A 57,496-nucleotide genomic window follows, 5' to 3' on the forward strand; every position below is an offset into this window, starting at 1 on the left:
CTGTCAGGGACATGGGATGGCATCCAGCAGACGGGCGATCAGGGTGTCGTTGTCGAGGTTGTCCGCCAGGGCCTGATGGCTCGGGATGAAGCGGTGGCGCTGGACAGCGGGCTGTCAGGGACATGGGATGGCATCCAGCAGACGGGCGATCAGGGTGTCGTTGTCGAGGTTGTCCGCCAGGGCCTGATAGCTGGGAATGAGGCGGTGACGCAAGATGGCCGGGGCCAGCTGCTGGATGTCTTCCGGCAGCACGAAGTCGCGCCCGGCGAGCCAGGCGCGGGCGCGGGCGGCGCGGGCCAGGCCTATGCTGGCCCTGGGGCTGGCGCCTACCGCAATGAGGGGTTCGAGCTCGGGGCAGAGGCCGCTGCCGGGGCGGGTGGCACAGATCAGCTGCACCAGATAGTGCTCTAGCCGGGTCTGCATCTGCACGGCCTGCACCGCGCTGCGGGCCGAGAGCAAGGCGGCCTGGCTCAGGGTCACGGGGGGCGGCGGCAGGGCGTCGCCCCCGGCGTTGAGCTGCAAGATGGCGAGCTCCATGGCGGGGCTGGGGTAATCCACCATGAGTTTGAGCAGGAAACGGTCGAGCTGGGCCTCCGGCAGGGGATAGGTGCCCTCCTGCTCGATGGGGTTCTGGGTCGCGGCCACCATAAAGAGCGGCGGCAGGCGCCAGCTCTTCTTGCCCACCGTGATCTGATGCTCGGCCATGGCCTCCAGCAGGGCGGACTGCACCTTGGCCGGGGCCCGGTTGATCTCGTCCGCCAGCACCAGGTGGTTGAACAAGGGGCCGGGCTGGAACACGAAGCTGGCGTCCTGGGGGTGAAACACCTCGCTGCCGGTGAGATCGGCGGGCAGCAGATCCGGGGTGAACTGGATGCGGGCGAAACGCCCCTCGACGGCACCGGCCAGCGCCTTGACGGCCCGGGTCTTGGCCAGCCCCGGCGCCCCCTCGATCAACACATGTCCTTCACATAGCAGGGCGATCAGCAGCCCCTCGATGAGGGGGCCCTGTCCCAGGATCTGACTGCCAAGATAGTCCCCAAGCGCTCTGAATTCGGCCGCTGCCATGTAATGAACCCGTTGTTTTTATGGAAGTTGATCTTTTTATACTCCAGTTGGCCCCCAAGGGCGAGGGAGGGGACCAAGATGGGGACAATTTAGTTTCAATCAGCCGTATGAAAGTTGTGATTGGATTGTTAAGATGTGGCGTTATGAGGTCAGACCTCTTCCTTTTAATCTTCTCGTTTAACCAAGGAGCCAGGATGAAACAGCCATTGAAACTGACGACTCGCCAGGGCGAACGGATTGCCGTCGTGGCGGGTCTGCGAACCCCCTTTGCCAAGCAGGCCACCGCCTTCCACGGCGTGCCTGCGGTGGATCTCGGCAAACTGGTGGTGAGCGAGATGCTCGCCCGCACCGATCTCGATCCCAAGCTCATCGACCAGCTGGTGTTCGGCCAGGTGGTCCAGATGCCGGAAGCCCCGAACATAGCCCGGGAGATAGTGCTCGGCACCGGCATGAGCGTCAGCACAGATGCCTATAGCGTGTCGCGCGCCTGCGCCACCAGTTTCCAGGCGGTGGCCAACGTCACCGAATCCATCATGGCCGGCACGGTGGACATCGCCATCGCCGGCGGGGCCGACTCCTCCTCCGTGCTCCCCATAGGGGTGAGCAAGACCCTGGCCCGTGCTCTGGTGGATCTCAACAAGGCGCGCAACCTGCAGCAGCGTTTCAATATTCTGCGTCGTCTGCGCTTGAAAGACTTGATGCCGGTGCCGCCCGCAGTGGCCGAGTACTCCACCGGCCTCTCCATGGGACAGACCGCCGAGCAGATGGCCAAGAGCCACCAGATCAGCCGCGAGGCGCAAGATGCCCTGGCGCACCGCTCCCATACGCTGGCGGCGCAAGCCTGGGCCGAGGGCAAGCTCAGTGGCGAGGTGTTCACCGCCCACGTGCCCCCCTACAAGTCGCCGCTGGAGCGGGACAACAACATCCGCGAAAGCTCGGATCTGGCGAGCTACGCCAAGCTAAAGCCGGTGTTTGACCGGCTGCATGGCTCCGTCACCGCCGCCAACGCCACCCCGCTCACCGACGGCGCCGCCGCCGTGCTGCTGATGCGCGAGGGGCGCGCCAAAGAGCTCGGTCTCGAGCCCCTAGGCTATATCCGCAGCTTCGCGTTCTCCGCCATCGACGTCTGGCAGGACATGCTGATGGGCCCCTCCTATGCCACGCCGCTGGCGCTGGACAGGGCCGGCATCACGCTGGCCGATCTGACCCTCATCGACATGCACGAGGCCTTTGCCGCCCAGACCCTGGCCAACCTCAAGATGTTTGCCAGTGCCGAATTTGCCCGCGAAAAATTGGGCCGGGATCAGGCCATCGGCGAGGTGGACATGGACAAATTCAACGTCCTCGGCGGCTCGCTGGCCTATGGCCACCCCTTTGCCGCCACAGGTGCGCGCATGATCACCCAGACCCTGCACGAGTTGCGGCGTCGGGGTGGGGGACTGGGGCTCAACACCGCCTGTGCGGCGGGTGGGCTGGGTGTGGCCATGGTGCTGGAGGTTGAATGATGAGCGCTAAGACTTTTTCACTGGAAATTCGCAAAGACGGCATCGGCATCCTGTGCATGGATGTGCCCGGTGAGAGCATGAACACCCTGAAGGCCGCCTTCGCAGACGAGATCCGCACCGTGCTGGCCGAGATAAAGGGGAACCGCGATCTGATCGGCTTGGTGATCGTCTCTGGCAAGAAGGACTCCTTCATCGCCGGGGCCGACATCGGCATGCTGGCCGCCTGCACCAGTGCCCGTGACGCCGAGACGCTGTCGCGGGAGGGTCAGGTGGTCTTCGCCGAGATCGAGGCGCTGACCATACCGGTGATCGCCGCCATTCACGGCCCCTGCCTCGGCGGCGGGCTGGAGCTGGCGCTCGCCTGCCATGGCCGGGTGGTGACAGATCACGCTAAAACCGTGCTGGGCATGCCGGAAGTACAGCTCGGCCTGCTGCCGGGCTCCGGCGGTACCCAGCGACTGCCGCGCCTCATCGGGGTGGCCAAGGCGCTGGATCTGATGCTGACCGGCAAGCAGGTGCGGGCCAAGCAGGCCAAGAAACTGGGGCTGGTGGACGATGTGGTGCCGCCTTCCATCCTGCTGGAGGCCGCCATCAAGCTTGCCAAGAAGGGCAAGCCCCGCCATCGGCTGAAGCGGGATCTGCAGGGCAAGGTGCTGGAGACCAATGCCCTGGGTCGCAAGGTGCTGTTCGATCAGGCCCGCAAGGGGGTCAAAGCCAAGACCCGTGGCAACTACCCGGCCCCTGAGCGGATCCTCGAGGTGGTGCGCATCGGCGTGGAGGAGGGGATGCAGGCCGGCCTCGCCGCCGAGTCCCGCCACTTTGGCGAGCTGGTGATGACGGCGGAATCCGCCGCCCTGCGCTCGATTTTCTTCGCCACCACAGAGATGAAGAAAGAGGTCGCCTATCAGGGCGCCGAGCCGCGCAAGGTGGCCCATGCCGCCGTGCTGGGCGGGGGCCTGATGGGGGGCGGCATCGCCTTCGTCACCGCCACCAAGGCCGGGGTGCCGGTGCGGATCAAGGACGTAGGGAGCGCCGGCATCGGCAACGCCATGCGCTACAGCTATGATCTGCTGGCCAGGAAGCTCAAGCGCCGCCAGCTGCTGCGCAGCGAGCTGGAGAAGCAGATGAGCCTGCTCACCGGCACCCTCGACTATTCCGGTTTCCACCGGGTCGACATGGTGGTGGAGGCGGTGTTTGAAGATCTCGCCCTCAAGCACCAGATGGTGGCGGACGTGGAGCGCGAGTGCGGTGAACACACCGTCTTTGCCTCCAACACCTCTTCCCTGCCCATCCACCAGATAGCGGCCAATGCCGCCCATCCGGAGCGGGTGGTGGGGCTGCACTACTTCAGCCCGGTGGACAAGATGCCGCTTGCGGAAGTCATCCCCCACGCGGGCACCAGCCCCGAGACGGTGGCCACCACCCTGGCCTTCGCCCGGGCCCAGGGCAAGACGCCTATCGTGGTGAAAGACGAGGCGGGCTTCTACGTCAATCGCATCCTGGCCCCCTACATGAACGAGGCAGCGCGCCTGGTGCTGGAAGGGGAGCCGGTGGAGGTGCTGGACGGCGCCCTGCTGGACTTCGGCTTCCCGGTCGGCCCCATCACCTTGCTCGATGAGGTCGGTATCGACGTTGGCGCCAAGATCTCCCCCATCCTCGAGAAAGAGCTCGGCGGCGAGCAGTTCCAGGCCCCCAAGGCCTTTGACAAGCTGCTGCAAGACGATCGCAAGGGGCGCAAGAACGGCAAGGGCTTCTACCTCTACGGCAAGGCGGCGCCGCGCAACAAGCTCACCGGCAAGGAGGGCAAGAAGACGGTGGACGAGAGCGTCTACGCCGTGCTCGGGGTCAAGGTATCGCCCAAGCTGGCCCGCCAGGAGATCGCCGAGCGCTGCGTGCTGCTGATGCTCAACGAAGCGGCCATGGCGCTCGACAGCGGCGTGGTGGCCTCGGCCCGTGACGGCGACATAGGTGCCATCTTCGGCATCGGCTTCCCGCCTTTCCTGGGCGGTCCCTTCCGCTACATGGACAGCCTCGGCATCGATCACCTGGTGGGGCGCCTCGAGTTCTACCAGAAGCGCCACGGCGATAGGTTCGCCCCCTGCGCACGCCTCAAGGCGATGGCGGCGGAGCAGCAGCGCTTCTACTGATCCCAGGCGATCTGCACAGGATGTACGCGAGGCGACCCCGGGGTCGCCTCGCTTTTTTGTCTGACCGTGGGCAGGGAAGGGGGGAATGCTCGCCCCATGGGCAAAAAAGCGGCACATCAGGGGCCAAATCATTGATCTGGCGCAAACTGGTGCCCCATTTATTACTTTGGTGGCATAGGACTCAGGCGCCGGTTGAGGTCAAATAGCCTTATCAGGAACGGGGACTACTCCGTCACGCAAGGGACACCCATTTCACTGGATGAAGGACACACTATGAGTCTGCTTGAACAAACCATCTGGAACATATTGGGATACGGGGCCATGCCCTTTATCTTCCTGAGCGGCTTCGTGGCCGTGGCAGTGATCTGCTGCCTGCTGCTCAATGCCTTCGGGGTCAAGTCCGCCGAGAAGTGAGTCACTCTCGTTCATGCCGCCAAATGCCAGTCTCACGGACTGGCATTTGTTTTATGTGTCTTTTAAGGCACTTATCCAGCCCCAAGTGGGGAAACTGTGGTCAATATGGTCGAACCCGGCGGCCATTTTGATTACACTGGCGCCCGGCATGTCCGCCCTTTTCTCTTTTATCAGGTGTTCACGATTTCTATGGCGCTCAAGGCAACCATCTTCAAGGCCCAGATCAGCTTGTCTGACATGGACCGCAATCTCTATCAGGACTTCTCCCTCACCCTGGCCCGTCACCCCTCCGAGACCGACGAGCGGATGATGATCCGGCTGGCGGCCTTTGCCTGGCACGCCGCCGAGCGGCTGGAGTTCACCAAGGGACTCTCGGCGGACGACGAGCCCGAGCTCTGGCGCAAGAACTACTCCGACGAGATCGAGCTCTGGATTGAACTCGGCCAGCCCGACGAGAAGCGCCTCAAGAAGGCGTGCAACCGCTCCCGTCAGGTGGTGCTCTATCTCTACGGTGGCCGCGGCACCAGCGTCTGGTGGAAGCAGAACCAGGGCAAGCTCGGCCTGCACGACAACCTCACCGTGATCGAGCTCTCCGACAGCCAGACCCTGCCCCTGACCGCCATGGTGGAGCGCACCATGCAGCTCACCTGCACCATCTCGGACGGCCAGCTCTGGGTCAGCAACGGCACCCTGGAGGTCACCCTGGATCCCGTGGTGCTGATGGGACGCCCCGCCCGCGAACTCTAAGACGGACTCCCCATGCTCAGTGCCCTGCTCGATATCGTCATCCCGGTGTTTGCGGTGGCGGGCCTCGGCGCCCTCTACGGGCGGCTGCGCGGGGGAGCCGAACTCGGTTACATCAACCGGGCCAATATAGAGCTCTTCTCCCCGGCGCTGGTCTTCTCGGCGCTGGTGAAATACCCCCTGGATCTGGCGGCCCACCTGCCGCTGATCGCGGCCGGGGCCCTGGTGATCCTGCTGCCGGGCCTGCTGCTCTCCCTGCTCAGGCTCAAGGGCATAGAGAGAGCGGCGCTGATCCTGCCCGCCATGTTTCGCAACACAGGCAACCTCGGCATCCCGCTGATGGTGCTGGCCTTTGGTGAGCAGCAGCTCGGCGCCATCGTCATCCTCTTCGTGCTCTCCAACCTGCTCCACTTCTCGGTGGGCATGTTTATCCTCTCCGCGAGCAGCTCCCGCTGGGGCTGGCTGAAAAGCCCCGTGCTCTGGGCCGCCTTCGCCGGGCTGCTGGTGGCCAACCTGCAGATCCCGCTGCCGGACTACCTGGTGACCAGCGCCTCCCTGCTCGGCCAGATAGCGGTGCCCCTGATGCTGTTTGCCTTAGGCATCCGGCTGATGGAGGGGGAGCTGGGCCACCTGGGGCTCGCGCTCAAATGCAACCTGCTCTATCTGCTGGCGGGGGGGATCTCCCTTGGCATCGCCGTCTGGCTGCTGCCCCTTGAGCCTGACTGGATACCGCTCCTGATGCTCTCGGTGGCGCTGCCCCCGGCGGTGCTCAACTACATGCTGTGCGAGCAGTACCAGTGCCAGCCCGACAAGGTGGCCAGTATAGTGCTCGGCGGCAATGCGCTCTCCGTGGTGGTGATCCCCCTGGCGGTCTGGCTGGCGCTGCATCTGGGGAGTTGACCCAGTTTTTTTCAAGGACGCCTGATGGCGTCCTTTTTATTGCTATCGCGAATGTCCGATTACGCTGCGCTAATCGAACCTACGGTTCTCGATGTAGAAAATCCCCCCTATATGGCCAACAATAGAAAAATAAGAAATGGCAGAGAGCCCGCCATTTTCTTCTGATTTACAGTGACAATACTGCTTCCATATATAAAAGAAGTTAAAATGAAGATACATCACCACTTTTATGAATCAAATGCTCATTATCTAACAAGTAATCAATGCCTTCAGATGTGATAGAAAGAGTATAATATTCACTATTATTGTACTCATGATCAATTGCTATTCTTTTATCCAAAAAACCTAATTTCTCAAGTTTAATAGAAGCTAGGCTCAATATTCCACTATCTACACCCTTAATATCATTTAAAACACGCCAAACAGCTTCCCCATCAGGAGATGTAGTATAGCTCTCTAGAACTCTTGTTAACATTCGATGCTCAATGCTCCCAAGTTTATAGTTATATTCAATTTTTCTGCGAGGTTTTTGAGTCACGTCTAGTTCATGAGCAAGCAAGCCTAGTTTGTTGATCTCTCGCTTTATTAATGTACATGGATGGTTAACTGCCGCTTCTAAATTTCTATCTGTTCTTTTTTCATTATAATCTACGGGGGTTAGCCCCAAAAGATCAGTCGGAAGATGTAAATCAGTATCTCTAGGTTTTACAATGAAACACCTTTCTTTTCCTAAGGTTCCGATAAATAGACCCAATTCGAAAACGATATTGTCGCGAGCAATGCTTTTCTGTTGCTCTCGAATTTGCGCAACGTCATCTGGCGTAAAAATGAAAATAGCGAAATCAACAGAGTCTGCCATTTTCACTAGAGAGTCAATTGTGTTTTGAGAGAGGGTGAAACCATGTTTCCAAACAGTTACTTCAGTTTGATGATCCAAATTCACATTGAATGCATCCGCTACATCTAGGCTTTCTACGGAAGAGGCAATAAATATTCTAGGATCTCTCATATATATTCCATTGTTTTTAGTTAAACTAATTCTCGACATTAACGCAGCATAATCTAGTGTTCGCTATCTTCATGTGATATGTATCTGTAATTCGCCATAAACCCTCTCATCTTGCCACTTCTTCACTATGAGGCATATCTGAATCTGATCGAATGCCCCATGTCCACTGCCCCAACCTGAAACTCGCCTTGGAGCAGGTAGACAAGGTTGTTACCTGCCGAGAGGATCAGGTTGTAATGACTGAGCAGGTACAAGAGTTGAACCTCTTTCTGGTTAGGCCGTCACCGACGTCTAGCATATCGCCTTGTTTCGGATTAGACGAAAAGGGGGAGAGCGGAGAGGGAGGAATGAGATAAAAACCTGGCGGCCTTGGCCGCCAGGTTTATTTATTGATGGCTGCCTGCTCGTGGCCGCTTCTGCGCAGTTGGGTATAGAGGCCAACCCCCGCCAGCAGGCCGGCGAGGGCCAGCAGCAGCCAGATGGCGGTGGCGGGGCGGCTGCCTGCATCCCCCAGCATAAAACCGACAAGCAGGTTACCAAAGAGCGCCATGCAGCCCCCGGCGCTGGCATAGAAGCCGTAGTAGCTGGCGAGCTGCTCAGGGGGGGCGTAGCGGGGCAACTGGGCGGCAAAGAGCGGGAAGCAGAGGGTGGATCCGAGGGATAGCAGGGCCACCTGCGCCAGGACGCCCGCCGTCGGCCAGGGGGAGAGCAGCGGCAGGGCGAGATAGCTCAGCCCCATCACCCCGATCCCCAGCCCCATGGCGAGCGGCACCCCAAGGCGCTGCTCCACCAGACGAGAGGCCGGCAGCTGGAGCAGGACGCCGATCACCGCCGAGAGGGTGAAGACGCCGCCGAGCAGCTGGGTGGCGTCCGGCAGGCTCTGGATATGGGCGGGCAGGGCGAGATAGAGCTGGTGGAACAGGATCTGGTAGCTGCCCGCCAGCAGGGTGAACACCATGAAGGGGCGCTGGCGCAGGATCTCCCGCCATTGGCGCAAAATGGCGCCGCGCGGGCTCTGGTTGACCGCCGGGCGCTTGGGCAGCACCCGATACTGCAGCACCCCGAGCAGGGCGAACAGGCTAGCCGCCAACAAGCCTGTCAGGGCATAGCTCTGCTGGGTCAGGGTCAGGCCGACCAGGGGGCCGAACAGCATGCCCGCCTGGCTGGCGAGATTGTGCAGGGCGAAGGCGCGCTGACGCTGACTGGGCGCGCTGCATTCGCTGGCGAGATAGGCCTGGGCGCAGGGGGTGAAGAGGGCTCCGGCAAAACCGGTGAGGGTCGCCGCCAGCAGCAGTATGGGCAGGGACTCGGCCCAGCCCAGCAGCACGAAACCGACCGAGCGCACCAGGCAGCCCCAAACGATGGCGGGGTGATAGCCGATGCGATCCCCGAGGGTGCCCCCCAGCAGGAAGAGCCCCTGCTGGCTGAAGACCCGCATCCCCATGGCCAGGCCGCAGGCCCAGCCGGCGAGGCCAAGCCCGCTGCCCATGTGCTGGGCGAGGAAGGGCATCATCATGTAGAAGCCGAGGTTGAACGCCAGACCATTGATGATGAGCAGGCGGGCGGCCGGGCTCATGCCCTGCCAGTCCCGCCAACAGGAGGCGCCGCTCATCTTGTGTGTACCCTGGGGCCGGTTGCGGGCCATGCCGAAGGGGCCGTCATGATTGTCTTCGCAGGGTACGCAGGAAGGGGATGCCGCTCTGATCGTGGCTTATCTGCACCGGCACCCGATAGAGGCGCTCGATAAGGGCCGCGTCGAGCACCCGGGCGGGAGGGCCGAAGGCCTGCAGATCGCCCCCTGCCAGCACGATCAGCTGATCGGCAAACTGGGCCGCCAGGTTGAGATCGTGCAGCACCACCAGGGTGATCCACTGCTGCTCCCGGGTCTGCTCACAGAGGTGCTCCATCAGCTGCATCTGGTGATGCAGGTCCAGGGCGCTGACCGGCTCGTCCAGCATCATGATGCGGGGATCCCGCAGCAGCACCTGGGCAAACAGCACCATCTGCCGCTGGCCGCCGCTCAAGGAGTAGAGGGGGCGATCCGCCAGATGGGCGATGCCGAGCGCCTGCAGGGCGCGACCGGCCGCCAGTATGTCCTCGTCCGCCAGACGCATGGAGAGGCTGTCGAGGCGCCCCAGCACCACCACTTCGATGACGCTCAAGTCCAGCTCCAGCTGGATGTTCTGGGGCATGTAGCCAAACTGCTGGCGCCATTTGGCCTGGGTCATCTGGCGGGCACTCTGACCCCCCAGGCGGATGTCGCCAGCGGCCGGGGTCAGTTCACCGAACAGGGCGCGCAGCAGCGAGGTCTTGCCGGTCCCGTTCGGGCCGATGATCACATGGACCTGACCCGGATGCAGGGTGAGGTCGAGCTCCCGCAGCAGGGTCTGCTGGCCGAGGGAGAGGGAGAGTCGGGTTATCTCAAGCACGTTTACGCCCCCTGCCGAGGATCAGCCAGATGAAGAAGGGCACGCCAATCAGGGCGGTGACGATGCCGATGGGAAAGAGGGCCCCCGGAATGATGGACTTGGAGAGCACAGAGGCTGCCGACAACATGCAGGCGCCGCACAGGGCGGAGAGCGGGATCAGGAAGCGCTGATCTTCCCCCACCAGCATACGGGCGATGTGGGGAGCCACCAGGCCGACGAAGCCGATGATGCCGACGAAGCTGGTGGCGGTGGCGGTGAGCAGGGCGACCAGGATCAGGGTCTTCATGCGCAGCCTGTCCACGTTGACCCCGAGGCTGCGGGCCCTGGCTTCCCCCAGACGCAGGCTGGTGAGGGCCCAGGCATCCCGATAGATGAGCAGGGTGCAGATCAGGGTGACGGCGGCCGTGATGATCAGGGAGTCCCAGGTGGTGCGCATCAGGCTGCCAAACAGCCAGAACATGATCTGCTGGTTGAGCTCGGGGGAGGAGAGGAACTGCAGCAGGGAGAGCAGGGACTGGAACAGGAACAAAAGGGCTATGCCCGCCAGGATCAGGGTCTGGCTGCTGATGTTGCGCATCATGGCCAGACCAAACAAGAGGCTGGCGGCAAACATGCACAGGATGAAGGCACCGGCCGGAATGGCGATCAGGGGAGGGAGCCCGAGCCCGCCGGTATAGAGCGCCAGTGCGGCCCCAAGCCCGGCCGCGGCCGCGAGCCCCAGGGTGAAGGGGCTGGCGAGGGGGTTGTCCAGCAGGGTCTGCATCTGCACGCCGCCAAGGCCCAGCGACGCGCCGACCACCAGGGCCATCAGGGCGATGGGCAGGCGCATGTCATGGACTATGGTGCGGGTCATGGCGTCCGCCTGGGCGGGAGAGAGCAGGGCATTGACCACTTCCCCAAGGGGCAGCAGAGAGGGACCGGTGGCGATGTCGAGCACTAGCGTGATGCACAGCACCAGGGTGAGCAGCGCCAGCCAGTGCCAGCGACGGCGCTCCCGTTGCCGCTGGCGGGTGAGGGTCTGCTGGAGGGCAGCCAGATCATTCATGATGACAATCCTGAAGCGGGCGCCATGTGGGGCGCCCGGTTAAAGAGGGATGACGAAGAGGGCTCTGCCGAGGTGGGCAGAGCCCGAACGACCGGATTTAGTTGGCTTCACCCGGCTTGATACCCAGCATGAAGGTACCCTCGGGACGGATGGGCAGATAGCTGCGGTAGAAGCCCTGATAGGTGGCCAGGGGATCGAGATCCTGGAACAGATCCGGGTAGAGGGCCTTGGCCATGAACTCGATGAGGGCGGCATCCATGATGCTGCGGGTGGCGCCGTGATAGACCGCATAGAGGCGACCCTGCTGCACCGCGGGCAGCTCGCTCCAGCCCGGACGGGCGGCAAAGCCCTGCAGACGTTGGCGCACCGTCTCGGCCGAGACGTCCTGGCCCACCTGCATCGCTTCTGCGCTGCTCACGCTCTCGTAGCCCGCCATCAGGATCACCTCGGGCTTGCTCGCCAGCAGTTGCTCAGGGTGGATGGGGCCCCAGCGCTCGACGAAGGGCGCCGCCACGTTGTCACCCCCCGCCAGCAGGGCCATGGCGCCCCACATATCCTTGCCATAGGTGTAGCTGTACTCGGCCGGGCCCTTGTCACCCAGCTCGATATAGACCCGGGGGGGCTGGCGCTTCGCGGCGGCGATGCGGGAGGTGATGATGTCAATCCTGGCCTTGTACTCGTCGGCCATCTTCTGGGCACGGGCCTCCTGGCCGGTCACCTTGCCAAGCAGCAATGTGCTAGCCATGTGGCGGGCCAGGGTCTGGGCGTTGTAGTCCACCACCACCACTGGGATGCCTGCCTGCTCGAGGCGCGGCAGATCCGGGGCCAGGGCCTCGTATTGCCACTGGGCCAGGATCACCAGATCGGGTTTGACCGCCAGGGTCTTCTCGATGGAGAAGCTCTGATCCTGCACGTTGCCAAGGTCCGGCACCCTGGCCAGTTGCGGCAGGCTGGCCACATAGAGGGACCAGATGGCGGGGCGGGACTTGACGAACCAGCCGCGGGACATGCCCACCAGGCGATCGGCGCCGCCTTCACCGGCCACGGCCAGATAATCCTCGGGATAGAAACCGAGCACGATGCGGCTCGCGGGCAGGCTCAGGGAGACCTTGCGGCCCATCACATCTTCCACTTCAACGGGGGCGGCGGCCTGTGCCATCCAGCTCATCAGGGCGAGCTGACCAAGCAGCAGCAACTTTGCCAGGGGGTGACGAAACATCTTGTGAAACCTCGGGGGGATAAGGCCAAAAAAAAGAAGTGAGAACTATTGCTATTCGTGAACCGAAAAGCAATAAACGTTTGTCCTGTCTCCTCTCTTGTTAAATTTGTCATTGCCGGAATCGGCTTCACACGAGCACAGAGTGCCGTTCCAATGGAGCCCATCTCTCTGTTTTCAGGGATCATGGGGGCCTGTGGCGCCTAGCTGGCTGCACCTGGAACCACGCTCTGGCCGTCTCGCTCGCGCCTCTGAAGCGGGGGCTCAGTCCCGGACTCTGCTCGATGTCGAGCCCCCTGGCATGGCCCCGCCAGAGGTGGCGACGATTTCCTGCGCACCGATGACAGACACTGCCCATTCGGGTATTGATCGTCACCTGCGCGCAACAATTTGCGGTCATTGTTAGCCAGCTCCCAGCGGCTCCGCCGTCAAAGGGGCAGAGTAGGCGCGATCTTGGCCCCTGGCCGAGTTCGACATCAACAAGGTGCTGCGGCCCGCCTTGCGCGGGGCGCCAATAACATGATCTGCAAATAAAAAAGGAAACTGACCATGTCAGGAAGACACTCTCTGGTAGCGCTGGCCGTCGGGCTGGCGCTGGCGGGACAGGCACAGGCGCAACTGCTTGTCACCGAATACCTGGAAGGCGCTGGCAACAACAAGGCTTTGGAGCTGAGCAATCTCGGCAGCGACGCCGTCGATCTCTCCCAATACCGGCTGGCACTCTATGCCAACGGCAAACCCCTCACCGATGCCCCCACCAACAGCCTGGCGCTGCAAGGCACCCTGGCCCCGGGGGCCAGTCTGGTGCTGGCCAACCCCTCCGCCAACGCCGAGATCCTGGCCAAGGCCAATCAGACCAGCGGTAATCTGGTGTTCAACGGCGACGACGCCCTGGTGCTCTATCGCGGCAGCGAGATAGTGGACAGCATCGGCCAGGTGGGGGTGGATCCGGGCACGGCCTGGGTCTCGGGCGGCGTCTCGACCCTGGACATGACCCTGCGCCGCAAGGCCACCGTCACCACGGGCCGGATTGATGCGACCTCGCCCTTCGATCCTGCGCTGGAATACCTGGCCGCCCCCAAGGATGACGCCAGCGGTCTTGGCTGCAGCGGCGATGCCCCCTGTGATGGCAGCCAGCCGCCCGCCTTCGTCTGCCCGGTAGACACTCTTGTGCCGGTGCCCGCCATCCAGGGCCCCGGCAGCAGCAGCCCCCTGGTGCCGGCCGGCAAGTTCGAGTCCGAGCAGGCCTATGCCACCCGCGGCGTGGTGACCCAGGTGGTGAGCGGCCTCTACAAGGGCTTCTTCATTCAGGACGCGCAGGGGGACGGGGATCCGGCCACCTCGGACGGCCTCTTCATCCACAGCACCCAGGCCAACGGCGCCCTGGTGCCGGGGGCCGAGGTGTGCGTCTCGGGCAAGGTCAAAGAGTATTTCAACCAGACCCAGCTCAGCGCCGATCAACTGGTGGTGACCCAGCCGGCAGGTGCCTTGCTGCCTGCGGTGGATCTGGTGCCGGTGGGAGGCGAGAGCCTGAGCCAGCTGCTGGAGCGCCACGAGGGGATGCAGGTGCGGCTGGTGCCGGAGTCCAGCCTGGTGGTGACCCGCAACTTCAGCTTCGATTACGACGGCAAGCGCAACAACCTGGTGCTGGCCTATGGTGCCCCCCTCATCAAGTCGACCCAGAAATTTGCCGCCATGAGCCAGGAGGCGAGCGACTGGGCCCTGCGCAACCAGCAGAACCAGCTGGTGGTGGAGACGGACGCCAAGGCGCCGGACGGTGTGCTGCCCTGGTTCCCCGGCTTCAACGCCGAGGACGGTTATCTTCGCATCGGCGACAAGCTCAACGGGCTGGAGGGGGCGCTCGGCTACTCCTACAACCTGTTCCGGATAGTGGCCAGCAACCGCATCGACGCAAGCCAGATCGATCACAGCGGTTGGGACAGGGTGCAGACGCCCGAGCTCTCCGGGGCGGGGGATCTGCGGGTCGCGAGCTTCAACGTACTCAACTTCTTCACCACTGTGGTGGGGGGCGATGCCAACCCCACCGGCAGCAACAGGGGCGCCCTGACGGTGCCTGAGTTCGAGCTGCAGCGCACCAAGATCGTCAGCGCCATCACCCGCCTCAACGCCGACGTGGTGGGGCTGATGGAGATCGAGAACAACGGTTACGGCGACAACTCCGCCATCGCCAACCTGGTGGCGGCCCTCAACGCCGCCCAGCCAGACGAGGCGGATCACTACGCCTGGGTGGCTTCCCCCGATGGCCAGCCCATCGGCACCGACGCCATCACGGTAGGGCTCATCTACCGGCCCGCCAGCGTGACCCCGCAAGGGGCCGCCAGCCTCATCGCGCTGCCGGTGCAGCAGGCCGAGGCGCAGGACGCCAGCGGCAAGCCGGTGACCATCAACCAGGGGATGCGCGAGTCGCTGGTGCAGCGCTTCAGCTCCCCCAAGGGGGATGCGCCCCTGACCCTGGTGGTCAACCACCTCAAGTCCAAGGGCTCCGCCTGCTTCGAGGATTATCCCGACTACGCCAGCGCCGATCCCCTGGATGGCCAGGGCCACTGCAACGCGCTGCGGGTCTCCGCCGCCAAGGTGCTGGGGGAGACCCTCAAGGGGGTGAGCGGGGATCTGCTGCTCATCGGCGATCTGAACGCCTACGGCATGGAGGATCCCATCCGGGTGCTGACCGACTATGATCCGGCCGCCCAGGCGCGCCAGATCATGAGCGCCTCCTTCACCACATTGGCGGGTCAGCCGTATGAGGAGAGCGGCAGCGCTCTTGGCAAGGGGTATGGCCTGGTCAACCTCAACACCCGCTTCCACGGCACCGACACCTACTCCTACAGCTATGAAGGGGAGCTCGGCAACCTGGATCACGCCCTGGCAAGCCCTGGCCTCGCGGCCAAGGTGATCGGCATCGAGGATTGGCACATCAACTCCGCCGAGAGCAACTTCTTCGAGTACGGCAGCAAGTACAGCGGCCAGCTGGCGAAATCCGAGGGGCCCTTCAGCGCCTCGGATCACGATCCCGTGCTGGTGGCCATCCAGTATCCGCTGCCCCCCGCCGGCGTCTTGAGCCTGGAGAGCGCCGCCGCCAGCGTGGAGGAGGGCAAGACCCTGGCCTTGAGCGTGGCGCGCCGTGACGGCAGCCATGGGGAGGCCAGCGTCAGCTACCGCATCGCCTTTGGCAGCGCCGATGCCAACGACGTGGCGCCCCTCACCGGCACCCTGCATTGGGCCGCCGGCCAGAGCGACAGCCAGAGCATCAGCATCCCGGTGAAGAGCGACACCCTGCACGAGGGGGACGAGACCTTTACCCTGGAGCTCTATGATGCGAGCGGCGCGACCCTGGGGGAGCAGCACCAGACCCTGGTGACCATCAAGGACAAGCTGGCGCCCTCCACCATCTCGTTGGCGCACGCCAGCCTGACGGTGAACGAGGGGCAGTGGTTTGCGGAGATCCCTGTGGTGCGCAGCGGCGATCTGAGCAAGCCGGCCCGTGCCACTCTGGGCCTTGAGGGGATCACCGCGCGCTGGGGGCTGGATTTCCTGCCCTGGTTCGGCCAGACGGTGAGCTGGGCCGAGGGCGAGGGGGGCAGCAAGTCGGTCAAGGTGCTGATCCTGGATGACTGGTTCGTGGAGTCCACCGAGCAGTTCAGCGTCAACCTCGAGAAGCTGAAAGGGGCCCAGCCGGGCACAGTTCAGCAGACCCGGGTCGACATTCAGGACAACGACAAGCCCTGGTGGCCCTTCGGCCGCCACTAAAGGTGAAAGCGAGATAGAAAGGGGCCTGTGGGCCCCTTTTTGTTGTGGACATGAAAAAGGCCCACCGATGTGGTGGGCCTTCCTCATGGCGGGGCGCTCCTAACGGAGTATCAACCCTGCGCGTTGCTCAGTACCAGCTTGCCATCCTTGACGGGGATGGTGGTGCCGGGTTTTTGTTCCATTCGCACTACCCCTTCCTGACCGGCGAGGCGGTAGGTGACGTCATAACCCAGGGTGCGGGTGCTGCTGTCCTGCACCGTCTTGCAGCGCTGCTCCGTGGTGGTGTAGGTGTCCCCCGCCTGCATGTTGCCCTGCACCTGGTTGCCGGCGTAGCCGCCTGCGACGGCCCCCGCGGCGGTGGCGACCTTCTTGCCGCTGCCGCCACCGAACTGGTGGCCCACCACGCCCCCCAGGGCCGCACCGACCACAGTGCCCAGGATCTTGTGCTCATCCTGCACCGGCTTGCGGTGGGTGACGGTGACGTTGCGGCACTCCTGGCGCGGCGTCTTGATGGTCTCGGTCACCGGCTTGCTGGCCAGCACCTCGGCAAACTGGGGCTCTGAGGTAAACAGGGATCCGCTGGCTGCCGCCGACAATGCCAGCGCAGAGGCAATACCGATCCCGACACCTGCCAACATGGATTTGTTCATCGCTCTTCTCCTCGTACTTGTACCCGTTGAGGGCTTGGGACCATTCTTGGCATTTTGCGCGTCAGGCTCAAGGCAAGCGCCTCGGGATCGCGACAGAGGCTGACTGCGCAAAAAACGACCGCGCCAAAATAGCGTCTGTGTTTGGCGACAAAGGGGTGGGCCAGTGGACGTCACAGAGGCAGATCAGCCGGCGTGGGGGCACAACAGCCTAAGACGTTTTGCTAATACCTGCCCCCAGAGCCCCTTGATACCCTTGCATTTCGTACCAGAAAGCCGCCGCCGGCACGATGCCAGGGCGCGTTCACGGCTGCACCGCCGCTTTGCACCCCGACGAGGAAGGAACCCGATGACAAGCCAGAACATCTATGAGAGAGGCCTCGATAAAAATGGCGCCAATTTCGAGGCCCTGACCCCCTTGAGCTTCCTGGCTCGGGCGGCCAGTGTCTACCCCGACTACCCGGCCCTGATCCACGGCCCCCTGCGCCAGAGCTGGGCCCAGACCGAGCGCCGCTGTCGTCGGCTCGCCTCGGCCCTGCGCCGCCGCGGCATCGGCGAGGGGGACACCGTCTCCATCGTCGCCCCCAATGTGCCGGCCATGTTCGAGGCCCACTTCGGGGTGCCCATGAGCGGCGCCGTGCTCAACACCATCAACACCCGGCTCGATGCCGACGCCATGGCCTTCATCTTCCAGCATGCCCAGAGCAGGGTGGTGCTGGTGGACAGGGAGTTTGGCGCCGTGGTGCGCAAGGCGCTCTCTCTCATCGACCGCCAGCCTCTGGTGATCGCCATCGACGATCCCCTCTACCGGGAGGGGGAGCTGGTGAGCGAGCTGACCTACGAGGCCTTCGTCGCCACGGGGGATGAGCAGGAGCCCGGCTGGTTGCCGGCGGACGAGTGGCAGGCCATTTCGCTGAACTACACCTCGGGTACCACGGGCAACCCAAAGGGGGTGGTCTACCACCATCGCGGTGCCCACCTGAACGCGGTCAACAACGCGCTCTCCTGGGAGCTGCCCAAGCACCCCGTCTATCTGTGGACCCTGCCGATGTTCCACTGCAACGGCTGGTGTTTCCCCTGGACCCTGGCGGCGACCGCCGGGGTGAGCGTCTGCCTGCGCCACGTGCAGGCGGGCGCCATCTATGAGGCGCTGCATGAGCACAAGGTGAGCCATTTCTGCGCCGCTCCCATCGTCCTCAATATGCTGAACAACGCCGATCCGGCCCTGAAACTGGGGCTTGACCATCCCATCAAGGCGATGACGGCGGGGGCGGCGCCGCCCGCCACCGTGATCGCCGGCATGGAGGCCATGGGGATCGCCGTGACCCACGTCTATGGCCTGACCGAAACCTATGGCCCCTGCGTGGTGTGCGAGCCCCAGCGAAGCTGGCAGGGGCAGGATGCCACGGCGCTCTCGCGGCTCAAGGCGCGCCAGGGGGTGGCCTCACCGCTGCAGGGAGAGATGCGGGTGGCCAACCCCGTCAGCGGCGAGCCTGTGCCCCAGGATGGCAAGACCCTGGGGGAGATCTTCCTGCGTGGCAACATCGTCATGAAGGGCTATCTCAAGAACCCGGCGGCGAGCGAGGAGGCGATGGCGGACGGCTGGTTTCGAAGCGGGGATCTGGCGGTCTGGCACCCGGACGGCTACGTGGAGATCAAGGACAGATCCAAGGACATCATCATCTCCGGTGGGGAGAACATCTCCAGCCTGGAGGTGGAGGACGTGCTCTATCGCCACCCGGATGTGGACGAGGCCGCGGTGATCGCCATGCCGGATGAGAAGTGGGGGGAGGTGCCCTGCGCCTTTGTGAAGCTCAAGGAGGGGCGGGTGCTCAGCCAGGCGGAGCTGATTGCGTTCTGCCGCGAGCAGATGGCCCACTTCAAGGCCCCCAAGCGCATCATCTTCACCCCCCTGCCCAAGACCTCCACCGGCAAGGTGCAAAAGTTCATGTTGCGCAAGCAGCTGGAGTGAGGGTTGGACGTTACTCTCTTCTGAGCGCTTGAGTCGGCGCCATATTGCCTCGGGATGATATGGCGCCAAATCCTATGTTCATCAAACTCTTTCGGAACTCACTCTGGTAATCTCCTGCTCAGTATCGAGACAGGGAAATACTATGGCGCTTGCAACATTTGATTGGGTGGAATCTGTTTCATGGGATGGGCCTGGAGCCATTGAAGGGGGAGAGGAAACGCTCGCAGGAGATCGACTGGAGCGCGCTCGCTATGCCGAGTTTCTGACCAACTATCTGGCGGCAGAGGGCAAACAGCGCAACTATGTGCTGAACCTCAATGCCGAATGGGGCGCGGGTAAAACCTGGTTTATCAAGCGCTGGTATATGGAACTTAAAGAGCATTATCCCACCGTCTATATCGATGCCTGGCAGCAGGACTTTTCCGACGACCCCTTGTTGACGGTTATCTCGTCGATAATCGATCAACTGAGAGATGCTACAGGAAATAAGATTGACGTACCTGATGGCATCAAAACAAAACTATTGGGCTTGCTCAAGGTCGGCGGAAGATTGGTGCTCAAGTCAGCCATTAAAAAAGCTGGGCTGGAAGATGGTGATTTCTCTTTGGAAGGCGAAGATGCAGATAAGTTGGTTGATACGCTCTGTAGTAATCACAGGGAACGTTATGAATCTATTCAGTATCTTAAACAAGAAATACGGCAATGGGTGGAAGGAGCTGTTGGATTAAGTAAAGAAAAACTGGATTATCCCGCCTTTATTTTGATTGATGAGCTGGATCGCTGTCGCCCTTCCTATGCGGTAGAAATGCTGGAAACAATCAAACATATATTCGATATTCCCAGAGTGGTCTTTGTGTTGGCTACAGATACAGAACAACTACAACATGCTGTAAAAGTAATTTATGGTTCCGAATTTGATGCTTATATATATCTAAGTCGTTTTTTTAATCGGCGATTCAGTATGCTTAGTGGCTCAAGGCATAATTTTGTTGAAAGCCACTTATCTAATGTAACTTATCTTAATAGCAGTGTTTTTGAAAATATATGGCCTACAGGCCTTGGCGTGGACTCACTTGGGGTTATAATTTCATCGATAGCAGATGCTTGTCAGCTTTCACTCAGAAGTACTGAAAAACTTATTGATAGGTCATTGTTAGTGCTTGTGAATATGAAAAATGACTCTATTAATATAGTCTTTCTTGCTTACCTTATAGCCTTGCATGAAAGCAAGCCATCTGACTATGACACTATAATATCATCGGGGCGTAGTCATTCATTTTTATCAGGTATTAAATCCGATGTGATTAAACTACACGGCATGAATAATATTTATGGCACTGTTAGTATTAAAATGGAAAGTGACTGTAATGGTGCGTTTACACAAGGCGTATACCAAGCCACTATTAAAGATCTTATTAGAAACTATTTATTTGGTTACTTGGGTGAGTATCAAAATATTGATAGTAAATTAAAGAGGGATGTTAAGGAGTTTGATGAAAAATATCGTTCAATTACTGCGGAAGTTTTTTCAGAGAAATTAAGAGAAGGTGTTCTTAATTCGTGCTTACATAAAAAATCACGAGTGGATATGTCTACATACAGGGATTGGGTTGAGTTGGCGGTGTCATTTGAATAAGCTTAACGGGCCAAATAGCCCGTTAAGCAATATGATACTTTATTTATTGTGCCGCTCATAAAGGCGCTGCACCACGTCTTTGAGGCCCAGCCCCTCGTTTTGCAGCAAGACGGTCAGGTGATAGAGCAGATCGGCAGATTCGTTGATGAGCTCCTCCCTGTCTTTCGCCATGGCGGCCAGGGCCACTTCCACCCCCTCTTCACCCACCTTCTGGGCGATGCGCTTGGTGCCCTTGCCATAGAGGCTGGCGGTGTAGCTGGTGGCCGGATCCGCGCCCTTGCGGGCGGCCAGGATTTGCTCGAGCTCGGCGAGAAAACCGAGCGGCGGCAGCGGGTGGCCGTCGAAGCAGGAGGGATTGCCAAGATGGCAGGTGGGGCCCACCGGGTCGGCGGCGATCAGCAGGGAGTCCTGATCGCAGTCGGTGGTGATGGCGACCAGTTTGAGCACATGACCCGAGCTTTCTCCCTTGGTCCAGAGGCGCTGCTTGCTGCGGCTAAAAAAGGTGACCTGGCCGGTGGCTTCAGTCTTTTCCAGGGCCTCGCGGGTCATGAAGCCCTGCATCAGCACCTCGCCGCTTAGCGAATGCTGGACGATGGCGGGGATCATGCCGTCACACTTGTCCCAGTCCAGGCGCTCGGCCAGGGGCAATGCATTGTCTACTGCTTGATTATTCACGGATGGCGACTCCTTCGTTTTTCAGCCAGCGTTTCAATTCGGGAATGGGGATAAGGCCCTTGTGGAACACGGACGCCGCCAGGGCGCCGTCCACGTCGGCCAGGGTGAAGGCATCGCGAAAGTGTTCCAGGGCACCGGCGCCGCCGGAGGCAATCAGCGGCACCTTGCAGACGGCCCGCACCAGTTTGAGCTGCTCGAGATCATAGCCCTGGCGCATGCCGTCCTGGTTCATCACGTTCAGCACGATTTCGCCGGCGCCGCGCTTTTGCACCTCCTTGACCCACTCCAGGGTGGTCCAGCTGGTGGTGCGGGTGCGGCTCTCGTCGCCGGTGAACTGTTTGACCTGATACTGGCCGCTTGGGGCATCGAAGTAGGAGTCGATGCCCACCACCACGCACTGCACGCCGAAGCGCTCCGCCAGCCGGGTGATCAGGGTGGGATCGGCCAGGGCCGGAGAGTTGATGGAGACCTTGTCGGCCCCGAACTCCAGGATCTGGCGGGCATCCTCGACGCTCTTGATGCCGCCGGCGACGCAGAAGGGGATGTCGATGACCTCGGCCACCCGGCTCACCCAGCTCTTGTCCACCACCCGGGCGTCGCTCGAGGCGGTGATGTCATAGAACACCAGCTCGTCGGCACCCTCGGCGGCGTAGCGGCGGGCGAGATCGACGATGCCGCCCATCACCTCGTGGTTGCGAAACTGCACGCCCTTGACCACAACGCCATCTTTGACGTCGAGGCAGGGGATAATACGCTTTGACAACATGCTCATTGCTCCATGTAAAGCACAGTTAAAAAATCATCGTTCTGCCGGTGACGCAGGATCAGGCGGCGGACGGAAAAGCGGTTGGCATGCTTTCACTGCTGGATCCTGAGCGGGAAACGGCGCGCTCATCGGGCGGCGCGGCCCCGGGGGAACCAACACTATATGCATGACTTTATTCAGTGATTCAACCCTTTGTCTCCCTTCGGCTGGCCCGGGGGCGGTGAAGCGCCATCGGGGAGAGGGGGCATGACCTCAGTGGGGGGCTCATCTGCTTGCGCGCATTGGTGCAAGGTGAGCAGGGCGCCGTCAAAGTCAAAGCTCTTCAACTGCCTGGCCAGGGTCTCGCTGCGGGGCCCGAGCATGAGCCGCAGGGGGGCGGCATACTGCTCGAACAGCGGGATCACGGCGGTGTCGCTTTGCAGCAGCAAGGCCTCCATCTGCTGGCGCAGATCCCGTTGCCACTGGCTGCCAAGGGGGATGAGCTGCGGCGCCTGGGCGGGCACCTCTTCCCCCAGCCGGTCGTGCAAGGCCGCCAGCTCCCCGGCAATGACCGTCATCAGGGCGGTCGGCTCGGGGCCATCCCCCGCGAGCGTCTGCTCCAGATGCAGGCATTGCCGCGCGAGTTCCACCATGCCAAGGGTGCTCGCGACCCCGCGCAGGGTGTGAACCAGCCGGGTGGCGCTCGTGCTATCCCCCGTTTGCAGATGGTGGTGGAGCAGGACCATGTCTTGGCCATGCTCGTTGGCGAAGTGGCGCAGCAAGGCAAGGTATTTGTCCTGCTTGCCTTGCAGTGCCGCCAACCCCTGCTGCAGATCCAGCCCGGGGACGTCCTGCAGGCGGGCGAGGGGGTCTGCCAGGGGGGCGAGGGACAGATCCTGCTCACCGGGCTCCACCATTCCCTTGCTCGGCAGCCAGCGCTGCAGCGCCTCAAACAGCTTGGCGGGGGTGACGGGCTTGGCGATGAAGTCGTTCATGCCGGCGGATTCACAGGCCTTCCTGTCCTCCTCGAAGGCGCTCGCCGTCAGGGCGAGAATGGGAAGCCGCGCCAGGCCGGGCAGGGCGCGGATGGCGCGGGTGGCGTCGTAGCCATCCATCACCGGCATCTGTATGTCCATCAGGATGAGATCGTAGGGATGCTGGCGGACAAGGGCCAGCGCCTCCTGGCCATTGACGGCGGTCTCGATGACGAGGCCGCTGTTGCAAAGCAGCTCCAGCACCACCTCCCGGTTGATGGCGTTGTCCTCCACCAGCAGCACCCGGGCAGTGTGGGGGAAGACGGTCTGCGTCAGGCTCTGCTGCGGCGGGAGCGGGTGCGGCGCCTCCCCCTGACCCGCAGAGAGGGCGGCGGTGAACCAGAAGCAGCTCCCCTGGCCGAGGGTACTGTTGACGCCGGCCTCTCCCCCCATCAGGGTGGCGAGCCGGCTGGTGATCGCAAGCCCGAGGCCAGTGCCGCCGTATTTGCGGGTGGTGGAGACGTCGGCCTGCTCGAAGGCCTGGAACAGCTTCTCGCACTGCTCCGGGCTGATGCCGATGCCGGTGTCTTCCACCTCGAAGCGCAGCAGGTAGCCGTCGGCAAGCGGACGGGCCATCCGTACCCGCAGGGTGACCGCACCTTGCTCGGTAAACTTGATGGCATTGGCGGCGTAGTTGAGCAGTGCCTGGCGCAGGCGGGTGATGTCGCCATGGACCCAGGTGGGCGAGTCTCCCATGTCGACCATGAGGGAGAGGCCCTTGGCGCGGGCCTGCTCGCTCATCAGGGCGCTGACGTTGTCCAGCATGGCGGTGAGGGAGAAGTCGCTCTGCTCCAGCGCCATCTTGCCCGCATCTATCTTGGAGAGATCCAGGATGTCATTGATGATGGTGAGCAGGTGCTGGGCGGCATTGTCGATCTTCTCCAGCCGCTCGTGCTGGGTGCTGTCCGGGGTGTCGCGCTTGAGCAGATAGGTGAGCCCCAGGATGGCGTTCATGGGAGTGCGGATCTCGTGGCTCATGTTGGCCAGGAAGGCGCTCTTGGCGCGGTTGGCACTCTCGGCGCGCTGGTGGGCCTGGGCCAGTTGCAGGGTGCGTTCATCGACCATCTCCTCCAGGTGGTAACGGTACTGATCCAGCTCCTCGCCGAGCTGTTTCTTCTCGGTGATGTCGGCCTGTACCGCCACATAGTGGGTCACCAGCCCGTTCTCCTGGCGAATGGGGGAGATGGCCGCCAGCACCTGATAGTGTGAGCCGTCCTTGCGCCGGTTGACGAACTCGCCGTGCCAGCGCTGGCCACGCTTGATGGCGTCCCACAGGGCGACATAGGTGGCTCTGGGGGTGAGGCCGGAGCGCAGCAGGGAGGGGGTCTGGCCGATGACCTCCTCCTGCTGGTAGCCGCTGATGGTCAGGAAGGCCGCGTTGACATATTCGATGCGGGCCCGAGTGTCCGTGATGAAGACGCCATCCGGGCTCTGCTCCAGTGCCAGAGAGAGCTGCCTCAGCTGTTGCTCGGCCTGCTTGCGCTCCGTGATGTCAAGATGGATGCCGAGCAGACGCAGGGGGCGTTGCCAGGCATCCCGATAGACGCTGCCCTTGCTCACCAGCCAGCATAGGTCGCCGTTTGGCAGCAGGATCCTGAACTCGATTTCGAAGGGCTTGTCGCTGACCGAGAGCTCGGCCAGCAGGGCGTCGATACGGGGCTTGTCGTCCGGGTGCAGGCAGGCCTGCCAGGCGTTAAAGGTGGTGAGCTGCCCGGCGTCGCGGCCATAGAGGCGGGCGCATTCCGGGGAGAAGAAGAGGTGATCATTGACCATGTCCCACTCCCAGATCCCGACGTGGGCGCCCTCCTGGGCCATCAGCAGCCGTTGCTCGCTCTCGCGCAGGGCACTGCTGATGGACTCGGCCCGGACCCGGGCACTGATGGCATCGTCCATCAGGTTCAGTGCCGCTAGGCGGGCGCGGCGCTGGGTATCGAGCGCCGCCTGCTGATTGTGCAGCAACTGCTGCTCGGCCAGCTTGCGCTCCGTGATGTCCTGCACGGTGCCATAGAGCTCGACGACATGGCCGTCCCCGTCCCGCAGGGCAGCCCCACGGGCGATGACCCAGACCGGGTGCCCCTGCTCGTTGATGACGCCGGCATCGCATTCGTAGGGTTGCCCATCGTGCAGGCAGCGCTCGACGGCCTGGGCCATGGTGTGCCACCCCTCCTGGGTGAAGTACTTTTTCACCTCGGGATAGACGGCAGGGGGGAGGGCGGGATCACGGCCATAGATGCGGTAGATCTCCGGTGACCAGAAGTGGTTGCCGTCGCTGACACGCCAGCGCCAGTTGCCGATCTTGGCCAGCCGCTGGGATTCCCGCAGGATCCCCTCGTTGCGGCGCAGGGCCTCCTCCGTCTCCTTGTTCTGCTGATTGTCCTCGATGATGGAGATGAAGTAGTCGGGCTCCCCCTCGCTATCCCTCACCAGGGCCACCGTCAGTGTCGTCCAGATGGCTTCGCCCCCCTTGTGCAGATAGCGCTTCTCCAGGGTGTAGTGGGGCAGCTCGCCCGCCAGCATCCGGTCGACGTAGTGCTGATCGATGAAGAGATCGTCCGGGTGGGTGATCTGCTGGAAGCTCATGCCCATGAGCTCATCGGCGCGGTAGCCCAGCATGTCGCATAGCCGCCGGTTGACCCGCAGCCAACCGCCATCGGGGGCGACCAGGGCGATGCCGACCGCCGCCTGCTCGAAGGTGGCCTGGAAGCGGTTCTCGCTCTGTTGCAGGCGGGACTGGGTGTTCATCAGCTCCTGCCAGCGCTGGATCTCCCGGGCGCGGGAGCTGTGGATGGCGGCACTGAGGAGGCTGACGAGCACGCCGTTGGCGACCAAGAGCCCCCACTGCACCAGATCCTGGCCGGCCGCCACGGTCAGCTCATGGATCGGGGGCAGCAGGAAGTAGGTGGTGACCAGGGCGCTGATCAGGGTGCAGAGCAGGCCTGGCAGCAAGCCCCCCAGCAGGGCGCAGAGGATGATGGGCAGCATGAAGAGCACCAGCAACGGCCGCTCGCCAAAGGCGATGGGCAGCTGGACCCGGATCTGCAACATCAGGACGGGCAGCAGCAGGGCCAGCAGGCAGACGCCCCAGCGCTGGGTGGCTGGGCGGACGTGCCACAGTTGCGGTCGGTGCATCATGGGTGCTCCTCCGGCGGCATGGGGGCCTGGGGGTAGGGCGGCGGCAGCCCGAGCTGGTGTGAGAGCGCATTGATCTGGTGCTTGAGGGTCAGCATGGCGAGCTCCCTGTCCACCATCACCTTGTTGAAACGCTCCAGCTCCTCGTTTTGCTGGCGCAGCTCCATGGCCTGGCGGGTCAGGGCCTGCTCGACCTGCTCCCGCTCGGTGACGTCGAGCAAGAGCCCGAGTACGGCGGGCTGGCCGCGATAGTCGACGCGCCGCCCGTACAGCTCCACCTCCAGAGGCTGGTTGTCGTGGTGCAGGGCGCTGAAGCGGGCATGGATGTCGCTCCCCTCCTGCTCGCATCGCTGCACCAGCTCGGCCACCCGGTCGCTGTCCTTCGGGCTTGCCAGGGCGTGCAGGGGGCCGACGCCGAGCAGGACACCGGGGGAGTCGTAGCCAAACAGGTGGGCAAAACAGGGGTTGATGTAGCAGAGCCTGCCCTGCTGGATGATGTAGATGCCGGCGAGGGATTGCTCCACCAGGGCGCGAAACAGTCCCTCCCGTTCTCGCAAATCAGCCTCGGTACGCTTGAAGTCCGTGATGTCGCGGGAGATGCCGAAGATGCCGATCACCTCACCCTCGTTGTCCTGCAGCGGCCCCTTGGTGGCGAGGAACACCCGATCGCCACCTGGCAGGGTCAGGTACTCCTCCTCGGTTTGCACCCGGTTGTTCTCGATCACCCGGCGGCCTGCCTCCATCAGCATCCGGGCCTGATCGGGGGGGAAGATGGCCAGGTCATCCTGACCCAGCATCTCGGCGGCGGGTCTGTCCACGAACTGGCTGGCGGCGCGGTTGAACAGTATGTATTTGCCCTCCCTGTCCTTGGCGAAGATGGCATCTTCCGAGCTGTCGGCGATGGCGGAGAGCAGTTGCAACGCCTGCAGCCGTTGCGCCTGGGAGTGGCGCACCTGCTCTGCCATCAGCAGTCGGGTGTGCTGGCGCAGCAAGATGATGCCGGCATTGGTGACGAAGAGCACCAGCAGGGCGATGAGGCCAATCCAGATGCTCTCCTTGAAGCTGGCCTGGTTGAGCTCGGCCTTGTCTATCTTGGTCAGCAGGTACCAATCCGTGTCCGCAACCGGATAGACGACGCCAAAGGCCGCGATGTCGCGATAATCCATGCCGGACAGCACCCTTGACCTTCGCTGCCCGCCGTCCAGCCGCAGATACTGGGCCGCCAGCAGGGTGTCGTGATGAAGTGGAAGGAGCAGGCGCAGGGCCGAGTCGGGGCGATAGCGCGGGTCGTTCAGATACTGCACCTGATCTGCACGCTGGCGAAACAGCGTGGCTTCCCCGCTGCTGTCGGGGGTGGGCCAGGGTGTGAGGATCTGGTTTATCCAGTGACTGCCGCTTATCTGCAGCACCATGACCGGGGCCGGCCCCGCCGCCTTGGTCAGGGGGGCCAGGAAGTCGAGCCTGGGTTGACCTCGTTCATCCAGATAGGGGCCGACCCTGAGCACCTTGCCCGGCTCCACCCGGCTCAGGGCATCGCGCAGGGTGGCATTCATGGTGCCGGCCCCCGGGGTCTGCCACAGGGCCTGGCCGGCGGGGTCGAAGAGGGCCGCGCCATCGAATCCCCGCCCCGAGATGAACTCGACCAGTCGCGTCAGTTGCTGCGCCTGTTCATCTGAGGGTCTCTGAGGCTCGGCGGGAGAGAGCGCCCCGTCGCGGGAGTTGCCGACGATCTGGCGCAGATCCTGCTCCCGGTTGCCCAGCCACTCGGTGATGCGCCTGCTCTTGAGATCGGCGATGGTCTCGAGGCGTGCCACCTCCTTGTCCCGGGTCAGGCCGATGTTCTGGGCGATGGCCATGGCGGTCAGGGCCAGAATGATACCGTTGAGCAGCAGTATGGGGAGCCACTGACGCCCGGTGAGGCGGGGGCTGGCGGTGGTCTGATTGATGCGACGGCGCAGCATGGCATAGAGCATGAGCGCGGTAATGAGGATAAACAGCCACCCCTTGATGGTGCTGGCCAGGGCGAACTGGGCCGGGGTGTGGAAGAGCCACTCCACCGCCTTGTCCGAGAGCAGGATCCACAGGCTCGCCACCGCGGCATAGGTGAGCACCACGTTGAGCACGTGGGCCCGGGTCAGGGGAGGCTGTTCAGCCATGGATTGCCTCGGCGACATCCTGGTAACGCTCGGCGATGAGGACGAACTGCTCGAAATGGCTGTCGAAGGCTGCCACCACGTCCGGGTCAAAGTGTTGACCGCTGCCGGAGAGGATCAGGGCACGGGCCTCGTCATAGGACATGGCCGGTTTGTAGACCCGGGCGCTGATGAGGGCGTCAAACACATCCGCCAGCGCCATCAACCTGGCCGAGAGGGGAATGGCGTCGCCGCACAGGCCGTCCGGGTAGCCGCTGCCGTCCCACTTCTCGTGGTGCCAGTGGGCTATCTCCTTGGCCAGGGTGAGGAAGGCCAATGGCTGCTCCATATCCCGCTCGGCCTCTTCGATGGCGTCGCTGCCGAGCTTGGCGTGGGTGCGCATGATCTGCCACTCCTCCGGGGTCAGCTTGCCCGGTTTGAGCAGGATATGATCGGGAATGCCGACCTTGCCGATGTCGTGCAGGGGGGCGGAGCGGCTCAGCAGATCGATGTAACCCGGCGACAGGGTCCCGGCAAAGCGGGGGTGACCGGCAAGGGCGCTCGCCAGCAACCGCACGTAGCCCTGGGTGCGCAGGATATGATTGCCGGTCTCGGGATCGCGGATCTCCGCCAGATGGGCCAGCGCCCGGATGGAGACCTGCTGGATCAGATCGTTTTCGGCCATCCGGCGAGCGACCTCGGCCTCCAGGGCCGCATTCTGATCGTGCAGACCATCCCGGGCCTGCTTGGCCTCCAGCTGGGTGCGTACCCGCGCCTGGACGATGACGGGCTTGATGGGCTTGGTGATGTAGTCGGCGGCCCCGAGGGAGAGGCCCTGCTCTTCGCTCTGGGGATCGGCGAGGGCGGTGAGCAGTACCACTGGGATGCGGTGGGTGTCGGGGTTGGTGCGAAGCTGCTTGAGTACCTCGTAGCCGTCCATGCCGGGCATCATCACATCCAGCAGGATGAGATCGGGTTTCGTCTTGCCACTGGCGATGCGCAGGCACTTCTCCCCGCTCTGGGCGGCGAGTACCCGGTAACTGGGTGAGAGCAGCTCGGTCAGCACCATCAGGTTCTCGGGAGAGTCATCGACGATGAGGATGGTGGCACAGTGAGATGTGAACATAAGCCTTCCGTGACATTATCTCGATGAGTCCGAGTATAGAGCCAATTGCTGCCAAATCATAAGGTTCGCCCCCATGGGGGGAGAAAGAGGCCTGCCCGGATGGGCAGGCTTTCTGATGCAGGAAAGGGGCGCTTCACGCAGCGCGGCCATCACCCCAGCAACGAATGGCTTCTGCTACGTCAAACTTGCCCTCCAGCAGGGCGCGGCCGAGGATGACTCCCTTGACGCCGGTGTCCTTGAGCGCCTCTATGTCCGCCAGGCCGCCGATGCCGCCGGAGGCCTGAAACGCCACGTTGGGATAGCGGGCACAGAGATCCCGATAGAGCTCGACATTGCTGCCCGAGAGCGTCCCGTCCCGGCTGATGTCGGTGCAGAGCACGTGCTTGAGTCCGGCGGGGAGGAAGCGCTCGATCAGCGCCTCCAGGCTCACACCGCTGTTCTCCTGCCAGCCTGCCACCGCGATCTGGCGATTCCCCTGGGTATCGATATTGACGTCCAGCGCCAGCACGATGCGCTCGGGGCCATATTTCTCCATCCAGCTAGCCACCAGATCCGGGGACTTGACGGCGGTGGAGCCGACCACCACCCGGTTGGCACCGGCGGCCAAGAGGTCTGCCACATCCTGCTCGCTGCGCACGCCGCCGCCCACCTGCACCGGCGCCCTGGTGGCCGCCAGCAGGGTGGTGATGAGGGCGAGCTGGCGCGCTTTTGCATCCTTGGCGCCGTCCAGATCCACCAGGTGCAGTTGCTCTGCTCCCTGGGCGACATAGTCGTCGAAGCGGGCCTGGGGGCTGCTGCTGTATGCGGTCTTCTGGCCGTAGTCCCCCTGATAGAGTCGGACTACCTGACCATTGATGAGGTCGATTGCGGGAATGATCATCCTTGTTACAGCTCCAGAAAGTTTTGCAGTAAACGGGCACCGGCTGCGCCGGATCGCTCCGGGTGGAATTGGGCGCCGAAGAAGTTGTCGCGCCCCACGATGGCGGTGAAGGGCTGGCCATAGTCGCAGGTTGCCAGCGTCGCGTCGGTCACCTCCAGGGCGTAGGAGTGGACGAAGTAGAAGTAGCTGCCACTTTGGATCCCCTTGAGCAGGGGATGGATCTCATCGTGCTCTATCTGATTCCAGCCCATGTGGGGCAGGCGCAGATCGCCCACCTCCATCAGCCGGATCTTGCCAGGCACTATGCCGAGGCAGTCGATGAGCCGCCCTTCGCCGCCATCGGTGCTCATGTTCTCCTCGGAGGCCTGTGCCAGCATCTGCATGCCGAGGCAAAAGCCCAGCAGGGGCTGCCTGGCGGCGCGAATGAGCGGCACCAGGTTGCGCTCGTTGAGATTCTTCATGGCGGCCACGGCTGTGCCCACCCCGGGCAGGATCAGCTTGTCTGCACCCTCGATATCGGCCGCCTTGCTGGAAACCAGCGGCTGCACGCCGAGGCGCTCGAACGCCATGCGCACCGATGCGAGGTTCGCACAGCCCGTGTCGATGATGACCAGCTTCTGCTTGCTCACATCCATCACAGCACCCCCTTGCTGGAGGGGAGGTCGCTCCCTTCCACCCGGATGGCCTGGCGCAGGGCGCGGCCAAAGCCCTTGAACAGCGCCTCCACCTGGTGGTGGGTGTTGCCGCTGCCGACCTTCATCTGCAATGTGATGGCCATGGCGTCCGAGAGGGAGCGGAAGAAGTGGGGCACCATCTCGGTAGCCATCTCGCCCACGCTGTCGCGGCCAAAGCCGCTCGGGCAGTCGAACACGAAGTAGGGGCGGCCGCTCAAATCCAGCGCCGTGGCCACGTCCAGCTCGGTCAGGGAGGGGGCCTGGGTGCTGTCGTTCGTGCCTTCAACCAGGCGAGGGCGACCGTCGATCACCGCCTGCACCTCGTCCATCGCCAGCACGAAGCCGAAGCGACCGATGCCGCGCTTGTTGCCAAGGGCCTGGCGCAGGGCCTGACCGAGAGCCAGCCCGACGTCTTCCACCGTGTGGTGATCGTCGATGTGCAGATCGCCGCTGACCTTCAGCCTGAGGCGAAAGCCCGCGTGGGTGGCTATCTGATCCAGCATGTGATCGAAGAAGCCGATGCCGGTGGCAATCTGGTTGCCGCCGCTCTTGTCCAAGTCCACCGCCACCTGGATGCGGGTCTCCTTGGTGTAGCGCTCTACCTCGGCCACGCGCCCCTTGGAGAGCAGCTGATCACGGATGGCGAGCCAGTCGTGATCCTGCGGGTGGTAGCGAATGCCGCGAATGCCCATGTTTTCGGCGAGTTGCAGGTCGGTCTGGCGGTCGCCAATGACGAAGGAGTTGGCAAAGTCGATGCGACCGGACGCGAGGTACTCCTTCACCAGGCCGAGGTGGGGCTTGCGGCAGCTGCAGCCGTCGGTGGGGAAGTGGGGGCAGATCAGCACCTGCTCCCAGTTCACTCCTTGGGATTCAAAGAGGTGCATCATCAGATCGTGAGGGGGCTGGAAGTTCTCCAGCGGCAGGCTGGCGGTACCCAGCCCATCCTGGTTGGTCACCATCACCAGCACGTAACCGGCGGCCTGCAGCTCGCGCAGCACCGGGATCACCATGGGCTCGAAGCGCAGCTTGGCGAGGCTGTCCACCTGCTTGTCGGTCACCGGCTCTTCTATCAGAGTGCCGTCACGGTCGATAAACAAAAACGGGGTCTTCATCTGGCTACTTCCTTATACGCTGGCGGCAGACGGGTTGCTGGCTGAGGGGGTGCTGTTCGATAGATCGCGCAGCACGGTGAGGACGGCGTCCATCTCCCCCTGATAGCCGATGGTGATGCGGATGCTGTTGTCCAGGCCCGGCTTGCTGGAGAAGTCCCGCAAGATGATGCCGGCGGCCTTCATGGCGGCAAAGACGGCGGCACCATCGGTGAAGCGCACCAGCACGAAGTTGCCCTTGTCCTCGAACACCTCTTTCACGCAGGTAAGCCGCAGCAGCTCGGCCTTGATGAGGGCCTTCTGCTTGTTGAGCTCCTGCACCCGCTCCTGCATCAGCGCCAGCCCCATGGGGGAGAGGGCCTGGGCCGCAATCTGGGCGATGGGCTCGGGGATGGGGTAGGGGGCTATCACCTTGGCCAGCATGGCGATGAGCTCCGGGTCCCCCAGGGTGAAGCCGCAGCGGATCCCCGCCAGGGCAAAGGCCTTGGAGAGGGTGCGGGTCACCACCAGATTGGGGTACTGGGCCAGCAGATCCACCACTGAGCTTTCCGGGCAGAACTCGATATAGGCCTCGTCCACCACCACGATGGCGCGCTCCCGGGCCTTCTCCAGCAGGGCGATGAGCCCCTTGCGGCCCACCAGATCCCCGGTGGGGTTGTTGGGGGAGCAGAGGAACACCAGTTTCACGTCGGAGAGACGATCCGCGATGGCGGGCCAGTCCGGCTGACGGCTGGCGGTGAGCGGCAGCTCGACGATGCCGACGCCGCAGGTCTCGGCGCTGATGGCGTACATGCCGTAGGTGGGGGGACAGATGAGGATCTGATCCTCCCCCGCCTCGCAGAAGGTGCGGATCAGCAGCTCGATGGCCTCGTCGGCGCCGCGGCTCACCAGCACCTGCTCGGGATTGACCCCGGCATAGGCGGCGTAGCCGCTCACCACCTCGGCCGGCTGGCACTCGGGGTAGCGGTTGAGACGGTTGCCCTCGATGGTGAAGGGGTAGGCCAGGGGCGCCTCGTTGGCGTTGAGCCAGACGTGACCCTGACCGCCGATGCGACGGGCGGATTGATAGGGGGTGAGGGCCCGCACCACGCGGCGAGCCAGATTGGCGATGCTCATGACAAATCCTTCTGCTGCTGGTCTGAAAGTGCGTTCAATCCGAGGGTGACGGCATTATTGATGAGGGCATGGCGCCCTCTCGGTGCGGTGATCGTCATGTCCGCTCCTCTTGCAGTGCATTCAATCTCAGCGTCACGGCATTCTTGTGGGCATCTAGTCCTTCCGCATCGGCGATACGCTGGACTATGGGGCCAAGGCCCCGGATCCCCTCGATGCTCAGCTCCTGCACAGTGTAGCGACGCTGGTAATCCGCGAGCCCAAGGCTCGAGCAGGTGCGGGCATAGCCATAGGTGGGCAGGGTGTGGTTGGTACCGCTGGCGTAATCCCCGACCGACTCCGGGGTCCATGCCCCAAGGAAGATAGAGCCGGCGTTCTCGAGTTTATCCAGCAGATCGCGGGGGGCGCGGGTCTGCACAATCAGGTGCTCCGGCGCGTAGGCGTTGGAGATGGCGCAGGCCTCGTCCAGATTGTCGCAGAGGATCACCAGGCTGCTGCCGAGCGCCTGGGCGGCGATGTCGCGGCGGCTGAGCTTGGCCAGCTGGCTCTTTATTTCCCCTGCGATGGCATCTGCCAACAGGGTTGAGGTGGTCACCAGCACCACCTGGCTGTCGGGGCCGTGCTCGGCCTGGGAGAGCAGATCCGCGGCCACGAAGGCCGGGCTCGCGCTCTCGTCGGCAATCACCAGCACCTCGGAGGGGCCGGCGGGCATGTCGATGGCGGCGCCGCGCCAGTCCCGGGAGACCTGGCCCTTGGCTTCGGTCACATAGGCGTTGCCCGGGCCGAAGATCTTGTCCACCTTGGGAATGCTCTGGGTGCCGTAGGCCATGGCGGCGATGGCCTGGGCGCCGCCGATGGCGAACACCTTCTCGACGCCGCAGGCGCGGGCGGCAAACAGGATCTCGTCGCTGGCCGGCGACGGGGTGCAGAGCACCACCTCACGGCAACCGGCGATGGCAGCTGGAATGGCCAGCATCATCACGGTGGAAGGGAGCGGCGCGCTGCCGCCAGGCACATAGAGGCCGACCCGACTGATGGGCTGGGTGCGCAGCTCGCACACCACGCCGGGCTGGGTCTCTACCCGTACCACCGGCTGCATTTGGGCGGCGTGGAAGGTGCGAATATTGGCAATCGCCGCTTCGATGGCATTTTTGATGTCGTCATCCAGCCGCGAGCAGGCGGCTTCAATCTCGGACTCGCTGACGCGCAACTGCTCACGGGGAGCGCGCTCGAAGCGCAGGCCGAGCTCGCGCAGGGCCTCATCGCCCCGGCTGCGTACCGCGGCGATGATATCCCGCACCACGAGGCCGATATCGGCCTCGTCATTGAGGGCGGGCCGGGTCAGCACATCGGCCTGCTGGGCGGGGGAGAGGGTCTTCCAGATCAGGGTCTGCATGATGTCCCTTCCTTATTCCATCATTTTTTCGATGGGCAGCACCAGAATGGAGCTGGCACCGAGGGCCTTGAGCTGCTCCATGGTCTCCCAGAACAGGGTCTCGCTGGAGACGACGTGCAGGGCAACCTGATTGGTGTCACCGGCCAGTTGCATGATGGTGGGGCGCTCGGCACCCGGCAGCAGATCGGTGATGGCATCGAGCTTGTCTTTGGGAGCATGCAGCATGATGTACTTGCTCTCGCGGGCCTGCTGCATCCCCTGGATGCGGGGCAGCAGCTTGTCGATGAGCTTCTGCTTGGCCTCATTCAAGGGGTTGGGAGCCTGCACCAGCACCGCCTTGGAGCGATAGATCACCTCCACCTCTTTGAGGCCGTTGGCCTCCAGGGTCGCGCCGGTGGAGACCAGATCGCAGATGGCGTCGGCCAGGCCCGCGCGCGGCGCCACTTCCACCGAGCCGCCCAGCATCACGCTCTTGAAGCCGAGCCCTTTTTCGTCGAAGAAGCGCTTGAGCAGCCCGGGGTAGGAGGTGGCGATGCGCTTGCCTGCCAGACTTTGCGGCCCTGTGTAGGTCACATCTTCCGGCACCGCGAGGGAGAGGCGGCAGCCACCGAAGTCGAGCTGCTTGAGGGTTTTCACCTCGAAGGGCAGACCCTGTGAGGCGCGAATAAGCTGCACCTCTTCCAGCACGTTCTCGCCTATGATGCCAAGGTCGACCACCCCTTCCATCACCAGTCCCGGGATATCGTCATCGCGCACCCGCAGTATGTCGATGGGCATGTTCTCCACGTGGGCGATGAGGCGCTGTTCCCGTAAGTTAATTTTAAGGCCGCAGCTCTTGAACAGGGCCTGGGAGTCCTGGCTCAGGCGACCGGACTTTTGCATGGCGATGCGCAGACGTTGTGTTTCCATTGCTCGATTTCCTTCTAGTCAAAAACGAAAAAACCCTCGGAAGTGTGTGCTTCCGAGGGTTCATGAATCTTGCGGTCCTTTTGGAAGTCACCAGTTAAGTGTCTTCCAGCAGTCAACCTCCTGAAAGACTAGTCGGGATGATGATGGTGATGATGAGTCTTCAGGGTGGTGAACTTCATGTAATCAATCCTTTACAAATAAGATGTCGTAGTTGACGCCTGATTTAAACTACCTGCCTTGACAGAAAATGCAACCTGAAATTGTGATTTTACCGATTAAAGTGGAGAAAACGGTTTTCTGGTCGATAACTAATCAAGATAGCCTGAGGAGTGACCACCATGCCCAGCCAGGATCTGTTATTCCCCATCTTGCCGCGCGCGCCGTCGACCCCGAGCCCCGACGACATCAAGCGGGAGGTGACCCAAATCAGCCAGAAGCACCAGCTGCGCAAGATTGGCACTGACAACGGCGGCGCCCAGCAGCACCAGCAGGGGCATCAGCCGGCCAGGCGTGATCAGCCAAAGGCGCAGGAAGATGATCACAAGCCGGATCCGGACCATCAGATCGATCTCTTCGTCTGAACGCATTATCAGTCCCGCTTTCGCCGCGCTTTTGGCATAATGGCCGCTTTTGCGCGGGACGCTCCTTTGACCATCCAGACCCTGTTCAAGCCAGATGGCCCCCTGGCCAGCCATATCGACGGCTTCAAGGCCCGTGCGCCGCAACTGGAGATGGCCGAAGCGGTGGCGCGCGCCATCAAGAGTGGCGGCCGCCTGTTGGTGGAGGCGGGCACCGGCACCGGCAAGACTTACGCCTACCTGGTGCCGGCGCTGGAATCCGGCAAGCGGGTGGTGATAAGCACCGGCTCCAAGAATCTGCAGGAGCAGCTCTTCTACCGGGATCTCCCCACCATCACGGGGGCGCTCTCGTACACCCCGCCGGTGGCCCTGCTCAAGGGGCGCAGCAACTATCTGTGCATCGAGCGGATGAACCGCCTCCTGAGCGAATCTCACCTGCAAAAGCCCGAGATCCTCAGCGATCTGGTGAAGGTGAAGTCCTGGTCCACCGCCACCGACAACGGCGATGTGGGAGACATTCCGGGGCTGCAAGAGAACGCCGAGATCCTCGCCCACGTCACCAGCACCAATGACAACTGCCTCGGTCGCGACTGCCCCTATTACGACGATTGCCATCTGGTGGTGGCCCGGCGCCGGGCCATGGACGCCCAGGTGGTGGTGATCAATCATCACCTCTTCTTCGCCGACATGGCGGTGAAAGACACCGGATTTGGCGAGCTGGTGCCCGAAGCGCAAGTCTATGTGTTCGACGAGGCGCATCAGTTGCCGGAGATCGCCACCAACTATTTCGGCAAGTCGGTGGGCAGCCGCACCATCCTGGATCTGGCGCAGGACATCCAGCTCGCCTATCGCGCCGAGGCCCACGACATGGCCCAGCTCGGCAAGGCGGCGGACAGGCTCTCCATCGCGAGCCAGGACTTGCGCCTCGCCTTCGGGATAGACGGGGGGCGCGGCAATACCCGAGATCTCCTGCGCCAGCCGCTCTGGGGCCAGGCCCTGGCGCGTCTCAACGACGCCATCGGGCTCTGCTACGAGGTGCTGAAACTCGCGCTCGGGCGCGGCGAGCAGCTGGATCACGCCTTCGAGCGAGTCTGCGAGTTGCGCACTCGCCTTGGGGAGGTGCTGGCGGTCAACCAGACAGGTTTCTCCTACTGGTATGACTGCTCCCGGCTGCACTTCTCCCTCAATCTCACCCCGCTGTCGGTGGCCGAGCGATTTGGTGCCGAGGTGCAAAAGCCCGAGGTGGCCTGGATCTTTACTTCCGCCACCCTGACGGTGGACAACCGTTTCGATCACTTCAAGGCGGAGCTGGGGCTGGCGGGCAGCGCCGAGCTTATTCTCGACAGCCCCTTCGACTACGCCGAGCAGGCACGGCTCTGTGTGCCCCGCTATCTGCCGGAGCCCAACGCCTTCGGGCGCGGCGAGCAGCTGGCCAGTCTGATGATCCCCCTCATCAACAAGACGCCGGGAGGCTGCTTCTTCCTCTGCACCAGCCATCAGGTGATGCGCCAGGTGGCCGAAGTGCTGCGCCGGGAGATCGGCCGCACCGTGCTGTTGCAGGGGGAGGACAACAAGCAGCGGCTGCTCAAGACCTTCGTGGAGAACGGGCGCGCCGTGCTGGTGGCCACCAGCAGTTTCTGGGAGGGGATAGACGTGCGAGGGGCGGCATTGTCCTGTGTTATCATCGACAAGCTGCCGTTTGCGAGCCCGGACGACCCGCTGCTCAAGGCGCGGGTGGATGACTGCAAGCTCAAGGGGGGCGATCCCTTCGCCGAGCTGCAGCTGCCCAAGGCGGTGATTGCCTTGAAGCAGGGGGTGGGGCGGCTCATTCGTGATCGCACTGATCACGGCGTGCTGGTCATCTGTGATCCGCGCATGGTCAACAAGCCCTATGGCGCCACCTTCATCAAGAGTCTGCCCGCCATCCCTCGCACCCGGGAACTGGGGTCCCTGGGGCGTTTCTTTGACCGGGGCGACTGAGTCTGCCGGTTATTTCCCAGAGCGGGGGAGCTGGCGCGCCTGGGACGCTGTGTCGAGCGGGATGCTCGGCCTGGGCCGCGTACCCGGCGCGCTCTGCATTCGACCTCAAATGCTGGCGGGTGGCTAGCGATTGACGGATTTGCCATGTTAAGAAAACGGGTGAGCACTGCTCGCTTGCACGTTATGTAATTGACTGATTCTATAGAGATTGTAACCCATGACCGAGTTGAAGATCCTGGCCGTTGATACCGCCACCGAAGCCTGCTCCGCCGCCCTGCTGGTGGGCGACAAGCTGTTCTCCCGTTGGGAAGAGGCGCCGCGGGATCACACCCAAAAAATCCTGCCCATGGTTCAGGCTGTGTTAGACGAGGCCGGGCTATCGTTGGCTGAGCTCGACGCCATCGCCTTCGGGCGCGGACCCGGCTCCTTTACCGGCGTGCGCATCGGGATCAGCGTGGCCCAGGGGCTCGCCTTTGGCGCCGGCGTGCCGCTCATCGGCATCTCGACCCTGGCTGCCATGGCCCAGGGGGCTTATCGTCTGGAGGGGGCAACGCGGGTGCTGACCGCCATCGATGCGCGGATGAACGAGGTCTATTTTGGCCACTACGAGCTGCTTGATGGCCGCATGCAGCTGGTGGGGGAGGAAGTGGTGAGCGATCCCGCCGCGCTGATTGACGCGCGCGGCAAGCTGGCGGGCAGCCTGAGCTGCGTCGGGACCGGCTTTGAAACCTATGGCGAGACGCTCAACGCGCTGGCCGACGAGCTGGCGGTGAGCCAGGTGCGTTTCCCGGCGGCGGTCGACATGCTGCCCCTGGCACGCACTGCCTGGCTGGCGGGGGAGGCGGTGGCTGTGGAGCAAGCAACCCCTGTCTATCTGCGCGACAAGGTGACCTGGAAAAAACTGCCGGGTCGCGAGTGACATCCAACGGCGAGCCGCGACTCGACGCCAGTGTGTGAAGGCGGGCGGCGCGGACAAGGAGAGGCAAATGATGAAACGCGTGATCATGCTGGGCCTGACGGGGCTGCTGCTCGGCGGCTGCAGCACTGTGCCCAAGGAGCTGGCCTATGAGCCGGAAAGCCAGCTGGTGGCCTATCAACCTGCCCTGCAGGGGATGGAGGGCAAGCCTGCGCGCTGGAGCGGCGTCATCTCGGCGGTGCACAACGAGCAGGATCAGAGCGTCATCGAGGTGGTCTACCTGCCGCTCAAAGCCAACGGCGTACCGACCCAGACGGAGCAGAGCCCGGGGCGTTTTCTGGCCGTCATGAAGGGGTTTGTGGATCCGACGCTCTATGCCAAGGGGCGCAGCCTGACGGTGCTCGGCACCCTGGACAAGCCGGTGGACAGCCAGATAGGCAATCACAAGTATCGCTTCTCAGTGCTCAAGGTCACCGCCAGCAAGCTGTGGCCGCCGGTGAAGGAGGTGGAGATCCGCTACATGGACCCCTACTTCTACGACCCCTTCTATGATCCCTTCTGGCCAAGACGCCACTACTCCCGCTGGTGATCATGGAAGAGCGCTTCCTCACCCTGTCCGATGGACGGCGCATCGCCCTGCTGGATAACGGCCGGCAGGGCAAGCCCCTGGTCATTGCCCTGCACGGCTGGCTCGACAACGGCGCCAGCTTCCTGCCCCTTGCCCTTTATCTCACCGATTTCCATCTCATCAGCGTCGACTTGCCCGGGCATGGCCATTCGGATCACAAACCGACCCCCTATGTCTTCGTCGACTGGCTCGACGATCTGCACCAGATTGTCCAGGCTGCGGGCTGGCAGCGTTTCACCCTGCTCGGCCATTCGCTGGGGGCCCTGATCGCCAGCGCCTATGCCGGGGTCTTCCCCGAGCAGATAGTGCGGCTCATCCTGCTGGAGGGGTTGGGGCCGCTCAGCCAACCCGATGAGGAGGTGCCTGCCCAGTTGCGGCGGGCCATCCTCAACCGCAGCCGCACTCGCGAGCGGGCGTCCGGTGGCTTTGTCTCCCTCGACGAGGCGGTGGCGGCCCGCTGCAAGGTGGCTGACATCTCCCCGGTGGCGGCGCGCCTTATCTGCGAGCGCCAGCTGGAGGCGCGGGAAGGGCGCTGGCACTGGCGCAGCGATCCCCGTCTGCGGGATCTCTCGCCCATGCGCATGAGCGAGGGCCAGGCCCAGGCGCTGATCCGGGCCATCGCCTGCCCTGTGCTCTTCATCCGGGGCGAGCAGGGGTTCCAGAGTCTGCTGGCGCAGTGGCAACTGCGGGGGCCGGCCTTTGGCCAGATTGAAATGGTACAGGTGGCGGGAAATCATCACTTCCATATGGAAAATTCGGCAAAAACCGCCGTTTATATCGAAAACTTCTGTCAGATCCGGTAGGATCGCCGGCTTTGGATCATGTCAGGTTTGCTTTCTCCCTCACACTTCTCGTTGTTAATTCGCTGTTAATCGATGTTGCCTTATGTAACTATGTGCGGCATTAGAGCTGTAGCTTAAAACAACTGATTGAAATGGATGTGACAGGGACGGAGGCAACACAGTGAGCGCACAGGTGCTAGTTATGCAGGAGAAGTTCGTGGAAAGAGTCTGGCTGAAGCGTTATCCAGAAGGGGTGCCCGCCGAGATCAATCCAGACCAATACGGCTCCCTGGTCGAGATGTTTGAAGAGTCGGTGGCCCAGTTTGCCGACCAGCCCGCCTTCGTCAACATGGGGCAGACCATTACCTACCGCCGGCTGGAAGAGCAGTCCCGTGCCTTTGCCGCCTACCTGCAAAACGAGCTCAAGCTCGGCAAGGGCGACAGGGTGGCGGTGATGATGCCGAACCTGCTGCAATACCCCATCGCCGTGTTCGGCATACTGCGGGCCGGCATGACGGTGGTCAACGTCAACCCCCTCTATACCCCGCGCGAGCTGGAGCATCAGCTGAAAGACTCCGGCGCCAAGGCCATCGTCATCGTCTCCAACTTCGCCCATACCCTGGAGAAGGTGGTCTACGACACCCCGGTCAAGCACGTGATCCTGACCCGCATGGGGGACAACCTCGGCCTGGCCAAGGGCACCCTGGTCAACTTCGTGGTCAAGTACGTCAAGAAGCTGGTGCCCAAATACAATCTCCCGCACGCCAGCACCATGCGCCAGGCCCTGGCCAAGGGGCGCTACCTGCAGTACATCAAGCCGGAGATCAGCAACCAGGACATCGCCTTCCTGCAATACACAGGCGGCACCACGGGCCTCTCCAAGGGGGCCATGCTGACTCACCGCAACATGATTGCGAACGTGGAGCAGTGCCTCGGTGTCTATGGTCCCGTGCTGGAGCGGGGCAAGGAGTTCGTGGTCACGGCGCTGCCGCTCTACCACGTCTTCGCCCTGACGGTGAACTGCCTGCTGTTCATGCGCCTGGGTGGCTACAACCTGCTCATCAGCAATCCCCGCGACATCCCGGGCTTTGTCAAAGAGATCAAGAAGTACCCCTTCACCTGTATCACAGGGGTCAACACCCTGTTCAACGCCCTGGTCAACAACGGCGAGTTCCAGGGCATGGACTTCTCCCGCCTCAAGCTCACCATAGGCGGCGGCATGGCGGTGCAGCGGGCGGTGGCCGAGCAGTGGAAGGCGCTGACCCGGACCCCGCTGCTGGAAGGCTATGGCCTGACCGAGTGTTCACCCCTGGTGAGCGTCTGCCCCTACGATCTGGTGGATTACAACGGCTCCATCGGTCTGCCGGTCTGCTCCACCGAGATCCGGCTGGTGGATGACAAGGGGTTGGTTATAACCGAGCTGGGCGCCCCCGGCGAGATGCAGGTGCGCGGCCCCCAGGTGATGACGGGCTACTGGCAGCGTCCCGAGGCGACCGCCGAGGTGATGCAGGATGGCTGGCTCTGTACCGGCGACATCGCCGTGTGCGACCAGCAGGGCTTCTTCAAGATCGTCGATCGCAAGAAGGACATGATCCTGGTCTCCGGCTTCAACGTCTATCCGAACGAGATTGAAGACGTGGTGGCGCTCCATCCCAAGGTGCTGGAAGTGGCTGCCGTCGGCGTGCCTAACCCGGTTTCCGGCGAGCTGGTGAAAATCTTCGTGGTCAAGAAAGATGCAAAGCTGACAGAGGACGAGATAATTGCCCACTGCCGCAAACATCTGACTGCCTATAAGGTGCCGAAACTGGTAGAATTTCGCGACGAACTTCCCAAGACCAATGTGGGCAAGATCCTGCGGCGCGTGCTGCGCGACGAGGAGATTGCCAAGCAGTAACCGGCATGCACTGCTCTGCAGTCAAGCGCTGTCGTTATGCAAAACCGTGGGTCATGCCACGGTTTTTTCTTTCTGGGTCCCGACCAACGTGCAGGCAAAGATGCAATATCAACTCATTTCACAGCAAGCCGAACTGGAGCAGTATCTCGCTTCCCTGGCCGACGTTCCCCTGGCCATAGATACCGAATTCGTTCGCACCCGTACCTACTATCCCCAGCTCGGTCTGTTCCAGATCTATGACGGCGAACGCCTCGCCCTGCTGGATCCCCTGACCCTGGATCTCTCCGGCCTGTGGCAGCGACTCGGCCGGGCAGGGCAGATCGCCATACTGCACGCCTCCGGTGAAGATCTGGAGCTCATCCAGCATCAGGCGGGCCACCTGCCCAACCAGATGCACGACACCCAGCTCGCGACGGCATTTCTGGGGTACGGCGTCTCGGTGGGCTTCGGCGCCCTGGTCAACGAGTTCCTCGGGGTGACCCTGGAAAAGGATCAGGCCCGCACCGACTGGCTGGCCCGTCCCCTGACCGCGCGCCAGCTCGAGTACGCGGCGGCGGATGTCTTCTACCTGATGCCCCTCTACGAGAAGGTGATGGCCAGGCTGCATGAAAGCGGCAAGTTTGCCTGGTTCGAGCAGGAGTGCCAGAACCACTCCGCCCGCAAGACCCAGGGCAGCGATCCCCGTCAGGCCTACCTCGAGATCATCAACGCCTGGCAACTGGGTCGGCGCGAACTGGCCATTCTGCGCGAGCTCGCCGCCTGGCGCCAGCAAGAGGCGGTGCGCCGGGATCTGGCCCTGAACTTCGTGGTCAAGGAGCTGCACCTGTTCAAGGTGGCGGAGCGCCGACCCACTTCATTGCGGGATCTCAACGAGCTGGGGCTGGCCCCCATCGAGATCAAGATCCACGGCAAGCGGATGCTGGACATCGTCGCCTCTGCCCAGCAGAGCGATCCTGACAGCTGGCCAGAGCCCATTCGCCGGCTGGTGGACTTCCCCCAGTACAAGGCCGAGCTCAAGCGCATCAAGGCCATGGTGGAAGAGAAGGCCAAGGCCAGCAACATCCCGCCGGAGCTGGTGGCCAGCAAGAAGATCATCCACCAGTACTTCACCTGGAGCTGGCGGATGAGCGCCGAGGAGCGGGCACGCGCCGACAAGCCCATGCTGCTGCAAGGCTGGCGTCATGAGCTGGTGGGGCATCTGCTGGCCCAGTAACCTGGGTATCCCGACGTCGTGAGTCGGAAGGCCATATCCGGCATGAAGAGGTGAAAAGGGGAGTCAATGACTTCCCTTTTTTGCGTCCGTTGCTGCCCGGCCACCCGGGCGAACAGGCATGAGCACCCCTGGCGCCGGGTTTGTCCCGGGGATCGGGCGGGCAAGGGAAACGGGGAGGGGAGTCACAGATAAAATGGCGGGCACAAAGGGTGCCCCCATCAGAGTTCGTGGGCGTGGAATCCCTTGCGATAGCGGGCTTCGCAGCGCGGGCAGCGTTGCAGGCTGGGATCCTGATCCAGCTGGTCGATGGCGAGCGGCTCCTCGCAATCGGAGCAGAGGCCATAGAGACCCAGCTCCATCTGGCAGAGTGCCGCGTCGAGGCGTTTCAGCCGTGCCACGCTCGACTCCACCTTGGGCAAGTCGAGGCGACTGGTCAGATCCACCAGTTGATCCCGCTCGCAGCTTCCCACTTTTTGGGCCCAGTCGTCGCGACGACAGGCCTTGAGCTGAGCAATCAGCGCTTCTCTCGTTTGCGCCCAATCGGTCAGCAGGCGCTCACGCCATTCGGCCAACCGGGCTTGCGTCACTTCACACACAACAGCCCCCAAAGACGAGTGATAAAACTCGGCCAGTATAGGGAAATCCGCGGTTTATCAAGATGACATGAGTCAAGTTAACCGTGCTTTGACGGGTTTTTCCGGCTGGTGTCGCGGCTTGCCGGTGATCACGTAGAGCACCCCCACCACCAGGCAGACGACGCCCACCAGGGTGCTCATGGTCGGCATGACCCCGCGCAGCATGAAGGCGTAGAGCAGCCCCGCCAGGGTTTCGAACACGATGAGCGGCCCCACCAGCACGGTCGGCAGGCGCTGGCTCGCCTCGTTCCAGCACAGGGTGCCGAGCCAGGAGCAAAAGAGCCCTACCGCCCCCATCAGCAGCACGAAGCGCAGGGGCGTCGGCCCGAAGGGCAGGGGAAAGTCCGGTACGCTCAGGGCGAGATGGCCGAGACTGCCGAGGTAGGCAATGAGCGCCACCGGCAGGGTCACCAGCCCCTGGGCGGTGGCCCAGACGATTGGGCTGCGGCCCGGGTGCTCGCGTAGCCAGCGGGCGTTGCGCAGGGGATACCAGGTCCAGCACAGCACGGCGGCCGCCGCCAGGGCGAGCCCGAACAGCTGCTCGGTGCGCGCCTCTGCCTGCCAGGTCAGCTCGGCGTGGTTGACCAGATAGAGGCCGGCTCCCATCAGCAGCAGGGCCGGGTAGAGGCGGGCGCGGGAGAGGCGGCCGTCCCGTGCGCCATAGAGGCAGTTGGCGGCCAGGGCCGTCACCACTGGCAGGGTGCCGATGATCATGGCCGCCAGCGGCGAGCCGATGCGCAAGATGGCCCCCGACAGGCAAAAGTAGTAGATGAGGTTCCCCACCAGGGTGAGGGCGAGGGCCTCGCGCCAATCGCGGGTCGAGAGGGCCGCCAGGCGTTTGCGGGCCTGCCAGGCGAACGGCAGCACGATGAGGCCGAAGGCGAGGTAGCGGCCGCTGGCGAGCAGGGCGGGGGGATAGCCGTCCACCAGCAGGGGGGCGACGAAGATGAGCCCCCACATCAGGCCGGCCAGCAGGGCAAACAAGACTCCGAGCAACATTTTCCATTTCCGGTGGAGAAGAAGGAGGCCAGCCTAGCAGGCGGGGAAGGGCGGCGTATTGAACCAGATTGCGCTTTAGCGGCCGGCCTGCACCTGTTTCTGGTAGCGCCCCGGGGTGGTGCCATAGCGGCGCAGGAAGGCGCGGTTGAGATGAGACTGATCGGCCAGACCACAGGCGGCGGCGACCTCGGCGGCGGGCAGGCCGGCGGCCAGCCACCCCTTGGCGCGCTGCAGGCGGATGGCCATCAGCATCTGCTGGGGGGTGACGTGAAAGCGGGCCTTGAAGCTGCGCTGGAAGTGGTAGGGGCTGAGGTTCACCGCCCCGGCCAGCTCTGTCAGGGTGATGGGGCGGGCGAAGTACGCCTGCATATAGTCGATGGCGCGGCCCAGAGGATGGGCTGCTTCGCGTGGGGCCGTCAGGGCCCGGGCGTGTGGGCGCAGGGTGTCGCACACGCTCAGCAGCAGGCCGTCGGCGGCGAGCTCGCTGTCACAGTGCCAGAGGGCGTCCAGGGTCGCTTGCAGGACGGGGGCGGCGTGCGGATCGCTTCGCACTGCCTCGGCGAAATACCAGCCGCGCTCGCCGCTGATGGCCTCGAGCCGATCGGCGGGCAGGTAGAGCATGCGATAGCGCCACCCCTGCTCGCAGGCAGCCTCGCCCGTGTGTAGTTCATCGGGGTTCATCAGCACCAGGCTGCCGGGGCCCGCCAGGAGCTGGCTGCCACGATAGCGAAAACGCTCGGCGCCACACTCGATGACACCGAGGCCAAACCCCTCGTGGCTATGGGGATCGAAGGTGTGGTGCTGGATGTGGGCGCGGTAGAGCTCGGTCGCAGGCTGGCCAGGCAGGGCGCGAAAATCGGCCCTGTCGTGCTGATGGGTAAATGTGACCGGTACTCCCTGCATCCTGACCTCCTGTCATTGAGCCTTCATCATAGGGCGCCGCGGGGCGGCGGCCAAGACTAGGCCCGTGCGGCGCACTCGCGCTCGAGGGCTGTCCGGATCTCGTCCGCGGTCTTGATGGTGCGGATGCGGCGAAACAGCTCATCGGCCTGGGGGTATTCCCGCACTATGTAGGAGAACCACTGCTTGATGCGGCTGGGGTAGTAGTCGGCCTTGTCGCTCGCCAGATCCTGCTCGGTATAGGCCACCATCAGCTGCAGCACCTCGGCCCAGCTCATGTGGGCACAGCCGGTTTTCATCACGTTGGCCAGGTTGGGCAGGGAGATGGCGCCGCGGCCCACCATGAGGGCGTCGCAGCCGGAGACGCCGGCGCAGGCGAGGGCATCCTTGTGATCCCAGATCTCGCCGTTGGCGGTCACCGGAATGGGCAGGGCGCGGCGGATGAGATCCACGTATTCCCAGTGCGCCGGCGCCTTGTAGCCTTCCCGCTTGGTGCGGGCATGGACGGCCAGTTCATTGGCGCCCCCCTGATAGACCGCCTGGGCGTTGTCCATGTAGAGCGCCTTGTCGTCGTACCCCAGACGGATCTTGGCGCTCACCGGCAGGTGGGCAGGGACGGCTTCGCGCACCGCCTTGACGATGCGATAGACGGTCTCGGGCTCCTTGAGCAGCACGGCCCCCCCCTTGCTCTTGTTGACCGTGGGGGCGGGGCAGCCGAAGTTGAGATCGACCCCGGGGGAGCCCAGCTCGATGGCGCGCACCGCATTCTCTGCCAGCCATTCGGGGTGCTGGCCCAGCAGCTGCACCCGCACCGGGGTGCCGGCACGGGTCTTGCCGTCCTGCTTGAGTTCGGGGCAGAGGCGATGGAACACCTTGGCGGGCAGCAGCTGATCGACGACCCGGATGAACTCGCTGACACAGAGGTCGTAATCGTTGACGGAGGTGAGTACCTCCCGCATCAGGTGATCCAGCACCCCCTGCATGGGGGCCAAAATAACGCGCATAGCTGCTTCCGAAGACAAGGGGAGAAAAAAGAGCGCAGATTGTAGTGGCAATGGCTGGCGTTGTCAGCCGTCTGCCCACTCGATGAGCCTAATCGACTGCCGCTGCATGGGCCGGACTGTCAGCTTCCGGGCCAACTCTGTTAGGCTAAAGGCAGAGATGCATTCAGAGGAGTACCCATGAAACGCTGGTGTCTGATGGCCCTGGGCTGGCTCGCCTTCGCCACCGGGATAGTCGGGATAGTCCTGCCCCTGCTGCCGACCACCCCCTTCATGTTGCTGGCGGCGGCCCTCTTTGCCCGCTCGTCACCCCGTTTTCACCGCTGGCTGCTGGCGCACCCCTGGTTCGGACCCCCCATCCATGACTGGCAGTTGTATCGCGGCATTCGGCGCCATGCCAGACGCCGTGCCATCGTCTTCATCCTGCTCTCCTTCTCGGTGTCGCTGCTGGTGGTGCCGCTGCCCTGGGTGAGGTTGCTGCTGGTTGTCATAATGGTGATCCTGCTCACCTGGTTAATGCGTCTGCCGGTGCTGGAGCCGGTTGCAATGGAGAAGTGAAATCCCTAAGCTATTGCGGCAATAATGCTATGGAGTCGGCCTGTCATTTTTTGCATGACGGGCCTTTTTATTGCCCGCTGGCGGGCAACGCAAGAGACGCCACGCCTGGGCTCAAAAATAAGCGGTCAAATAATGAATCCGGATACCCTGAAGTTTATCGAAGCGAGCATCAAGACCATTCCCGACTATCCGAAGCCGGGCATCCTGTTTCGCGACATCACCAGCCTGATCGAGAATGCCGAGGCCTTCAAGGCCACCATAGATCTGCTGGCCGAGCATTATCGTGATCAAGGGATCACCAAGATCGTCGGCACCGAGGCCCGCGGTTTCATCTTCGGCGCCCCTGTGGCCTTCGCCATGGGACTGGGCTTCGTGCCGGTTCGCAAGCCTGGCAAGCTGCCCCGCGCCATCATCGAAGAGTCCTATGCCCTCGAGTACGGCACCGACACCCTGCAACTGCACACCGACGCCATAGTGCCCGGTGACAAGGTGCTGGTGGTGGACGATCTGCTGGCCACTGGCGGCACCGTCGATGCCACCGTCAAGCTCATTCGCCGCGCCGGCGGTGAAGTCGCCGATGCGGCCTTCATCATCTCCCTGCCGTCGCTGGGTGGTGATGCCCGCCTGACCGCCGCTGGCGTCAAGGTGGTCTCGCTGGTCGAGCTCGCGGGCGAGTAAGGCCCCTGGCAGGCGGGCCTCGTCAACCCGCCAATGCCCCGAACCGGTGCCTGAACGGGCACCGGTTTGAAAATCAAGCGATCCCTCCCACGGCGGCCGATAGCCCATACAGCCCGCCCTCCATTTGTGTTAGCATCCTGCCTCAATGCCTCGTTTTCCAGCATCGAGATCTATGAGCTATCAGGTTCTGGCGCGTAAATGGCGCCCCCATACGTTTGAACAAGTGGTTGGCCAGCAACATGTGCTGACCGCCTTGACCAATGCCCTGGATCAGGGACGGCTGCATCATGCCTACCTGCTGAGCGGCACCCGCGGGGTCGGCAAGACCACCATCGCCCGCATCCTGGCCAAGAGCCTCAACTGCGAGCAGGGGATCAGCAGCCACCCGTGCGGCGTATGCGACACCTGTCGCGAGATCGATCAGGGCAACTTCGTCGATCTGCTGGAGATCGATGCGGCGTCCCGCACCAAGGTGGAAGACACCCGGGAGCTGCTCGACAACGTGCAGTACCGCCCGGCCCGCGGCCGCTTCAAGGTGTACCTCATCGATGAGGTGCACATGCTGTCGCGTCACAGCTTCAATGCGCTGCTCAAAACCCTGGAAGAGCCGCCTCCCTATGTGAAGTTCCTGCTGGCCACCACGGATCCGCAGAAGCTCCCCATCACCATCTTGTCCCGCTGCCTGCAGTTCCACTTGAAGAGCCTGGATCAGACCCAGATCGCCAGGCAGCTCGAATGGGTGCTGGATCAGGAAGGTCAGCCGTTCGAGCCCCGCGCCCTGCTGGCCCTGGCCAAGGCCGCCGACGGCAGCATGCGCGATGCCCTGAGCCTCACCGATCAGGCGCTGGCCCACGGCAACGGCAGCGTGCGTCTGGAGAGCGTGCTGACCATGCTGGGCACCCTCGACCATCACCATCTGCATCAGTTGCTGGAGGCTGTCCTGCGCCAGGATGCCCCGGCCACCATGGCCAAGATCACCGAAATCGCCACCCTGGGACCGGACTTCGATCAGCTCCACGCCGAGCTGGAAGCCTTGCTCCATCGCGTCGCCATGGCCCAGTTGCTGCCAGCCAGCGTGCAGGAGCAGGGAGCGGATGCCGATGCCTTGCTGCAGCTGGCGGGAGCCATGAGCCCGGAAGAGGTGCAGCTCTGCTACCAGATAGTGCTGGGGGGCCGCAAGGATTTGCCCTGGGCGCCCGATGGCCGCACCGCGCTGGAGATGACCTGCCTGCGGATGCTGGCGTTCTCGCCGCGCCGCGAGGCGGTGCACCCCGCCAATCTGAGTGCCTTGCCCGTGTCCATGGGCGCACAGCCCGGAGCGGGGAGGGAGGCCGTATCGGCCCTGCCGGGAAAGCCGTCAGGGGCTGAGCCAGCCCCGCATCAGGCCGCAGCGGCGGCCAGCATGGCCGCGCCCGCAGCCCTGGCGCCGACAGCGCCGCTCTTGTCGGTTCAGGCAGATGAGCCGGCAGCCGACGACGATGAGGCGAGCGCCGCCCTCTTTGCCGAGCAGCAAGAGCTGCTGCAAGCCGCCCAGCGGATGGGGTACGAGGCGCAGCCGATGCAGCCTGAGCCCGAGATCGGTGGCGCCCCCCGGACTCAGGAAGCGCAGCCCCCTGAACCCGAGCCGCCGGTTGCCTCCCATGAGGCGGTCCGGCCGACGGCGGCTCCTGCCATAGCCCCTGAACCCGAGGCGGCCCCCTCGGCGGCCTCCAGCATGCAGAGCCTGCTGGGCAAGCGCAATCTGCTGCGCAGCCGGCTGCGGGGGGACGCCGGGGCGGCAGCCGTCTCTGCCCCTCCCAGGGCGACGCCGAGCAAACCGGCTGCGCCCGTGGCCACGGCCGCCGTGCCACCTGTGGCGCCAGCACCCTCTGCGCCTGCCAGGCAGGCCGCCGCGGCGCCCGCCTATGGCGGGCCCATGACGGGCTATGAGGATCTGCCGCCCCTCGAGGCCTATGACGACAGCAGCAGCGATTACGAGGAGTATCTGAGTCAGGGCTTTGGCGACGGGCCGGCCAGTGCCCCCGCAGCGCAAGCGGCGCCAGCGCCCAGTGCAGCGCAGAAGGCCAATCCCGCCTCGGATGACTTGCCCCCCTGGGATCTGGACGGCGCACCCGCCAGCGCTGCCGCTGCTACCGTCGCCGCTGTACCGGCAACGCCGGTTGCGACGCCTCTGTCTGTGCCCGAAATTGCTGTGCCCGAAAATGCGCAGCCCACGACCGCCCAGGTGATGGAGACCATCGACTGGGATGAGCTGGAGAGTGACGCCCAGCCGGCGGAGGGGGAGGAGATCGCTCGCCTGATCCCCTCTTCCCTGCTGGTCAATTGCGGCGACGCTTGGGCCGAGCTCATCGCCCGCACCGGGGTCGGTGGCCGGTTGCGTCAGCTCGCCATCAACTCTGTGATGACCCGGCAGGGGGAGCTGGTGTCCCTGGTGCTCAAGCCGGAGCAGCGCCATCTGGTCAGCGACAGAGCCCTGGCCGATCTGGCCGGTATCATAGGCCCGGAGTTCGGACAGGCGGTGCGTGTCGAGGTGACCCTGGGCACGGATCCGGCGCGGGAGACGCCGCTCGAGATCGAGCATCGCCTCTATCTGGGGGTGCGTGAGCAGGTGAGCCGGGATCTGGCGGACGATCCCAACGTGCAGTTCCTGCAGCAGCGCTTCGGCGCCGTGCTCCATCCCGAGAGCATCGAGCCCCTGAGCCGCTGAGCGCTAAGAGTTAAATCCCATGCCGGGACCCGAGTCCCGGTTGAAAAATCTTTTGGCTGCCCCCATATCCGGGGTAGAACAAGCCCACAGCCCGGCGCTGGATGCCGGATTTCAAGACGAGAGACGACCTATGTTTGGTAAAGGTGGAATGGGTAACCTGATGAAACAGGCCCAACAGATGCAAGAGCGCATGCAGAAGATGCAAGAGCAGCTGGCTCAGATGGAAGTCGTCGGCGAAGCCGGCGCTGGCATGGTCAAGGTCACCATGGCCGGCAGCCACAGCGTGCGCCGTATCGAGATAGATCCCAGCCTGATGGAAGATGACAAGGAGATGCTGGAAGATCTGGTCGCCGCCGCCGTCAACGACGCCGTGCGCCGGGTGGAAGAGCAGAACAAGAGCAAGATGGGCGAGCTGACCGGTGGCATGCAACTGCCCCCTGGCTTCAAGATGCCGTTCTAAGGGTTTTATCCCTTTAAAATTAATAGCTTATGCTTTGTTGCTTTGCCTGTGGGTCGTATATGGGTCATCTTGCCCCAGTTTTTCCGCCAACTCGTTCCGGTAATCCGGATTGTCGTTGCTGACCCACTGGGCATATATGGTGCGGATCATCCCCCAGTCTTTGTGTCCAAGTTGCTTGGCCAGATAGGCTGGGTGTGCTCCCGCCATCAGGAGTAATGAGGCGTAGCTGATACGGTTCTCGATGTGTCAGCTGCGCTTTTCTTAGCAGCCCTGCCCAGTACCCTGGAGCAGTAAATAGCTCAGGCCTTACGTAAGGCATATTCTCCCTCCCTAAAAACACTCTCCTTCGCATTTCCTCTCGTTGTTTGTTATGGCGCATGTATAGGATTTCAGCTCTGGCCGGCAGCATGAAGGTCAACTCGCGCTGGCGTTTTAGCACTGCCATTGCCGACGGCAATAATTCGATAGTTCTGTACCCCGCGAGCGTTTTGGGTGGTTTGAGATGTCCCAGGCGATTGATGTTGTATCGTACCTTGAGCAAGCCCTCATTCATGTCGATGTCTTCCCAAGCAAGAGCTTTCATCTCGCCCGGCCGCATCCCTGTCCAGAAGAGGAACTCGATCATCAAGCGGTGGTTCTCGATGTTGGTAACGGCCAGCAGGCGTGAAAGCTCCTCTCGAGTGAACGGCTCAACTCGGAGCTCTGGCGCTTCGTCACTTTGTCGCAGACGGCGTAGTCGCATGAAGGGTGATTCGTCGATCACCTCATCTTTCAGCGCCTCTTCGAATACTGCACGGATGACCCTGAAATATTCCTGTACTGTGCCGACCTTTCTTGTCTGCAAGGCATCGTTTCGAAGGCGCTCCAAATCTCGGTGAGTAATCGTGGCAATGTCATTTTTTAAAATACGCGCCTCGGCCACGAATCTTTCCGCACTCCTTATTTTTTGCAGTGATGAGTAGGATAAATCCATCTGTCGGCTATCACGGTAGATGGAAAAATAGTCTTGGAGGGTGAACTGCTTGATCGGTTCGGTAGCCGGTACTGATTCAGGAAAGTGCTTGACCCAAAATGCTGATTCGTTTGTGCTGTAGAACCCGCATTGAATGTCGATCTTGATGGCTGCGAGTTTGTTCGAGGCATAGAGAATATTTGCCTCTGTTGGAAGCAAACCGAGCGATTTACGGCAGAGGTTTTTTTGGCCCGGTAGTTTGAAGGCCAGCCGAAGCTGGCCACCATGAATGTGGACTCCAGGTGATGAGTCCAGCATTTTTCGAGCTTTCTGAGATATCGCCATGGCTTAGTTTACCTGGGTGCTCATGTGTCTTCGGAGGGATGCCAGGTGTACGAGATACCGACACTTGGGGTTGTCAGGGTTGCCTTCTTTACGCCAAACCACACCCTCCGGATAGATACCTCGCCGGAATCGCTGAGCCAATGCATCGGTCGAGAGCCCGATTCTTGTGGCGGCTTGCTTTAGTGCCATCCATCCCTCGTCAGTCCCACCACGTTTGAGCTCCGATAGTTCGTTTTTGATCTGGTCAAGCTCGTCCCTTAATCGGTTTAGCTCATCCCCCATTTGTCGTCCGTAATCCAGGTGGTCTGTCAGCTGTTTCAACAAGTCTTGGGCTTGCATCGTTGGTCCTCGTTAGCAGTAGTTCCGTAAGCCGGTGACGCCCACGGTGGTTGTAGTAGAAGGTTTGAACTTGCTTGCGGGAGTTGGCTGCCTGGTCAAGGCGGTACTCTCCCAGTTCGGTGGTTTTCAGTTTGTGCTGGTTGGCCAGCCGGCCAATGGCTTGTGCACTGACCCCCAGCTCCTTGCCCAGCTCGGTGGCGCTCCAGAGCTGGCCGGCAACCCGGGGCGCTTCGATAGGCAGATCGAAGTGCGCTAGGATGCGGCCGATCTCGGCGAGCTTGGCCGATCGGGAAAGGGTGGGGGAGCGCACGGTACTGACCAGCTCGTTGAGTAGCTGGCTGTCCTGGTCGATGGTCAGTTGAAGTTGTTGCATGGCGTGGCCCTCCTGTTGTCGAGGATGGGGCGCCAACTGGATTGAAGGAAGGGCCGTTATTTCTTGCTCCCCAAATCCGAGGGAGCAAGATTGGTTCGCCGGCTATGCTTTCCAGCCGCGGAATCAGATTAAGCCAAGATCAAGCCATGGCTAAATGGCGATATGGCGAATTAGTCCTCCAATTTCCGGGTGATTGACACGGTAAGCGGGGTATCTTCTTCTCCAACTTGTTCAAGCACCATATCCACGGTGGAGTCTTTGGTTTTAAAAGTAGATGCCCACCTTCCACAATCTTCGGAAGAGATGCAGGCGAAAAATGGTTGTTTGGGATCAGTGATGTAAGTGTCTTTTGCGGTCACACCAAGGCCCGTGGCAATCTGCTGTTTAATACGCTCATAGTCGGCTTTCGCCTTTTCGGCCGTAGCAGGGGAATCGTCGTGATAGCTGGCCACATGGAAGGAGACCTTAACCAGTCGATCTTTAAAGAAGTCATATCGGGTTGGTTTGATGGCGTGTATGTCGAGGAATCCGATGCTAGGTTTGGGGGTTGCTCTGATGGAATTGGCATCCCCCATGGGATAACCCATTACCGGTTTTACATCCGTCACCTGTTTCAGGACGGTAGAGGTCGTATCATCCCATCCCAAGCTTTTAAAACCATTTTCCCAAGCAAAAGCGGTGGGTACCCAGCAGACGGCTGCGATGGAGAGCGCCCCCCCGATGAGCATTTTCTTTTGCTTTAACACCCTGGTCTTGGCTGACTGATGTTGGTGGATTTTATTGTGGTCTTGCCTTGACATAATTTGGTTACCTTCTCGTATTTTAAGTCTAACCGGTTGCAGATGGGCTTCTGGCCCATTAGAACAAAGCCCTAGCTAAGACTCAATCAACATCACTTCACCACCTAGAGCGGTAAATAATGCAGGGATGAACTGGGCCAGCTCACCGGTCACCAGGGCGAAGTCGGCATCCAGGCGCGCGGCCGGGTCCTCGCTCGTCACATCGTCATTCTGTTCGCGCAGGTCCTCGCTGAACTTGAGGCGTTTGATGGCGAGGTCATCACCCAGCAGGAAACTGATGCGCTCACCCCAGTTCATGGCTAGTTTGGTGACCAGTTTGTCGTTGGCGAGGTGGTTTTTCACCTCGTCGGTCATTAGGTCCTGCTGCTTGAAGCGGGCGATCCCGCCATACTCCATGGCGCTGCGCAGCTCGGATTCATCCTCTAGGGTGAAGGCGGCCGGCAGGTTTCCCTCTTGCAGCCAAGCGGTCATGGTGATCTCGGGCGGGTTCTTGAGCGCCACCGGCACCACCGGCAGGGAGCCGATGGACTTGCGCAGTAGGGCCAGCATATCGTCCGCTTTCTTGGCGGAGGAGGCATCGACCATCAGCAGGCCGTCGGCCGGGTTGACCCAGGCAAAGGTGTTGGCGGTGCGGCTGAATGCCCGCGGCAGTAGTGTGTGCAGCAGCTCCTCCTTGAGGGCCTCCTTCTCTTTCTTCTTGAGGGCTCGACCCTGCTCCGTCTCTACGGCCTCAATCTTCTCGGCCAGCGCCTCCTTGACGACGGAGGACGGCAGGATCTTGTCCTCCTTGCGGGCGCAGATGAGGATCTGGCCGGCGGCGGCATGGGTTAGGGTGCTGCCGAGCTTGCCGAGGGGGCGGGTCCAGCCGAAGCGGGAGATATCCTGACTGCCGCAAGGGGTGAAGGCGCACGCCTCCAGTTGGGTTTCCAGTTGTTCGGTGGTCAAATCGAACGGGCGGGTGAAGCGGTAAACTTGAAGGTTTTTAAACCACATGGTCTGGGTCCTGTTGTTGGTCGGTTAGTTGCGGGCTTTCTTGGCCTGCAGGTCGTGGATCTTCTTGGCAGCGGCCTCGGCGGTTTGCCGGTCACAGGTTGCGCCGCCGGGCAGGATGAACTTGCCGGGATGCTTGGGATCGGGCATGACGACACCGAGCCCAATGACTACTGCACCGCAGTAGGGGCTTTCTGTCTTTTGCATGGGAGTCCTATGAGTTATCCACCGTTTCTGTGTGGCCAGCGGTGGATGGGGTGGGGGTATCAGGCTGCCGCGCTGATGGGCTCTGCTCCGGCCAGTAGTAAGGTGAGCTTGCTGACATCGCGGATCCGGCAGACGCCACGCCAGCCTGGGGCGAAGATGAGGAGCATGGATCCCTTGGGGTTGCCCTTCATCTCCTCGCCGGTGGCCTTGTTGATGAAGCTCACCCGGCCGTTGCGCCATTTTCCGTTGACATCGCGGTAGCCGGTGATATGGCGGACCTCGCTTGCGCGCTCACCGGGGTACCATTCCGTGCTGGTGTCCTGGGGGACCAGCATGACGGTGCCAATGCCGCGCCCCTGCTGTTCGATGGCCTTTTCCACCCAGGGGCCAATGTTGTAGCAGGGCGGGTTGAGCCAGGCCCATGGGGCCCGCACCGATGGGCTGATAAAGTCTCCCCAGTCCACGTTCAGGGCGTCGATATCCGGCGTCAGGTACTTTTGGCAGAGCGCCGTTTCCGGCAGGGCGGCGGCATAGAGGGAGAAGTTGAACTCCAGATCCAGAGCCCGGAATAACCAAAGCGGGGTCTGGGTCATGTCTCGGGTGTTGGTCTGTGTGGTGGAGCCGCGGTAGTCGGCCATCTTTGTATTACTCCTTGTTTCACCTTGTGGTCAGTAGTTGATGGCCAGGTGGTCGATCTTGTTGCTGGCGATGTGCTTGATAAGGTTGATGGCTTTTTCTTCCTCAATTCCCAGGCCTATCAGGTCCATCAGAATGGCGTTGTGGATAGTGCGGCGGTGTTCCACATCGGCGGTGCGACGATGCTCTTCCTGCTGTTTGCGGGTTTGTTCCAACTCGATGCGCTGGCGCTCCAGCTCGGCGGCGCGGGTGGTTGCCTCCTCTGCCTGGCGCGCTGCGTTGGCTTCGGCCTGCTGGCGGGCCAGCTTGGCGGCTTCGGCATCGCGCCTGGCTTGCTCCTCACGCTCGCGGGCGGCCTGGGCTTGGCGCTGTGCCTCCTGCTCACGGTGTTGGGCGGCTTCACGCTCCAGGCGCTGGCGATTCTCTTCCTGAAGGCGGGCTTGCTCTGCGGCCTGTTCGGCTATCAGGCGCTCGCGGTCGATGCGATCCTGTTCGACCTGCTTCTGGCGTAACAGCTCCAGCTCGGCCTGCTCGGCTTCGTACTTCTGGCGGGCCGCCAGGGCGTCGCCGAGGCGCTTGGCTGCGAGCTCCTTGGCGACGGTCGCCTGGGGCAGCAGCTCTTGCCAGGTGTCGTCCAGTGCGGTCTGTTCGACTTCCTGCAGCATGGTCTGCAGATCGGTGGCGGAGAACTCGTGAGTGCCTGAATCGCCAAGGTCTTTCAGCATGGTTAGGCGGTCTTGCAGAGCGGTGACCCGGGCGGTCTCGGCTTCTTCAAATTGGGTGAGCGGGGCGCGCACCTCGTCTTTCAGGGCGTCTAGTGTGTCGCGGATCTGTTTGCGGTTGGCGTCGATGCGCTTGGGGATCTCCTTGAACTTGTCCGTTTGCTCCTTGCCGAGCCCGTCCAGGTAAGTCTTGGTGCGTGCGACTGCATGGGCGATGCTGGCGATCTCTTTGCGGCCCTTGGCGGTGGTGATGTCGGGCACCAGGCTAGTTGCCTTCTGGCGAATGTCGGCCAGCAGTTCAGCAATGCCTTGGCCCTCGGTGAACAGGGCGACGGCTGTGGTGGGTTCGATGACAACGAGCTGGGCTTGGGTGTTGTCGGTCTTGGCTTGTTCGGTCATGGCGGGTCCTTGGATATGAAAAGGCCCGCAGTGAGCGGGCCTTGTTGGTTACTGCTGGGTGCTGCGCCCGGCGCCGAGCTGCTTCTTGCGCTCGCCGGCGATCTGCTTGATACCGGCAATGATGTTCTGGTCGCCGGTTTCGTTCGCCCAGGTCCAGGCGGTGGTGTAGGCCTGCTGCCACTCGACGGTATCGCTGGCCCCCTCGATGGCGGCGCAATGGTCGGCGTAGGCGCTTGAGTGGTCAACCTCGGTGGGAGCGTGAGGCTCGGTCGCCGCATCTGATGCTGGCCTTCCCTCCATGGTGACAGGGGGGGAGTTTTGCCCACGCATGGCATCCAGAGCACGACTTTTCTCTGGTTGGCTCTCCTCCTCTTTCGATTTGAAC

The 57,496-nt window shown here is 62.6% G+C and carries 49 protein-coding genes and 1 other annotated feature (1 of these 50 only partly in view); of the genes, 19 read left to right on the plus strand and 30 right to left on the minus strand.

Annotated features, from left to right (window positions below; genetic code table 11):
• Positions 1–114 precede the first annotated feature (114 nt).
• A complete protein-coding gene (locus HB860_RS06165) occupies positions 115–1,065 on the minus strand; it encodes an AAA family ATPase (RefSeq protein ID WP_247626051.1) in 951 nt (316 codons plus the stop codon).
• Between the two features lie 194 nt (positions 1,066–1,259).
• On the opposite strand from HB860_RS06165, the gene fadI reads away from it, so the two are divergent.
• The 5 genes from fadI to HB860_RS06190 all read left to right on the plus strand — a co-directional run bounded on the left by fadI (position 1,260) and on the right by HB860_RS06190 (position 6,775).
• Positions 1,260–2,570, plus strand: coding sequence for an acetyl-CoA C-acyltransferase FadI (gene fadI / locus HB860_RS06170; protein WP_139434636.1), 1,311 nt, complete (start codon positions 1,260–1,262; stop codon positions 2,568–2,570).
• On the plus strand, positions 2,570–4,717 hold the full coding sequence (fadJ, locus tag HB860_RS06175; RefSeq protein WP_247626052.1) for a fatty acid oxidation complex subunit alpha FadJ: 2,148 nt from the start codon (positions 2,570–2,572) through the stop codon (positions 4,715–4,717). The genes fadI and fadJ overlap by 1 nt, the downstream gene beginning before the upstream one ends.
• A 273-nt stretch (positions 4,718–4,990) precedes the next feature.
• Positions 4,991–5,131 carry a TIGR02808 family protein gene (locus HB860_RS06180; protein ID WP_081934454.1) on the plus strand — a complete coding sequence of 47 codons (141 nt, stop codon included), beginning with the start codon at positions 4,991–4,993 and terminating at the stop codon, positions 5,129–5,131.
• A 189-nt stretch (positions 5,132–5,320) separates the two neighbouring features.
• The gene (locus HB860_RS06185) at positions 5,321–5,878 is read left to right on the plus strand and encodes a YaeQ family protein (RefSeq protein WP_043129908.1); all 558 of its coding nucleotides are present in this window, start codon (positions 5,321–5,323) and stop codon (positions 5,876–5,878) included.
• A gap of 12 nt (positions 5,879–5,890) precedes the next feature.
• On the plus strand, positions 5,891–6,775 hold the full coding sequence (locus HB860_RS06190) for an AEC family transporter (protein WP_247626053.1): 885 nt from the start codon (positions 5,891–5,893) through the stop codon (positions 6,773–6,775).
• A 202-nt stretch (positions 6,776–6,977) separates the two neighbouring features.
• Here the strand turns inward: HB860_RS06190 and HB860_RS06195 are convergent, their stop codons facing one another.
• The 5 genes from HB860_RS06195 to HB860_RS06215 form a co-directional block, all read right to left on the minus strand.
• Positions 6,978–7,784, minus strand: coding sequence for a TIR domain-containing protein (locus HB860_RS06195; RefSeq protein WP_247626054.1), 807 nt, complete (start codon positions 7,782–7,784; stop codon positions 6,978–6,980).
• 382 nt (positions 7,785–8,166) lie between these two features.
• Complete coding sequence (locus HB860_RS06200) at positions 8,167–9,396, minus strand: MFS transporter (RefSeq protein WP_247626055.1); 1,230 nt, start codon at positions 9,394–9,396, stop codon at positions 8,167–8,169.
• Between the two features lie 46 nt (positions 9,397–9,442).
• Positions 9,443–10,213 carry an ABC transporter ATP-binding protein gene (locus HB860_RS06205; protein ID WP_247626056.1) on the minus strand — a complete coding sequence of 257 codons (771 nt, stop codon included), beginning with the start codon at positions 10,211–10,213 and terminating at the stop codon, positions 9,443–9,445.
• The gene (locus HB860_RS06210; RefSeq protein WP_202045557.1) at positions 10,206–11,258 is read right to left on the minus strand and encodes a FecCD family ABC transporter permease; all 1,053 of its coding nucleotides are present in this window, start codon (positions 11,256–11,258) and stop codon (positions 10,206–10,208) included. Before HB860_RS06210 ends, HB860_RS06205 begins: the two co-directional genes overlap by 8 nt.
• A gap of 97 nt (positions 11,259–11,355) precedes the next feature.
• Entirely contained in the window at positions 11,356–12,477 is a 1,122-nt protein-coding gene (locus tag HB860_RS06215) for an ABC transporter substrate-binding protein (RefSeq protein ID WP_247626057.1), read from the minus strand.
• A 546-nt stretch (positions 12,478–13,023) separates the two neighbouring features.
• Between HB860_RS06215 and HB860_RS06220 the strand changes: the two genes are divergently transcribed.
• Positions 13,024–16,242, plus strand: a complete 3,219-nt coding sequence (locus HB860_RS06220; protein ID WP_247626058.1) for an ExeM/NucH family extracellular endonuclease — start codon at positions 13,024–13,026, stop codon at positions 16,240–16,242.
• Positions 16,243–16,352: 110 nt separating this feature from the next.
• Here HB860_RS06220 and HB860_RS06225 read toward each other — a convergent pair whose 3' ends face one another.
• Positions 16,353–16,892: a glycine zipper 2TM domain-containing protein gene (locus HB860_RS06225; protein ID WP_139434607.1), complete on the minus strand. Its 540-nt coding sequence runs from the start codon at positions 16,890–16,892 to the stop codon at positions 16,353–16,355.
• A gap of 346 nt (positions 16,893–17,238) precedes the next feature.
• On the opposite strand from HB860_RS06225, the gene HB860_RS06230 reads away from it, so the two are divergent.
• Together HB860_RS06230 and HB860_RS06235 are read left to right on the plus strand one after the other, a co-directional pair.
• Positions 17,239–18,861 (plus strand): acyl-CoA synthetase, encoded by a 1,623-nt coding sequence (locus tag HB860_RS06230; RefSeq protein ID WP_247626059.1) that lies wholly within the window; start codon positions 17,239–17,241, stop codon positions 18,859–18,861.
• 142 nt (positions 18,862–19,003) lie between these two features.
• Complete coding sequence (locus HB860_RS06235; RefSeq protein ID WP_247626060.1) at positions 19,004–20,497, plus strand: KAP family P-loop NTPase fold protein; 1,494 nt, start codon at positions 19,004–19,006, stop codon at positions 20,495–20,497.
• Between the two features lie 39 nt (positions 20,498–20,536).
• Here HB860_RS06235 and hisIE read toward each other — a convergent pair whose 3' ends face one another.
• From hisIE to hisG, 11 genes are all read right to left on the minus strand, one after another.
• Complete coding sequence (gene hisIE / locus HB860_RS06240) at positions 20,537–21,172, minus strand: bifunctional phosphoribosyl-AMP cyclohydrolase/phosphoribosyl-ATP diphosphatase HisIE (RefSeq protein ID WP_247626061.1); 636 nt, start codon at positions 21,170–21,172, stop codon at positions 20,537–20,539.
• The gene (hisF, locus tag HB860_RS06245; RefSeq protein WP_247626062.1) at positions 21,165–21,938 is read right to left on the minus strand and encodes an imidazole glycerol phosphate synthase subunit HisF; all 774 of its coding nucleotides are present in this window, start codon (positions 21,936–21,938) and stop codon (positions 21,165–21,167) included. The genes hisIE and hisF overlap by 8 nt, the downstream gene beginning before the upstream one ends.
• Before the next feature lie 176 nt (positions 21,939–22,114).
• A complete protein-coding gene (locus tag HB860_RS06250) occupies positions 22,115–26,083 on the minus strand; it encodes a PAS domain S-box protein (protein WP_247626063.1) in 3,969 nt (1,322 codons plus the stop codon).
• Entirely contained in the window at positions 26,080–28,236 is a 2,157-nt protein-coding gene (locus HB860_RS06255) for a PAS domain-containing protein (RefSeq protein ID WP_247626064.1), read from the minus strand. Before HB860_RS06255 ends, HB860_RS06250 begins: the two co-directional genes overlap by 4 nt.
• A complete protein-coding gene (locus HB860_RS06260) occupies positions 28,229–29,338 on the minus strand; it encodes a response regulator (RefSeq protein ID WP_139434593.1) in 1,110 nt (369 codons plus the stop codon). The genes HB860_RS06255 and HB860_RS06260 overlap by 8 nt, the downstream gene beginning before the upstream one ends.
• A gap of 133 nt (positions 29,339–29,471) precedes the next feature.
• Positions 29,472–30,218 carry a 1-(5-phosphoribosyl)-5-[(5-phosphoribosylamino)methylideneamino]imidazole-4-carboxamide isomerase gene (gene hisA / locus HB860_RS06265; protein ID WP_247626065.1) on the minus strand — a complete coding sequence of 249 codons (747 nt, stop codon included), beginning with the start codon at positions 30,216–30,218 and terminating at the stop codon, positions 29,472–29,474.
• A 5-nt stretch (positions 30,219–30,223) separates the two neighbouring features.
• Positions 30,224–30,853, minus strand: a complete 630-nt coding sequence (gene hisH / locus HB860_RS06270) for an imidazole glycerol phosphate synthase subunit HisH (RefSeq protein ID WP_247626066.1) — start codon at positions 30,851–30,853, stop codon at positions 30,224–30,226.
• On the minus strand, positions 30,853–32,004 hold the full coding sequence (gene hisB, locus HB860_RS06275; protein WP_247626067.1) for a bifunctional histidinol-phosphatase/imidazoleglycerol-phosphate dehydratase HisB: 1,152 nt from the start codon (positions 32,002–32,004) through the stop codon (positions 30,853–30,855). The genes hisH and hisB overlap by 1 nt, the downstream gene beginning before the upstream one ends.
• 12 nt (positions 32,005–32,016) lie before the next feature.
• Positions 32,017–33,117, minus strand: a complete 1,101-nt coding sequence (gene hisC, locus HB860_RS06280; RefSeq protein WP_247626068.1) for a histidinol-phosphate transaminase — start codon at positions 33,115–33,117, stop codon at positions 32,017–32,019.
• 94 nt (positions 33,118–33,211) lie between these two features.
• A complete protein-coding gene (hisD, locus tag HB860_RS06285; protein WP_247626069.1) occupies positions 33,212–34,510 on the minus strand; it encodes a histidinol dehydrogenase in 1,299 nt (432 codons plus the stop codon).
• Positions 34,511–34,522: 12 nt separating this feature from the next.
• Positions 34,523–35,419, minus strand: a complete 897-nt coding sequence (hisG, locus tag HB860_RS06290) for an ATP phosphoribosyltransferase (protein WP_202045578.1) — start codon at positions 35,417–35,419, stop codon at positions 34,523–34,525.
• A gap of 24 nt (positions 35,420–35,443) precedes the next feature.
• Positions 35,444–35,572 (minus strand) — a sequence feature (His leader region).
• Positions 35,573–35,757: 185 nt separating this feature from the next.
• Here hisG and HB860_RS06295 point away from each other — a divergent pair.
• The 7 genes from HB860_RS06295 (at position 35,758) to rnd (ending at position 43,410) form a co-directional block, all read left to right on the plus strand.
• A complete protein-coding gene (locus tag HB860_RS06295) occupies positions 35,758–36,000 on the plus strand; it encodes a hypothetical protein (protein ID WP_247626070.1) in 243 nt (80 codons plus the stop codon).
• Between the two features lie 66 nt (positions 36,001–36,066).
• The gene (locus tag HB860_RS06300; protein ID WP_247626071.1) at positions 36,067–37,977 is read left to right on the plus strand and encodes an ATP-dependent DNA helicase; all 1,911 of its coding nucleotides are present in this window, start codon (positions 36,067–36,069) and stop codon (positions 37,975–37,977) included.
• A 217-nt stretch (positions 37,978–38,194) separates the two neighbouring features.
• A complete protein-coding gene (gene tsaB / locus HB860_RS06305) occupies positions 38,195–38,896 on the plus strand; it encodes a tRNA (adenosine(37)-N6)-threonylcarbamoyltransferase complex dimerization subunit type 1 TsaB (RefSeq protein ID WP_247626072.1) in 702 nt (233 codons plus the stop codon).
• A 67-nt stretch (positions 38,897–38,963) separates the two neighbouring features.
• The gene (locus HB860_RS06310; RefSeq protein ID WP_202045584.1) at positions 38,964–39,482 is read left to right on the plus strand and encodes a Slp family lipoprotein; all 519 of its coding nucleotides are present in this window, start codon (positions 38,964–38,966) and stop codon (positions 39,480–39,482) included.
• Positions 39,483–39,484: 2 nt separating this feature from the next.
• Positions 39,485–40,324, plus strand: a complete 840-nt coding sequence (locus HB860_RS06315) for an alpha/beta fold hydrolase (protein WP_247626073.1) — start codon at positions 39,485–39,487, stop codon at positions 40,322–40,324.
• 196 nt (positions 40,325–40,520) lie between these two features.
• Positions 40,521–42,197, plus strand: coding sequence for a long-chain-fatty-acid--CoA ligase FadD (gene fadD / locus HB860_RS06320; RefSeq protein ID WP_348773025.1), 1,677 nt, complete (start codon positions 40,521–40,523; stop codon positions 42,195–42,197).
• A 100-nt stretch (positions 42,198–42,297) separates the two neighbouring features.
• Entirely contained in the window at positions 42,298–43,410 is a 1,113-nt protein-coding gene (gene rnd, locus HB860_RS06325; RefSeq protein WP_247626075.1) for a ribonuclease D, read from the plus strand.
• A 218-nt stretch (positions 43,411–43,628) separates the two neighbouring features.
• Here rnd and HB860_RS06330 read toward each other — a convergent pair whose 3' ends face one another.
• The 4 genes from HB860_RS06330 to dusC form a co-directional block, all read right to left on the minus strand.
• The gene (locus tag HB860_RS06330; protein ID WP_139434662.1) at positions 43,629–43,997 is read right to left on the minus strand and encodes a TraR/DksA family transcriptional regulator; all 369 of its coding nucleotides are present in this window, start codon (positions 43,995–43,997) and stop codon (positions 43,629–43,631) included.
• 81 nt (positions 43,998–44,078) lie between these two features.
• A complete protein-coding gene (locus tag HB860_RS06335; protein ID WP_247626076.1) occupies positions 44,079–45,044 on the minus strand; it encodes a DMT family transporter in 966 nt (321 codons plus the stop codon).
• 75 nt (positions 45,045–45,119) lie between these two features.
• Positions 45,120–45,947 carry an AraC family transcriptional regulator gene (locus HB860_RS06340; RefSeq protein WP_247626077.1) on the minus strand — a complete coding sequence of 276 codons (828 nt, stop codon included), beginning with the start codon at positions 45,945–45,947 and terminating at the stop codon, positions 45,120–45,122.
• Between the two features lie 56 nt (positions 45,948–46,003).
• Positions 46,004–46,948, minus strand: coding sequence for a tRNA dihydrouridine(16) synthase DusC (gene dusC, locus HB860_RS06345; protein WP_139434567.1), 945 nt, complete (start codon positions 46,946–46,948; stop codon positions 46,004–46,006).
• 177 nt (positions 46,949–47,125) lie between these two features.
• On the opposite strand from dusC, the gene HB860_RS06350 reads away from it, so the two are divergent.
• The 4 genes from HB860_RS06350 (at position 47,126) to HB860_RS06365 (ending at position 51,348) form a co-directional block, all read left to right on the plus strand.
• On the plus strand, positions 47,126–47,503 hold the full coding sequence (locus tag HB860_RS06350) for a YbaN family protein (RefSeq protein WP_042650169.1): 378 nt from the start codon (positions 47,126–47,128) through the stop codon (positions 47,501–47,503).
• 132 nt (positions 47,504–47,635) lie between these two features.
• The gene (gene apt / locus HB860_RS06355) at positions 47,636–48,181 is read left to right on the plus strand and encodes an adenine phosphoribosyltransferase (protein ID WP_042650168.1); all 546 of its coding nucleotides are present in this window, start codon (positions 47,636–47,638) and stop codon (positions 48,179–48,181) included.
• A gap of 172 nt (positions 48,182–48,353) precedes the next feature.
• Positions 48,354–50,888 carry a DNA polymerase III subunit gamma/tau gene (dnaX, locus tag HB860_RS06360; RefSeq protein WP_247626078.1) on the plus strand — a complete coding sequence of 845 codons (2,535 nt, stop codon included), beginning with the start codon at positions 48,354–48,356 and terminating at the stop codon, positions 50,886–50,888.
• A gap of 130 nt (positions 50,889–51,018) precedes the next feature.
• Positions 51,019–51,348 (plus strand): YbaB/EbfC family nucleoid-associated protein, encoded by a 330-nt coding sequence (locus HB860_RS06365; RefSeq protein ID WP_011706069.1) that lies wholly within the window; start codon positions 51,019–51,021, stop codon positions 51,346–51,348.
• Positions 51,349–51,412: 64 nt separating this feature from the next.
• Here HB860_RS06365 and HB860_RS06370 read toward each other — a convergent pair whose 3' ends face one another.
• The 8 genes from HB860_RS06370 to HB860_RS06405 form a co-directional block, all read right to left on the minus strand.
• A complete protein-coding gene (locus tag HB860_RS06370) occupies positions 51,413–52,645 on the minus strand; it encodes an Arm DNA-binding domain-containing protein (RefSeq protein WP_247626079.1) in 1,233 nt (410 codons plus the stop codon).
• A 271-nt stretch (positions 52,646–52,916) separates the two neighbouring features.
• A complete protein-coding gene (locus HB860_RS06375; RefSeq protein WP_247626080.1) occupies positions 52,917–53,357 on the minus strand; it encodes a hypothetical protein in 441 nt (146 codons plus the stop codon).
• A 170-nt stretch (positions 53,358–53,527) separates the two neighbouring features.
• A complete protein-coding gene (locus HB860_RS06380; protein WP_247626081.1) occupies positions 53,528–54,157 on the minus strand; it encodes a hypothetical protein in 630 nt (209 codons plus the stop codon).
• Between the two features lie 75 nt (positions 54,158–54,232).
• Complete coding sequence (gene rdgC / locus HB860_RS06385; RefSeq protein ID WP_247626082.1) at positions 54,233–55,150, minus strand: recombination-associated protein RdgC; 918 nt, start codon at positions 55,148–55,150, stop codon at positions 54,233–54,235.
• Positions 55,151–55,174: 24 nt separating this feature from the next.
• Complete coding sequence (locus HB860_RS06390; protein ID WP_247626083.1) at positions 55,175–55,354, minus strand: hypothetical protein; 180 nt, start codon at positions 55,352–55,354, stop codon at positions 55,175–55,177.
• A 59-nt stretch (positions 55,355–55,413) separates the two neighbouring features.
• The gene (locus HB860_RS06395; RefSeq protein WP_247626084.1) at positions 55,414–55,992 is read right to left on the minus strand and encodes a phage N-6-adenine-methyltransferase; all 579 of its coding nucleotides are present in this window, start codon (positions 55,990–55,992) and stop codon (positions 55,414–55,416) included.
• Positions 55,993–56,022: 30 nt separating this feature from the next.
• Positions 56,023–57,111 carry a hypothetical protein gene (locus HB860_RS06400; RefSeq protein WP_247626085.1) on the minus strand — a complete coding sequence of 363 codons (1,089 nt, stop codon included), beginning with the start codon at positions 57,109–57,111 and terminating at the stop codon, positions 56,023–56,025.
• 48 nt (positions 57,112–57,159) lie between these two features.
• On the minus strand, positions 57,160–57,496 hold the 3' end of the coding sequence (locus HB860_RS06405; RefSeq protein WP_247626086.1) for a hypothetical protein. It continues 749 nt past the right edge of the window; 337 of the gene's 1,086 nt are visible here — the last part of the coding sequence; the start codon falls outside the window, past its right edge; it ends in the stop codon at positions 57,160–57,162.

It is taken from the genome of Aeromonas genomosp. paramedia (assembly GCF_023093515.1).
GTDB lineage: Bacteria > Pseudomonadota > Gammaproteobacteria > Enterobacterales > Aeromonadaceae > Aeromonas.

What these genes read in the sequence shown, in the direction of transcription:
- HB860_RS06165 (WP_247626051.1), bottom strand. Translation starts at nt 1,065, where the DNA reads ATGGCAGCGGCCGAATTCAGAGCGCTTGGGGACTATCTTGGCAGTCAG.
- fadI (WP_139434636.1), top strand. Translation starts at nt 1,260, where the DNA reads ATGAAACAGCCATTGAAACTGACGACTCGCCAGGGCGAACGGATTGCC.
- fadJ (WP_247626052.1), top strand. Translation starts at nt 2,570, where the DNA reads ATGAGCGCTAAGACTTTTTCACTGGAAATTCGCAAAGACGGCATCGGC.
- HB860_RS06180 (WP_081934454.1), top strand. Translation starts at nt 4,991, where the DNA reads ATGAGTCTGCTTGAACAAACCATCTGGAACATATTGGGATACGGGGCC.
- HB860_RS06185 (WP_043129908.1), top strand. Translation starts at nt 5,321, where the DNA reads ATGGCGCTCAAGGCAACCATCTTCAAGGCCCAGATCAGCTTGTCTGAC.
- HB860_RS06190 (WP_247626053.1), top strand. Translation starts at nt 5,891, where the DNA reads ATGCTCAGTGCCCTGCTCGATATCGTCATCCCGGTGTTTGCGGTGGCG.
- HB860_RS06195 (WP_247626054.1), bottom strand. Translation starts at nt 7,784, where the DNA reads ATGAGAGATCCTAGAATATTTATTGCCTCTTCCGTAGAAAGCCTAGAT.
- HB860_RS06200 (WP_247626055.1), bottom strand. Translation starts at nt 9,396, where the DNA reads ATGAGCGGCGCCTCCTGTTGGCGGGACTGGCAGGGCATGAGCCCGGCC.
- HB860_RS06210 (WP_202045557.1), bottom strand. Translation starts at nt 11,258, where the DNA reads ATGAATGATCTGGCTGCCCTCCAGCAGACCCTCACCCGCCAGCGGCAA.
- HB860_RS06215 (WP_247626057.1), bottom strand. Translation starts at nt 12,477, where the DNA reads ATGTTTCGTCACCCCCTGGCAAAGTTGCTGCTGCTTGGTCAGCTCGCC.
- HB860_RS06220 (WP_247626058.1), top strand. Translation starts at nt 13,024, where the DNA reads ATGTCAGGAAGACACTCTCTGGTAGCGCTGGCCGTCGGGCTGGCGCTG.
- HB860_RS06225 (WP_139434607.1), bottom strand. Translation starts at nt 16,892, where the DNA reads ATGAACAAATCCATGTTGGCAGGTGTCGGGATCGGTATTGCCTCTGCG.
- HB860_RS06230 (WP_247626059.1), top strand. Translation starts at nt 17,239, where the DNA reads ATGACAAGCCAGAACATCTATGAGAGAGGCCTCGATAAAAATGGCGCC.
- HB860_RS06235 (WP_247626060.1), top strand. Translation starts at nt 19,004, where the DNA reads ATGGCGCTTGCAACATTTGATTGGGTGGAATCTGTTTCATGGGATGGG.
- hisF (WP_247626062.1), bottom strand. Translation starts at nt 21,938, where the DNA reads ATGTTGTCAAAGCGTATTATCCCCTGCCTCGACGTCAAAGATGGCGTT.
- HB860_RS06250 (WP_247626063.1), bottom strand. Translation starts at nt 26,083, where the DNA reads ATGATGCACCGACCGCAACTGTGGCACGTCCGCCCAGCCACCCAGCGC.
- HB860_RS06255 (WP_247626064.1), bottom strand. Translation starts at nt 28,236, where the DNA reads ATGGCTGAACAGCCTCCCCTGACCCGGGCCCACGTGCTCAACGTGGTG.
- HB860_RS06260 (WP_139434593.1), bottom strand. Translation starts at nt 29,338, where the DNA reads ATGTTCACATCTCACTGTGCCACCATCCTCATCGTCGATGACTCTCCC.
- hisA (WP_247626065.1), bottom strand. Translation starts at nt 30,218, where the DNA reads ATGATCATTCCCGCAATCGACCTCATCAATGGTCAGGTAGTCCGACTC.
- hisH (WP_247626066.1), bottom strand. Translation starts at nt 30,853, where the DNA reads ATGGATGTGAGCAAGCAGAAGCTGGTCATCATCGACACGGGCTGTGCG.
- hisB (WP_247626067.1), bottom strand. Translation starts at nt 32,004, where the DNA reads ATGAAGACCCCGTTTTTGTTTATCGACCGTGACGGCACTCTGATAGAA.
- hisC (WP_247626068.1), bottom strand. Translation starts at nt 33,117, where the DNA reads ATGAGCATCGCCAATCTGGCTCGCCGCGTGGTGCGGGCCCTCACCCCC.
- hisD (WP_247626069.1), bottom strand. Translation starts at nt 34,510, where the DNA reads ATGCAGACCCTGATCTGGAAGACCCTCTCCCCCGCCCAGCAGGCCGAT.
- hisG (WP_202045578.1), bottom strand. Translation starts at nt 35,419, where the DNA reads ATGGAAACACAACGTCTGCGCATCGCCATGCAAAAGTCCGGTCGCCTG.
- HB860_RS06295 (WP_247626070.1), top strand. Translation starts at nt 35,758, where the DNA reads ATGCCCAGCCAGGATCTGTTATTCCCCATCTTGCCGCGCGCGCCGTCG.
- tsaB (WP_247626072.1), top strand. Translation starts at nt 38,195, where the DNA reads ATGACCGAGTTGAAGATCCTGGCCGTTGATACCGCCACCGAAGCCTGC.
- HB860_RS06310 (WP_202045584.1), top strand. Translation starts at nt 38,964, where the DNA reads ATGATGAAACGCGTGATCATGCTGGGCCTGACGGGGCTGCTGCTCGGC.
- HB860_RS06315 (WP_247626073.1), top strand. Translation starts at nt 39,485, where the DNA reads ATGGAAGAGCGCTTCCTCACCCTGTCCGATGGACGGCGCATCGCCCTG.
- rnd (WP_247626075.1), top strand. Translation starts at nt 42,298, where the DNA reads ATGCAATATCAACTCATTTCACAGCAAGCCGAACTGGAGCAGTATCTC.
- HB860_RS06335 (WP_247626076.1), bottom strand. Translation starts at nt 45,044, where the DNA reads ATGTTGCTCGGAGTCTTGTTTGCCCTGCTGGCCGGCCTGATGTGGGGG.
- HB860_RS06340 (WP_247626077.1), bottom strand. Translation starts at nt 45,947, where the DNA reads ATGCAGGGAGTACCGGTCACATTTACCCATCAGCACGACAGGGCCGAT.
- dusC (WP_139434567.1), bottom strand. Translation starts at nt 46,948, where the DNA reads ATGCGCGTTATTTTGGCCCCCATGCAGGGGGTGCTGGATCACCTGATG.
- HB860_RS06350 (WP_042650169.1), top strand. Translation starts at nt 47,126, where the DNA reads ATGAAACGCTGGTGTCTGATGGCCCTGGGCTGGCTCGCCTTCGCCACC.
- apt (WP_042650168.1), top strand. Translation starts at nt 47,636, where the DNA reads ATGAATCCGGATACCCTGAAGTTTATCGAAGCGAGCATCAAGACCATT.
- dnaX (WP_247626078.1), top strand. Translation starts at nt 48,354, where the DNA reads ATGAGCTATCAGGTTCTGGCGCGTAAATGGCGCCCCCATACGTTTGAA.
- HB860_RS06365 (WP_011706069.1), top strand. Translation starts at nt 51,019, where the DNA reads ATGTTTGGTAAAGGTGGAATGGGTAACCTGATGAAACAGGCCCAACAG.
- HB860_RS06370 (WP_247626079.1), bottom strand. Translation starts at nt 52,645, where the DNA reads ATGGCGATATCTCAGAAAGCTCGAAAAATGCTGGACTCATCACCTGGA.
- HB860_RS06375 (WP_247626080.1), bottom strand. Translation starts at nt 53,357, where the DNA reads ATGCAACAACTTCAACTGACCATCGACCAGGACAGCCAGCTACTCAAC.
- HB860_RS06380 (WP_247626081.1), bottom strand. Translation starts at nt 54,157, where the DNA reads ATGTCAAGGCAAGACCACAATAAAATCCACCAACATCAGTCAGCCAAG.
- rdgC (WP_247626082.1), bottom strand. Translation starts at nt 55,150, where the DNA reads ATGTGGTTTAAAAACCTTCAAGTTTACCGCTTCACCCGCCCGTTCGAT.
- HB860_RS06390 (WP_247626083.1), bottom strand. Translation starts at nt 55,354, where the DNA reads ATGCAAAAGACAGAAAGCCCCTACTGCGGTGCAGTAGTCATTGGGCTC.
- HB860_RS06395 (WP_247626084.1), bottom strand. Translation starts at nt 55,992, where the DNA reads ATGGCCGACTACCGCGGCTCCACCACACAGACCAACACCCGAGACATG.
- HB860_RS06400 (WP_247626085.1), bottom strand. Translation starts at nt 57,111, where the DNA reads ATGACCGAACAAGCCAAGACCGACAACACCCAAGCCCAGCTCGTTGTC.